This is a genomic window from Paenibacillus sp. GCM10027627, from assembly GCF_042675505.1.
Taxonomy (GTDB): Bacteria; Bacillota; Bacilli; order Paenibacillales; family Paenibacillaceae; genus Pristimantibacillus.
The window spans coordinates 1,379,657-1,432,355 of sequence record NZ_JBHTHB010000001.1 but is presented as its reverse complement, the minus strand read 5'-3'; the positions used below and the strand labels follow the sequence as shown (position 1 = coordinate 1,432,355).

93 protein-coding genes and 1 tRNA gene (2 of these 94 cut by a window edge) are annotated in these 52,699 nt (G+C 32.5%); 91 read left to right on the top strand and 3 right to left on the bottom strand.

Features of this window, described 5'->3' with window-relative positions:
• The 49 genes from ACFQZE_RS06950 to ACFQZE_RS06710 all read left to right on the top strand — a co-directional run.
• Positions 1–332: the final stretch of a helix-turn-helix domain-containing protein gene (locus ACFQZE_RS06950; RefSeq protein WP_379355026.1), read on the top strand. It extends 601 nt beyond the left edge of the window; the window shows 332 of its 933 coding nt (coding positions 602–933); its start codon lies off the left edge, out of view; its stop codon occupies positions 330–332.
• 31 nt (positions 333–363) lie between these two features.
• On the top strand, positions 364–525 hold the full coding sequence (locus ACFQZE_RS06945) for a hypothetical protein (protein ID WP_379355024.1): 162 nt from the start codon (positions 364–366) through the stop codon (positions 523–525).
• Between the two features lie 59 nt (positions 526–584).
• Positions 585–935, top strand: coding sequence for a hypothetical protein (locus tag ACFQZE_RS06940; protein ID WP_379355022.1), 351 nt, complete (start codon positions 585–587; stop codon positions 933–935).
• A gap of 41 nt (positions 936–976) precedes the next feature.
• Entirely contained in the window at positions 977–1,336 is a 360-nt protein-coding gene (locus tag ACFQZE_RS06935) for a hypothetical protein (RefSeq protein ID WP_379355020.1), read from the top strand.
• A 57-nt stretch (positions 1,337–1,393) separates the two neighbouring features.
• Entirely contained in the window at positions 1,394–1,588 is a 195-nt protein-coding gene (locus tag ACFQZE_RS06930; RefSeq protein ID WP_379355018.1) for a hypothetical protein, read from the top strand.
• Positions 1,589–1,630: 42 nt separating this feature from the next.
• The gene (locus ACFQZE_RS06925; RefSeq protein WP_379355016.1) at positions 1,631–1,987 is read left to right on the top strand and encodes a hypothetical protein; all 357 of its coding nucleotides are present in this window, start codon (positions 1,631–1,633) and stop codon (positions 1,985–1,987) included.
• Positions 1,988–2,099: 112 nt separating this feature from the next.
• On the top strand, positions 2,100–2,342 hold the full coding sequence (locus ACFQZE_RS06920; RefSeq protein WP_379355014.1) for a DUF7662 domain-containing protein: 243 nt from the start codon (positions 2,100–2,102) through the stop codon (positions 2,340–2,342).
• 61 nt (positions 2,343–2,403) lie between these two features.
• Positions 2,404–2,793 (top strand): hypothetical protein, encoded by a 390-nt coding sequence (locus tag ACFQZE_RS06915; protein WP_379355012.1) that lies wholly within the window; start codon positions 2,404–2,406, stop codon positions 2,791–2,793.
• Between the two features lie 50 nt (positions 2,794–2,843).
• Entirely contained in the window at positions 2,844–3,047 is a 204-nt protein-coding gene (locus ACFQZE_RS06910) for a hypothetical protein (RefSeq protein WP_379355010.1), read from the top strand.
• 270 nt (positions 3,048–3,317) lie between these two features.
• Complete coding sequence (locus ACFQZE_RS06905) at positions 3,318–3,671, top strand: hypothetical protein (RefSeq protein ID WP_379355008.1); 354 nt, start codon at positions 3,318–3,320, stop codon at positions 3,669–3,671.
• 6 nt (positions 3,672–3,677) lie between these two features.
• Positions 3,678–3,920 (top strand): hypothetical protein, encoded by a 243-nt coding sequence (locus tag ACFQZE_RS06900; protein WP_379355006.1) that lies wholly within the window; start codon positions 3,678–3,680, stop codon positions 3,918–3,920.
• Between the two features lie 253 nt (positions 3,921–4,173).
• Complete coding sequence (locus tag ACFQZE_RS06895) at positions 4,174–4,566, top strand: hypothetical protein (protein WP_379355004.1); 393 nt, start codon at positions 4,174–4,176, stop codon at positions 4,564–4,566.
• 37 nt (positions 4,567–4,603) lie between these two features.
• Positions 4,604–4,999 (top strand): hypothetical protein, encoded by a 396-nt coding sequence (locus ACFQZE_RS06890; RefSeq protein WP_379355002.1) that lies wholly within the window; start codon positions 4,604–4,606, stop codon positions 4,997–4,999.
• 157 nt (positions 5,000–5,156) lie between these two features.
• Positions 5,157–5,567: a hypothetical protein gene (locus ACFQZE_RS06885; RefSeq protein WP_379355000.1), complete on the top strand. Its 411-nt coding sequence runs from the start codon at positions 5,157–5,159 to the stop codon at positions 5,565–5,567.
• A gap of 76 nt (positions 5,568–5,643) precedes the next feature.
• Positions 5,644–5,868, top strand: coding sequence for a hypothetical protein (locus ACFQZE_RS06880; protein WP_379354998.1), 225 nt, complete (start codon positions 5,644–5,646; stop codon positions 5,866–5,868).
• An 84-nt stretch (positions 5,869–5,952) separates the two neighbouring features.
• On the top strand, positions 5,953–6,261 hold the full coding sequence (locus ACFQZE_RS06875) for a hypothetical protein (protein WP_379354996.1): 309 nt from the start codon (positions 5,953–5,955) through the stop codon (positions 6,259–6,261).
• Between the two features lie 48 nt (positions 6,262–6,309).
• Complete coding sequence (locus tag ACFQZE_RS06870) at positions 6,310–6,708, top strand: nucleotide excision repair endonuclease (RefSeq protein WP_379354994.1); 399 nt, start codon at positions 6,310–6,312, stop codon at positions 6,706–6,708.
• A 64-nt stretch (positions 6,709–6,772) separates the two neighbouring features.
• Positions 6,773–7,024 carry a hypothetical protein gene (locus tag ACFQZE_RS06865; RefSeq protein WP_379354992.1) on the top strand — a complete coding sequence of 84 codons (252 nt, stop codon included), beginning with the start codon at positions 6,773–6,775 and terminating at the stop codon, positions 7,022–7,024.
• Between the two features lie 41 nt (positions 7,025–7,065).
• Entirely contained in the window at positions 7,066–7,308 is a 243-nt protein-coding gene (locus tag ACFQZE_RS06860; RefSeq protein ID WP_379354990.1) for a hypothetical protein, read from the top strand.
• A gap of 29 nt (positions 7,309–7,337) precedes the next feature.
• Positions 7,338–7,478 (top strand): hypothetical protein, encoded by a 141-nt coding sequence (locus tag ACFQZE_RS06855; RefSeq protein ID WP_379354988.1) that lies wholly within the window; start codon positions 7,338–7,340, stop codon positions 7,476–7,478.
• Between the two features lie 13 nt (positions 7,479–7,491).
• Positions 7,492–7,749: a hypothetical protein gene (locus ACFQZE_RS06850; protein WP_379354986.1), complete on the top strand. Its 258-nt coding sequence runs from the start codon at positions 7,492–7,494 to the stop codon at positions 7,747–7,749.
• Between the two features lie 135 nt (positions 7,750–7,884).
• Complete coding sequence (locus ACFQZE_RS06845; protein ID WP_379354984.1) at positions 7,885–9,291, top strand: hypothetical protein; 1,407 nt, start codon at positions 7,885–7,887, stop codon at positions 9,289–9,291.
• 92 nt (positions 9,292–9,383) lie between these two features.
• Positions 9,384–9,878 carry a hypothetical protein gene (locus ACFQZE_RS06840; protein ID WP_379354982.1) on the top strand — a complete coding sequence of 165 codons (495 nt, stop codon included), beginning with the start codon at positions 9,384–9,386 and terminating at the stop codon, positions 9,876–9,878.
• 65 nt (positions 9,879–9,943) lie between these two features.
• Positions 9,944–10,810 (top strand): non-homologous end joining protein Ku, encoded by an 867-nt coding sequence (ku, locus tag ACFQZE_RS06835; protein ID WP_379354980.1) that lies wholly within the window; start codon positions 9,944–9,946, stop codon positions 10,808–10,810.
• A 2-nt stretch (positions 10,811–10,812) separates the two neighbouring features.
• Positions 10,813–11,694 carry an ATP-dependent DNA ligase gene (locus tag ACFQZE_RS06830; RefSeq protein WP_379354978.1) on the top strand — a complete coding sequence of 294 codons (882 nt, stop codon included), beginning with the start codon at positions 10,813–10,815 and terminating at the stop codon, positions 11,692–11,694.
• Between the two features lie 137 nt (positions 11,695–11,831).
• A complete protein-coding gene (locus ACFQZE_RS06825) occupies positions 11,832–13,172 on the top strand; it encodes a DNA sulfur modification protein DndB (protein WP_379354976.1) in 1,341 nt (446 codons plus the stop codon).
• A 35-nt stretch (positions 13,173–13,207) separates the two neighbouring features.
• On the top strand, positions 13,208–14,188 hold the full coding sequence (locus tag ACFQZE_RS06820) for a phage lytic cycle repressor MrpR family protein (RefSeq protein WP_379354974.1): 981 nt from the start codon (positions 13,208–13,210) through the stop codon (positions 14,186–14,188).
• An 88-nt stretch (positions 14,189–14,276) separates the two neighbouring features.
• On the top strand, positions 14,277–14,825 hold the full coding sequence (locus tag ACFQZE_RS06815) for a hypothetical protein (protein WP_379354972.1): 549 nt from the start codon (positions 14,277–14,279) through the stop codon (positions 14,823–14,825).
• The gene (locus tag ACFQZE_RS06810; protein WP_379354970.1) at positions 14,809–15,489 is read left to right on the top strand and encodes a hypothetical protein; all 681 of its coding nucleotides are present in this window, start codon (positions 14,809–14,811) and stop codon (positions 15,487–15,489) included. The genes ACFQZE_RS06815 and ACFQZE_RS06810 overlap by 17 nt, the downstream gene beginning before the upstream one ends.
• A gap of 195 nt (positions 15,490–15,684) precedes the next feature.
• Positions 15,685–16,227, top strand: a complete 543-nt coding sequence (locus tag ACFQZE_RS06805; RefSeq protein WP_379354968.1) for a hypothetical protein — start codon at positions 15,685–15,687, stop codon at positions 16,225–16,227.
• 217 nt (positions 16,228–16,444) lie between these two features.
• Entirely contained in the window at positions 16,445–16,678 is a 234-nt protein-coding gene (locus ACFQZE_RS06800; protein ID WP_379354966.1) for a hypothetical protein, read from the top strand.
• Positions 16,679–17,050: 372 nt separating this feature from the next.
• A tRNA-Ile gene (locus ACFQZE_RS06795) sits at positions 17,051–17,127 on the top strand.
• Between the two features lie 112 nt (positions 17,128–17,239).
• Positions 17,240–18,190 (top strand): hypothetical protein, encoded by a 951-nt coding sequence (locus tag ACFQZE_RS06790; protein ID WP_379354964.1) that lies wholly within the window; start codon positions 17,240–17,242, stop codon positions 18,188–18,190.
• A 130-nt stretch (positions 18,191–18,320) separates the two neighbouring features.
• Positions 18,321–19,250 carry a hypothetical protein gene (locus ACFQZE_RS06785; protein WP_379354962.1) on the top strand — a complete coding sequence of 310 codons (930 nt, stop codon included), beginning with the start codon at positions 18,321–18,323 and terminating at the stop codon, positions 19,248–19,250.
• Between the two features lie 92 nt (positions 19,251–19,342).
• Complete coding sequence (locus ACFQZE_RS06780; protein WP_379354960.1) at positions 19,343–20,338, top strand: ATP-binding protein; 996 nt, start codon at positions 19,343–19,345, stop codon at positions 20,336–20,338.
• A 44-nt stretch (positions 20,339–20,382) separates the two neighbouring features.
• The gene (locus ACFQZE_RS06775; protein WP_379354958.1) at positions 20,383–20,754 is read left to right on the top strand and encodes a hypothetical protein; all 372 of its coding nucleotides are present in this window, start codon (positions 20,383–20,385) and stop codon (positions 20,752–20,754) included.
• Positions 20,755–20,838: 84 nt separating this feature from the next.
• Positions 20,839–21,579, top strand: a complete 741-nt coding sequence (locus tag ACFQZE_RS06770) for a lytic transglycosylase domain-containing protein (RefSeq protein WP_379354955.1) — start codon at positions 20,839–20,841, stop codon at positions 21,577–21,579.
• Between the two features lie 74 nt (positions 21,580–21,653).
• Entirely contained in the window at positions 21,654–22,202 is a 549-nt protein-coding gene (locus tag ACFQZE_RS06765) for a dTMP kinase (protein ID WP_379354953.1), read from the top strand.
• A gap of 18 nt (positions 22,203–22,220) precedes the next feature.
• Positions 22,221–22,397: a hypothetical protein gene (locus tag ACFQZE_RS06760; protein WP_379354951.1), complete on the top strand. Its 177-nt coding sequence runs from the start codon at positions 22,221–22,223 to the stop codon at positions 22,395–22,397.
• Positions 22,398–22,446: 49 nt separating this feature from the next.
• The gene (locus ACFQZE_RS06755) at positions 22,447–22,761 is read left to right on the top strand and encodes a hypothetical protein (RefSeq protein ID WP_379354949.1); all 315 of its coding nucleotides are present in this window, start codon (positions 22,447–22,449) and stop codon (positions 22,759–22,761) included.
• Positions 22,762–22,809: 48 nt separating this feature from the next.
• On the top strand, positions 22,810–23,004 hold the full coding sequence (locus ACFQZE_RS06750) for a hypothetical protein (RefSeq protein WP_379354947.1): 195 nt from the start codon (positions 22,810–22,812) through the stop codon (positions 23,002–23,004).
• 40 nt (positions 23,005–23,044) lie between these two features.
• Positions 23,045–23,290, top strand: coding sequence for a hypothetical protein (locus ACFQZE_RS06745; RefSeq protein ID WP_379354945.1), 246 nt, complete (start codon positions 23,045–23,047; stop codon positions 23,288–23,290).
• A 34-nt stretch (positions 23,291–23,324) separates the two neighbouring features.
• Positions 23,325–23,675, top strand: coding sequence for a hypothetical protein (locus ACFQZE_RS06740; protein ID WP_379354943.1), 351 nt, complete (start codon positions 23,325–23,327; stop codon positions 23,673–23,675).
• A 45-nt stretch (positions 23,676–23,720) separates the two neighbouring features.
• Positions 23,721–23,951: a hypothetical protein gene (locus tag ACFQZE_RS06735; protein ID WP_379354941.1), complete on the top strand. Its 231-nt coding sequence runs from the start codon at positions 23,721–23,723 to the stop codon at positions 23,949–23,951.
• A gap of 45 nt (positions 23,952–23,996) precedes the next feature.
• Positions 23,997–24,206: an IDEAL domain-containing protein gene (locus tag ACFQZE_RS06730; protein WP_379354939.1), complete on the top strand. Its 210-nt coding sequence runs from the start codon at positions 23,997–23,999 to the stop codon at positions 24,204–24,206.
• Positions 24,207–24,434: 228 nt separating this feature from the next.
• On the top strand, positions 24,435–25,010 hold the full coding sequence (locus ACFQZE_RS06725) for a hypothetical protein (protein WP_379354937.1): 576 nt from the start codon (positions 24,435–24,437) through the stop codon (positions 25,008–25,010).
• Positions 25,011–25,371: 361 nt separating this feature from the next.
• Positions 25,372–25,965: a hypothetical protein gene (locus tag ACFQZE_RS06720; RefSeq protein ID WP_379354935.1), complete on the top strand. Its 594-nt coding sequence runs from the start codon at positions 25,372–25,374 to the stop codon at positions 25,963–25,965.
• A gap of 28 nt (positions 25,966–25,993) precedes the next feature.
• On the top strand, positions 25,994–26,278 hold the full coding sequence (locus ACFQZE_RS06715) for a DUF4326 domain-containing protein (RefSeq protein WP_379354933.1): 285 nt from the start codon (positions 25,994–25,996) through the stop codon (positions 26,276–26,278).
• A gap of 226 nt (positions 26,279–26,504) precedes the next feature.
• Positions 26,505–26,705, top strand: a complete 201-nt coding sequence (locus ACFQZE_RS06710; protein WP_379354931.1) for a hypothetical protein — start codon at positions 26,505–26,507, stop codon at positions 26,703–26,705.
• A 179-nt stretch (positions 26,706–26,884) separates the two neighbouring features.
• On the opposite strand, the gene ACFQZE_RS06705 is transcribed toward ACFQZE_RS06710, so the two are convergent.
• Positions 26,885–27,235: a hypothetical protein gene (locus tag ACFQZE_RS06705; RefSeq protein ID WP_379354929.1), complete on the bottom strand. Its 351-nt coding sequence runs from the start codon at positions 27,233–27,235 to the stop codon at positions 26,885–26,887.
• A 196-nt stretch (positions 27,236–27,431) separates the two neighbouring features.
• On the opposite strand from ACFQZE_RS06705, the gene ACFQZE_RS06700 reads away from it, so the two are divergent.
• The 3 genes from ACFQZE_RS06700 (at position 27,432) to ACFQZE_RS06690 (ending at position 28,906) form a co-directional block, all read left to right on the top strand.
• The gene (locus tag ACFQZE_RS06700) at positions 27,432–27,647 is read left to right on the top strand and encodes a hypothetical protein (RefSeq protein ID WP_379354927.1); all 216 of its coding nucleotides are present in this window, start codon (positions 27,432–27,434) and stop codon (positions 27,645–27,647) included.
• A gap of 260 nt (positions 27,648–27,907) precedes the next feature.
• Complete coding sequence (locus ACFQZE_RS06695; protein WP_379354925.1) at positions 27,908–28,618, top strand: metallophosphoesterase family protein; 711 nt, start codon at positions 27,908–27,910, stop codon at positions 28,616–28,618.
• Between the two features lie 9 nt (positions 28,619–28,627).
• Positions 28,628–28,906, top strand: a complete 279-nt coding sequence (locus ACFQZE_RS06690) for a hypothetical protein (protein WP_379354923.1) — start codon at positions 28,628–28,630, stop codon at positions 28,904–28,906.
• 59 nt (positions 28,907–28,965) lie between these two features.
• On the opposite strand, the gene ACFQZE_RS06685 is transcribed toward ACFQZE_RS06690, so the two are convergent.
• A complete protein-coding gene (locus tag ACFQZE_RS06685; protein ID WP_379354921.1) occupies positions 28,966–29,217 on the bottom strand; it encodes a hypothetical protein in 252 nt (83 codons plus the stop codon).
• A 416-nt stretch (positions 29,218–29,633) separates the two neighbouring features.
• Here ACFQZE_RS06685 and ACFQZE_RS06680 point away from each other — a divergent pair, with 416 nt between their 5' ends.
• The 21 genes from ACFQZE_RS06680 (at position 29,634) to ACFQZE_RS06580 (ending at position 39,251) form a co-directional block, all read left to right on the top strand.
• On the top strand, positions 29,634–29,984 hold the full coding sequence (locus tag ACFQZE_RS06680) for a hypothetical protein (RefSeq protein ID WP_379354919.1): 351 nt from the start codon (positions 29,634–29,636) through the stop codon (positions 29,982–29,984).
• Positions 29,985–30,268: 284 nt separating this feature from the next.
• The gene (locus ACFQZE_RS06675) at positions 30,269–30,781 is read left to right on the top strand and encodes a siphovirus Gp157 family protein (protein ID WP_379354917.1); all 513 of its coding nucleotides are present in this window, start codon (positions 30,269–30,271) and stop codon (positions 30,779–30,781) included.
• 108 nt (positions 30,782–30,889) lie between these two features.
• A complete protein-coding gene (locus ACFQZE_RS06670) occupies positions 30,890–31,192 on the top strand; it encodes a hypothetical protein (RefSeq protein WP_379354915.1) in 303 nt (100 codons plus the stop codon).
• 39 nt (positions 31,193–31,231) lie between these two features.
• Positions 31,232–31,849 (top strand): hypothetical protein, encoded by a 618-nt coding sequence (locus ACFQZE_RS06665; protein ID WP_379354913.1) that lies wholly within the window; start codon positions 31,232–31,234, stop codon positions 31,847–31,849.
• 28 nt (positions 31,850–31,877) lie between these two features.
• Positions 31,878–32,144: a hypothetical protein gene (locus ACFQZE_RS06660; RefSeq protein ID WP_379354911.1), complete on the top strand. Its 267-nt coding sequence runs from the start codon at positions 31,878–31,880 to the stop codon at positions 32,142–32,144.
• 36 nt (positions 32,145–32,180) lie between these two features.
• Positions 32,181–32,498: a hypothetical protein gene (locus ACFQZE_RS06655; protein ID WP_379354909.1), complete on the top strand. Its 318-nt coding sequence runs from the start codon at positions 32,181–32,183 to the stop codon at positions 32,496–32,498.
• Positions 32,499–32,537: 39 nt separating this feature from the next.
• Positions 32,538–32,777 carry a hypothetical protein gene (locus ACFQZE_RS06650; protein WP_379354907.1) on the top strand — a complete coding sequence of 80 codons (240 nt, stop codon included), beginning with the start codon at positions 32,538–32,540 and terminating at the stop codon, positions 32,775–32,777.
• Positions 32,778–32,850: 73 nt separating this feature from the next.
• Complete coding sequence (locus ACFQZE_RS06645; protein WP_379354905.1) at positions 32,851–33,084, top strand: hypothetical protein; 234 nt, start codon at positions 32,851–32,853, stop codon at positions 33,082–33,084.
• Positions 33,085–33,266: 182 nt separating this feature from the next.
• Positions 33,267–33,503 carry a hypothetical protein gene (locus ACFQZE_RS06640; RefSeq protein WP_379354903.1) on the top strand — a complete coding sequence of 79 codons (237 nt, stop codon included), beginning with the start codon at positions 33,267–33,269 and terminating at the stop codon, positions 33,501–33,503.
• A gap of 90 nt (positions 33,504–33,593) precedes the next feature.
• A complete protein-coding gene (locus ACFQZE_RS06635) occupies positions 33,594–34,208 on the top strand; it encodes a hypothetical protein (protein WP_379354901.1) in 615 nt (204 codons plus the stop codon).
• A gap of 27 nt (positions 34,209–34,235) precedes the next feature.
• Positions 34,236–34,589 carry a hypothetical protein gene (locus ACFQZE_RS06630; RefSeq protein WP_379354899.1) on the top strand — a complete coding sequence of 118 codons (354 nt, stop codon included), beginning with the start codon at positions 34,236–34,238 and terminating at the stop codon, positions 34,587–34,589.
• A 211-nt stretch (positions 34,590–34,800) separates the two neighbouring features.
• A complete protein-coding gene (locus tag ACFQZE_RS06625; protein WP_379354897.1) occupies positions 34,801–35,694 on the top strand; it encodes a hypothetical protein in 894 nt (297 codons plus the stop codon).
• A gap of 21 nt (positions 35,695–35,715) precedes the next feature.
• Positions 35,716–35,901, top strand: coding sequence for a hypothetical protein (locus ACFQZE_RS06620; RefSeq protein ID WP_379354895.1), 186 nt, complete (start codon positions 35,716–35,718; stop codon positions 35,899–35,901).
• 58 nt (positions 35,902–35,959) lie between these two features.
• Positions 35,960–36,382 (top strand): GTP pyrophosphokinase, encoded by a 423-nt coding sequence (locus tag ACFQZE_RS06615; protein WP_379354893.1) that lies wholly within the window; start codon positions 35,960–35,962, stop codon positions 36,380–36,382.
• A 13-nt stretch (positions 36,383–36,395) separates the two neighbouring features.
• The gene (locus ACFQZE_RS06610) at positions 36,396–36,557 is read left to right on the top strand and encodes a hypothetical protein (protein ID WP_379354891.1); all 162 of its coding nucleotides are present in this window, start codon (positions 36,396–36,398) and stop codon (positions 36,555–36,557) included.
• Between the two features lie 34 nt (positions 36,558–36,591).
• The gene (locus ACFQZE_RS06605) at positions 36,592–36,834 is read left to right on the top strand and encodes a hypothetical protein (RefSeq protein ID WP_379354889.1); all 243 of its coding nucleotides are present in this window, start codon (positions 36,592–36,594) and stop codon (positions 36,832–36,834) included.
• Between the two features lie 59 nt (positions 36,835–36,893).
• Positions 36,894–37,145 (top strand): hypothetical protein, encoded by a 252-nt coding sequence (locus ACFQZE_RS06600; protein WP_379354887.1) that lies wholly within the window; start codon positions 36,894–36,896, stop codon positions 37,143–37,145.
• A gap of 32 nt (positions 37,146–37,177) precedes the next feature.
• Positions 37,178–37,444, top strand: coding sequence for a hypothetical protein (locus tag ACFQZE_RS06595; protein WP_379354885.1), 267 nt, complete (start codon positions 37,178–37,180; stop codon positions 37,442–37,444).
• Positions 37,441–38,142, top strand: coding sequence for a metallophosphoesterase family protein (locus ACFQZE_RS06590; protein WP_379354883.1), 702 nt, complete (start codon positions 37,441–37,443; stop codon positions 38,140–38,142). Before ACFQZE_RS06595 ends, ACFQZE_RS06590 begins: the two co-directional genes overlap by 4 nt.
• A 39-nt stretch (positions 38,143–38,181) precedes the next feature.
• A complete protein-coding gene (locus ACFQZE_RS06585) occupies positions 38,182–39,039 on the top strand; it encodes an NUMOD3 domain-containing DNA-binding protein (RefSeq protein WP_379354881.1) in 858 nt (285 codons plus the stop codon).
• 29 nt (positions 39,040–39,068) lie between these two features.
• Positions 39,069–39,251 (top strand): hypothetical protein, encoded by a 183-nt coding sequence (locus ACFQZE_RS06580; RefSeq protein WP_379354879.1) that lies wholly within the window; start codon positions 39,069–39,071, stop codon positions 39,249–39,251.
• A gap of 2 nt (positions 39,252–39,253) precedes the next feature.
• Here the strand turns inward: ACFQZE_RS06580 and ACFQZE_RS06575 are convergent, their stop codons facing one another.
• The gene (locus ACFQZE_RS06575) at positions 39,254–39,640 is read right to left on the bottom strand and encodes a YhjD family protein (RefSeq protein WP_379354877.1); all 387 of its coding nucleotides are present in this window, start codon (positions 39,638–39,640) and stop codon (positions 39,254–39,256) included.
• A gap of 360 nt (positions 39,641–40,000) precedes the next feature.
• Between ACFQZE_RS06575 and ACFQZE_RS06570 the strand changes: the two genes are divergently transcribed.
• From ACFQZE_RS06570 to ACFQZE_RS06485, 18 genes are all read left to right on the top strand, one after another.
• Positions 40,001–40,186 (top strand): hypothetical protein, encoded by a 186-nt coding sequence (locus ACFQZE_RS06570; RefSeq protein WP_379354875.1) that lies wholly within the window; start codon positions 40,001–40,003, stop codon positions 40,184–40,186.
• A 46-nt stretch (positions 40,187–40,232) separates the two neighbouring features.
• Entirely contained in the window at positions 40,233–40,790 is a 558-nt protein-coding gene (locus ACFQZE_RS06565; RefSeq protein WP_379354873.1) for a hypothetical protein, read from the top strand.
• Positions 40,791–40,858: 68 nt separating this feature from the next.
• Positions 40,859–41,200 (top strand): hypothetical protein, encoded by a 342-nt coding sequence (locus ACFQZE_RS06560; protein WP_379354871.1) that lies wholly within the window; start codon positions 40,859–40,861, stop codon positions 41,198–41,200.
• A 40-nt stretch (positions 41,201–41,240) separates the two neighbouring features.
• Entirely contained in the window at positions 41,241–43,028 is a 1,788-nt protein-coding gene (locus ACFQZE_RS06555) for an ATP-dependent helicase (protein WP_379354869.1), read from the top strand.
• Positions 43,029–43,037: 9 nt separating this feature from the next.
• Positions 43,038–43,610 (top strand): hypothetical protein, encoded by a 573-nt coding sequence (locus ACFQZE_RS06550; protein WP_379354867.1) that lies wholly within the window; start codon positions 43,038–43,040, stop codon positions 43,608–43,610.
• Between the two features lie 72 nt (positions 43,611–43,682).
• The gene (locus ACFQZE_RS06545) at positions 43,683–45,155 is read left to right on the top strand and encodes a replication protein (protein ID WP_379355544.1); all 1,473 of its coding nucleotides are present in this window, start codon (positions 43,683–43,685) and stop codon (positions 45,153–45,155) included.
• Positions 45,156–45,170: 15 nt separating this feature from the next.
• Positions 45,171–46,256 (top strand): DNA primase, encoded by a 1,086-nt coding sequence (locus tag ACFQZE_RS06540; RefSeq protein ID WP_379354865.1) that lies wholly within the window; start codon positions 45,171–45,173, stop codon positions 46,254–46,256.
• A gap of 208 nt (positions 46,257–46,464) precedes the next feature.
• Entirely contained in the window at positions 46,465–46,869 is a 405-nt protein-coding gene (locus ACFQZE_RS06535) for a hypothetical protein (protein WP_379354863.1), read from the top strand.
• Positions 46,866–47,048 carry a hypothetical protein gene (locus ACFQZE_RS06530; RefSeq protein WP_379354861.1) on the top strand — a complete coding sequence of 61 codons (183 nt, stop codon included), beginning with the start codon at positions 46,866–46,868 and terminating at the stop codon, positions 47,046–47,048. Before ACFQZE_RS06535 ends, ACFQZE_RS06530 begins: the two co-directional genes overlap by 4 nt.
• 4 nt (positions 47,049–47,052) lie before the next feature.
• A complete protein-coding gene (locus tag ACFQZE_RS06525; protein ID WP_379354859.1) occupies positions 47,053–47,625 on the top strand; it encodes a SprT-like domain-containing protein in 573 nt (190 codons plus the stop codon).
• Entirely contained in the window at positions 47,622–47,813 is a 192-nt protein-coding gene (locus ACFQZE_RS06520) for a hypothetical protein (RefSeq protein ID WP_379354857.1), read from the top strand. Before ACFQZE_RS06525 ends, ACFQZE_RS06520 begins: the two co-directional genes overlap by 4 nt.
• Before the next feature lie 43 nt (positions 47,814–47,856).
• Positions 47,857–49,899 carry a hypothetical protein gene (locus ACFQZE_RS06515; protein ID WP_379354855.1) on the top strand — a complete coding sequence of 681 codons (2,043 nt, stop codon included), beginning with the start codon at positions 47,857–47,859 and terminating at the stop codon, positions 49,897–49,899.
• 40 nt (positions 49,900–49,939) lie between these two features.
• On the top strand, positions 49,940–50,329 hold the full coding sequence (locus ACFQZE_RS06510) for a hypothetical protein (protein ID WP_379354853.1): 390 nt from the start codon (positions 49,940–49,942) through the stop codon (positions 50,327–50,329).
• Between the two features lie 82 nt (positions 50,330–50,411).
• Positions 50,412–51,152 (top strand): HNH endonuclease, encoded by a 741-nt coding sequence (locus tag ACFQZE_RS06505; protein ID WP_379354851.1) that lies wholly within the window; start codon positions 50,412–50,414, stop codon positions 51,150–51,152.
• Positions 51,153–51,190: 38 nt separating this feature from the next.
• On the top strand, positions 51,191–51,412 hold the full coding sequence (locus ACFQZE_RS06500) for a hypothetical protein (protein WP_379354849.1): 222 nt from the start codon (positions 51,191–51,193) through the stop codon (positions 51,410–51,412).
• A gap of 49 nt (positions 51,413–51,461) precedes the next feature.
• Complete coding sequence (locus tag ACFQZE_RS06495) at positions 51,462–51,962, top strand: hypothetical protein (protein ID WP_379354847.1); 501 nt, start codon at positions 51,462–51,464, stop codon at positions 51,960–51,962.
• 36 nt (positions 51,963–51,998) lie between these two features.
• On the top strand, positions 51,999–52,406 hold the full coding sequence (locus tag ACFQZE_RS06490) for a hypothetical protein (protein WP_379354845.1): 408 nt from the start codon (positions 51,999–52,001) through the stop codon (positions 52,404–52,406).
• Positions 52,407–52,442: 36 nt separating this feature from the next.
• Positions 52,443–52,699: the 5' portion of a hypothetical protein gene (locus ACFQZE_RS06485; protein ID WP_379354843.1), read on the top strand. 34 nt of this gene lie beyond the right edge of the window; 257 of the gene's 291 nt are visible here — the first part of the coding sequence; it begins with the start codon at positions 52,443–52,445; its stop codon lies off the right edge, out of view.

The following is a 52,699-nucleotide window of genomic DNA, read 5'->3' as shown; positions in this document are numbered from 1 at the left end:
AAGTGTCGTTAAGTCTTTCTGAGTTATTGGATGATAAGGTGACTGATTGCGGGCACAAATCAGAAGAAAATATTCTAAATACTAAAATAAGAACCGCTAATAAACTTAAGAAGCTATTAATTTATGATATTGAGAAAATTGATTTACTATCAAATATCGAATTACTTAGTGAATTAAAAGAATCTGTTGGCTACACTACTACTGAAATAGCAGATATAACAAAAACATCTAATACGACTGTGCGGAACTGGGGGTATGGAACACAAACAATGAGACAAGAAACAAGAGATGAATTGATTGAATTATTCAAAAGTCACATTACAGATCATTAAATAATTCTATTTATTAAAGGATGAGGTAAAAATGGATGAAAACATGAAAGGAATTATTATCCAACTTCAAGCACAGATTAGCGCACTTGGTTCGATTTTGATGGCACATAATCTGATTACTGAAGAAAGTCTGAGTGAATTAACAAGCAAGGTATATATTGTGACAGAAAAAGAACTGCGGGATAAACTTTAAACGATACAATTAGAGTTATTAAAGTCTGATTTTATTCTAAATAAATTGGAGAGATAAATATGGATAAGCATTCAATTCAATCACTAAAGAAGAAGGTTCAAGAAATTGACGTTAGTATTGAAGAAAGCAGTAACCCTGACATGGTTTCTGTGCTTCTTGAGACAAAAAATATTTTTGTTACTGCAATTAAAGAATGGGAAGATTTCAATGTCAAACAAGTTGGCTATAGCCAGGAACAATTAATGGAGGTTATAAAGAAATTGATTGAAAATGAAGAGTTGGTTATAGAAATTGATGAAGACATTGAAAGTTGGGGAGATGTTAAGGCAAATGTTACTCTCAAATTATTCGACAAGGAAATTGCCAAGAAATCACAAACTGTTTATCAAATCAACGATCAAGAATACTAAAGAAGGTAAAACACGGATTTTATTAGCGAAGGAGAATGATTATGATTAAACAAACTTTTGATAATGTAGTTTCTTATGAGACAGAAGGAGGTGGTCAAACATATATTATTCACCTTGGAATTAAAGATTTCTCTGAACAATTCAACATACCTGTCAAATATTTTGATCCAGTTCCTCAAACTTCGGCATTTGAGCCAATGGATCTGGGTATCTATGTGAACCTGAAAGGGACAGTAACATTTGAAAGTGGCATACTTTCGGTCGAGGGAGAAGTTGTTGTATTTGATGGACTAGCAAAACTTGAAAGAAGACTGCATCCAGAAACTGATGTTATTGTTCGTATATTTGCTAATATTTCAAATGAACAAATCATTAAGTTACTCAATCCGATAAAAAACTGATTTTATAATTTGTCTAATAAAAATTTGATGCTGGGTTATTGTAAAAGGAGGCCTGTTATGGGACAGGATGATGTTATTGAGCCAAAGTCAGAGCTTATTTTTGAAGGTGGAAAAGGTAGTAAACCTCCAAAAATAGGAAAGAGTAAATGGATACAAGAAGTAAACATTCCTCCCATTGTATCAGATGAACTTTTTTATCAAGTGAAGGAAAAGGTTGAGAATAAAAATAAACTCAAGAAATCAAATGAATGAATGATAAAACGGCGATTTCATTCAGATACATGGAGGATTAATATGACTATACAACTGGGCGAAAGTGAATTAATAGGTGATATGATTAGGATGCCATTTTTAAACGATGGATACATTGTTTTTCCTGCAAAGTTTGCTCATGATGCGATTCATAACAATAAGTTTTCCATATTTGTTTCGAAAGGTATGTTAGATGAAAACACAAGCGTTTTAATGGTTACAACTGATACTGGAACAAGACCAATACTAATGGATAACTATGACGTATTAATAAAGCGATTTTTAAAAATACCATGGCGTACAGACAGTATAAAAACCTCAGAAGGAAAAATGTACAGAAAAATCGCCCCATCTTTAAAGAGCCTCGAACAAATGATTAGAGCATTTAAGAGTTCTTAAGGGAAAATACAAAATTAATTGTGGATTTAATTTTATTGATCCTTGAAGAGTCTTCTCCTAAACTGTTATTTTTAAAGGGATAAAAAACAATTCATAAGGAGGAGAAAGGGAAATGAGCAAATATGAACCACTAAGAAGGTATCTTGATACATATACCATAACTCTTACCTATCAAGAGATTGAAGAAATTCTTGGATTTAAATTACCTGATTCTGCATACATTCATTCTGCTTGGTGGGATAATGGAACAGGAAATCATGTTCAAACAGAAGGTTGGGTAGATGCAGGTTGGAAAGTCGTGAAAAAGGACTTGGGAAAATCAATAACTTTTCAAAAGTACAGCGAGGATATTTAAAAATCCTTAACAAGAGTTAGTAAGAGTATATGAAAGATTGGTTTTAAGGGGGATGAAGTGAATGATTTTGATTAGAGGTAAAGCACGCAAATCTGTTTATTGTGAAATGCTTTTTAAGAGTACTCACAAAGCATTAATGATTATTTATGGAAGCGAGAAACCTCCACATTTGATGAATCTTGATGGATGTATAATTTACCCACGAAGTCAGGATACTATTGGAGATGTGTTGAAATTAGAGACTGAGTTAAATGAGTTGATGGCACTAATTTTAAACTCTAGAGAATGTGATTATTATAAAAACATTTTTATTTATGCTAACTTTGATCCTCTTGAAATTGTGAGTCTTGAAAAGATATCACAAAAATTGAGTGATTTTTATACATTTGTATTCACGATTCAAGATATCGCTGTACCAAATGGGCAAATTATTATTGAAGAATTAAGATAATAGACTCGTTTCAATTCATTCCATCAGAAAAATGTTGAGGAGGAAATCCTGTGAAAACAATTGCTTCATCATATAAAACTGAATTTTACTTGGATGGACAGAAGTTGTTCGAAAAAGGATTTATAAATCTTGATTGGGGCAAAGGCTCACTAATAAGCTTTAATGACGAAGACTACGAAATTCAAAGATTATTTGAGATTGGCGAGGCTGTAGCTAAGGCAGATGTTGAACTATTAACAGATTGGTGGTTCTAATAAAATACTAGTTTCATGATCATAAGAAAAGGTGGGGACACAAATAGAACATCAATATCTATTAACCTATGAACAAGATGGAATTGGAAGATACTCATGGTTTGAAAGTGAAGAAGAATTGAACAACTTCATTGAAGCCAACGAAGGATCAATTGTTGTTACTGAGAAAATGCATATCCTTGGTGCACGAACTATTGAATAGTAGATGAAAGAGTTGTTTCATAAGGGTGAAACATTGAAATTATATTTTTGGGGCGGAGGCTGTTAGTTGTGGAGATAAACACAGTAAAAGAGTTTGAAAAAATAGTTAAAGCATTGGACTCATTAAAAGAAAAAACTGGTATGATTAACATTAGCACGGAAGTTGAATTTGTAATTGCTGTAAATAAGTACTTAGAAAGTGGAGTCGAAGAGTGGCTTGAAGAAGACAATCCAATGATTTATAAATTACTATTTGTGAATGAGGCAGGAGAAAAAGATTTTATACAAATTTGGGATAACAGAATTACAAATGTTTGCTATCCTGATGAAAATGAATATAGTGATTCCAAGACTAGGTTGGCATTTTCATTCATAATTGATGAAGATGAAGATCAGAAAATCAACTTTTTTGTCGAAGATTAATATAGAATGAAACAAATCCCACTAGGAGACGGTGATAAGAAAATGAAAAAGGTAACAAGAAATGATGGACTCTATTATCAAATTAACTTAAATAATGGGAAGTATTACATTGATTTATACAATAATAAGGGCATCGTTATTGATGGCATTGTTGATCCATTTGATACAGAAGAAACGGCTTATCGGGCTGCTGGAATTGCAGCAATAGCATTTGCACAAGGGCAACAAAATATTTTAAACAGACAATGAAACCTGAATTTTATAAGGAGGGGATTTCATATCAGCGGAAATAAATCATTAAATGATACGCAGTTAAAACTGTTAAAGCATATTCAGTTAGTTTGTGATCATATTGAGTACTCAGACAGAAGAACTCTCAATTCATTGGAGAGAAGAGGACTGATAAAACTGTCCTATTACAACTTTGAATATAGAGCATCTTTGACCAAAGAAGGTCTGCAATACATTAATGAAAACTGACTTATAAGGGGTGAGCATTTTTATGAAAAAGACTCTTGGAGAATACTTAGAAAAGACAAATGATAGGCTGTTACATGGTTTTGGATGGGGAAATGAAGGGGAAAGAGATTTTTATAACTTTATAGAATTAGTGCGCGAGAGTTTAAAAGGAATACAGATTCCACCTAAACCTTTAAATGTGAATGACTTTCAGGAAATCCTAAACCAGTACAAAAGTGATGATATTGAAGCTGCACAAGATAGAGATTACGATCTCTGGATTTTTGATCTCAAAAACAGGATTCAAGAGCTTTATGATGAAGTCTTTATTCATAACAAAGCAACCAAAAAGAGAAAAGCAGCAATAGATGTTTCATTAGTACAGGTACAAATCGCAATTGAAAAATCAATGAAATTACTTAATGATACACAATAAATGTTCACTTTCATAACCACTAATAAGGAGCATTGTCATGGAACTGAGAGCTGCATCAATTGAATATTTAATCAGAATCATTATGGAAGACTTGCATCAATTTATTGAAGGTGAAGAAAGCATTCTTGATTCTAAGGTATATGGAACACTTGAAAGTTGGATGAGTTATTTTGAGGGCGAAGTGCAACTAGAAGAATATGAATTGATTGACAATCAAATTCATGATTATCTTTATGAGATGAGTATTTGGGAGTATGGAATAGAATTTCAAACTTCTGTTGCTAAAAAAATTAGGTTGTATTTTAAATTAAAATATAGTGAAGAGCCATATGTTAAACTACTTGCGGATCGGATTGTCAACTACTATCTTGTGGAAATACAAAAGGAATTTTCTGATTCTTTAAGAAGTAGTATCATACAAGATTTTAATTAACATAAATAAAAAACTTCCCCCAAAGGAAAGTTTTTTAAAAAATATTACTGAGAATTTCAATCCACGTACTCTATAAATAAGAGTGACGAACCTACAAGTATATGGTAACATATGGACATACTTTAGTCAATTGCATATTTTAGGAGGAGAAATCAGTATGGGGAGATTAAGCATTACACAACGAATTAAAAAAAGTAATTCTATAATTCGACAAGTAGAAATAGCTACAGAATGGCACAATACATGGGGAAGGAAAATAGAAAATGAGTTAAATGCAGTGTTAGAAGAAACTAAAGAGAATGACTTATCCAAAGTGTTCAATCGAATTAATTTTTGTAAGATTGAAACTGACAAATACATGAATGCTTTACCAAATGTATTCAATGTAATTGAAGTTAAGTTCTCACGATATCAAGAAGTAAAAGTCATTTACTTTAATTTTTTTAATGAGATAGCAAAAAAATTAAATACTGTATCAAGTCACGATGTCTTAAGTGATCTAGAGAACTTCTTTAAAAAACATATTGAATTTTGTGTGGAGATAAAATCGATCCTTAAAAGTAGATAAGGGTATGGATAATTTAAAAGAACGAATTCAATGTAAATAAAATGCCAATTTCAATGGATAGGAAGGAGGAGTAGTCTTGAGTCAAGAAGAATCAACTAAATGTGGATTCTGTAAGCCAAATAACCCCAAGACATTGATCTCTGGAAAAGCGCCATACATATCAGCTTGGGTTAAAATTTATACTAATGATGATAATGTTAAACTTGGTCTTAGTGTAAGTGGTGAAAGTGATATCGGTACATCAGTTGAGATATTCTATTGTCCGATTTGTGGGAGAAAATTAAGTGGAAATAGTCTTTGAAATGTCAGTTTCATAAAGCTTGATGAGATATGGTAAAATTGAATGGATTTATCAACATGACTATGAAGAAGGTGTGTTCTTATTATGAAACTTATTGATATTATTCTAAGATGCCATTTTGATAGGTTTGATACAGTACTTGCGAAAATTATGCTAAAACAGCCGATACCATTTTTTAGGTTTAAACTGAAGCATGAGGATAAGATAATTTTTAAAGCAAAAAGCGATCCTAGATTCATTGAATATGTAGCGAATAAGAAAACAAATGGCAAGTCGAAATCTGAGATTTACAATGAAATTGAAGATAATCTTTTACATTGGGGATTGAATTTTAAAGGATTGATAAGAACGATTGATGAAATAGTTGACAATTTAGAAAAGAGATTACATTAAAAGATCCATTTCAATGGTACAAAAAAATTACTTCGGAGTGAAGACAGAATGCTTAATATTAACTTACCCAAAGTCGATTTTTCGGTATCTAAAATTGGCTCAAATGAATCAGAGTACACAAGTATAACGCAATTCAGAAGTCATTCAGAAATACCTAAAACTTCAGGAATATATGTTTTTAGAAATTCAAAAGATGAAGTACTTTATGTAGGACAATCCAAGAATCTTAAGTCAAGAATGAGTACTCATTTTTATCGTGGAGCACATTTAAAGGCAATTAATCATGAAGTGCAACATATTGATTTTTATGTTATTGAAGATCCAATGGAAAGAGCAATTTATGAGATTTACATGGTTAATATTTTTGACAGCCGCTATAATGCTGAATCCAAGTTTTATGGGAAGAAAACGCGAATATCAAGGAAGATGAAAGACAGAAATATGTAATGGATATTTTTGAAAGATATGATAAATTTACATATAGGTAATTATTTTTGGGAAGGTGAAGTAGATGACAATCAATAAAGAATTCTTAGCAAAATTATCTGATGAAGAATTGGTGGCTGAATTTTTAGATAGAGATAGATGGAATGATCTTAAAGATAAATCTGAAAGTCTAGTTTGGAAACTGTGTGATAGATATGACGAAGAGTATAGTACAAGTGAAGAGATATTTGTGGACGAAATGGATAATGCTCTTACTTATGAGATGGTTGAAAGATTTGTCGCTTTTGTACAAGAGAGACAAAATAAGAACAATTAAACAAATTTACTATATTATGAAGTGCGCACGGAGGATGTTTGATGAAACTTAAGGATATTAGTGAAAAATGGGATCGTCTAAAAACTTGGCAAGGCAGATATAAAAAATTTGAAGTGACAATTAGTCAGAATCAGACAGTAGACAGATACTATTACCAAGTAAACAGGAAAGATGGAGATATTCGATTTAATTCATTATGGGATAAAATCGAATTTACCAAACAAGAAGATGCGATTGAGGCAGCTAAGTTTTGGATTGAAGAAAAGTTAAAGGGGATAAAATAACGGATTTATTGGGAAAGGAAGTGCTTAATTTGCATAAAGAAAAATTTATCAAGGATCTTGCGGAAACAATTTCTGTTGTTCAAAATACATCTGTCGATGAGTCGATGATTATTATTGATGCAACAATTAATTTTGTTGATGAAAAAGATTTTAAAATCGATGAGTCATGAAAGGATGATTTAAATGGATGGATCAAAGTTGATCTATATAGTTTTGTCTTCTGATGAAGATGATGTTAGTATTGAGCTACCAACATTTGATTTACAGAAGGCACTAGATAAAAAGGACGAAATTGTTGAAAAGGGATGTACATACATAATAGAAGTATGGGAAAATGAAGAAAAATTAGGTAGTGTATATTGGGACAAAGATTTTGGTGTATTTGGTGGATCAACAAAGTTTTTAGAATTGATTAGATGCCATGAGGTGTCGATTCGATGAGGAGTTTTGAATAGTGATGCACTTGAACTTGACATCAATATATAGACAATAAGAATACACTTGTAGCAACATATGGTAATATGGTATAATCAATAGACCAAACATACATTCTTATATTGTATATGGAGGTCATGAATGAACAAAGTTGTTGTTACAAGAAAGCAACGAAATTTATTAGTTAATAGTACTGTCACTCTTGATTACCCTTGGTTTCTCCAAATGCTTTCTGAACAAAAGAAAATAAAGACAGAAGATATTCCTGAAGAGCATAAAAGTGACTTTCGTAATGTAGTACCCTTTATTATTAAATTATCTGGTGACGAATGGAAATATAATGAGGAACATCTGCGTCCATATGAAGATATGGGAACTGATGCGAGAAACCATAAACACTGTTCTTTATGCAATCAAAGAAACAGGTATATCTTCTATATTAAAAATAGATTGAATAATAAGACTTTAAATGTTGGTAGTGATTGTATTAAGGAGTTTGCAGATTTTGATAATTTGGGTTTTGGGATGACCTTATCTCAATTAAAAACGAATGCCAGTAAGGTAAGAAGACTTTCTGAGGCAAATGCTCATATTGATGGCATTGATAAGTTAATTGCAAATTGGGATTTTAAATTAGATTCTTTTTCAGTATTAATTCCCAATTACATTAGAAAACCCTATTTGGAACTGGGTATTGCAATTAAAAAAGAGTATGAGAACTTTCTAAAGTGTGATAGTCATTCTTTTGAAGAGTTAATAAAAATGCACGATCAATATATTGATTTAGAGAAATCAATGGTCGAATATGAAATTAAGTATAAGTCGAATCCATTTGTGGCATCTAATGCAATTATGGGATGGCTTAAAGGACAACAAAAACATGCACTTATTGAGTTGATGAAAGAAACAGGACTTATTGATGAGAAGACAGTCAGAGAAATTTATGAGCGTAATTTTATTCGTAAAATTGAGAATATGATTCGTTTACAGTTGGAAAGTCTTGAACTGGAAGTTGAAAAGTTTGACTATGAAGAAAATGAAATCTTAATCACCTTCAATATGTATAATGGAGCAGTTAAAATAGTTTGTTCTTTTAAGAAGTTCATGGATAACTATGGACTATTGATCCTCGGAGCTAAGAATGCCGCTACATTGAGTTTAAAGAACCTCTTAAGGATAAGTGATGTTCGAGAAAAGTATACTAAAGAGTTTATTGTTACAAACATAGATGATAAGTTCGCTTACTTTAATAAATTGGTTAGATTTGTGCTGCCAGTTGATTTTCAGGAAGAAGATGAGATAGATATCATTAATAAAATCACAGGAAAAGTTTTTGTGTATAACTTAAGCAAGTTCCTTAAAGAAACGTCAAGGTACATTCTTATAAGTGATGAAGATAAAATTTCCAAGGATGAAAAGCATTTCTTGAATTTAAAAGGTAAGTGGTATACACAAGAGGAACTTTCTGATGTGCGTGAAACCGCATCCGAAATGTCATCCAATCGCTTTTACAGATCAAGTGAAGAGGACTGGAAGTATAAGGTATAGGTGAGCAACCTATACCTTATAGGTTATATTTACTGCCAACAATTCACTGAAACAGTAGAGAGATGGTTTATTAAATATTTGAAGGTGAGTTTATGGAAGCTATTAGAATTGCTGAGGCATTGTATGTTGTAAACAAACAAGCAAAAGTGTATAGAGATTTAAGAGATTATTGCTATGAGTTTGGGAAGCAGAAAAATCAACAAGCAAAGATTGAAAAAGGAAATCGTTATGACGAAATGAAAGAAGAGCTATATATTCTTAAAAATGCAGTATTAGAAAAAGTCATAATCGAAAGTGTAGGACATATTGTTGGGTTTCATAAATATGAAGAAGAGTATTTATTGCTTATCAAACTAAGTACAATTACATTTCATAAGCCAATTCATGAGTCTCATTTAAGAAGGCTCTTTGCTGTGCAAGACATTGATGTAATGTCTGATTTAACTAATTTCAGAGGTGTTCTTGAAGATAAAATACCTCTAAAATTTTCGAAAACTCACCAAAGAAAATATTTTAGGAACACCATCAAGATCTCTATGCCAATAAATGATGCAATTGAGTTACTAAAAAAGTATATTGATTATTAATGATCATGAATATCAGATAAAAATTTGGCCATCCTAAATGCAAAAAGTATAGGGTGGTTTTTAGTTTGCATACAGTTTGGAAAGGGAACATCTCTTTTGGTTTGATCAATATTGGTGTGAAAATGCATGCAGCTATTGAAGATAAGGACATTAAATTCAACAATGTAGACAAGGTAAATCTGAAACCAGTGAGGCACATAAAAGTGGCTTCCGATGATCAAAGGATCTTGAATAAAGATGACATTGTAAGGGTTTATGAGCATTCAAATCAACAACAAATTATCATTAAGGATATTGAAATTGAAAAGCTGAAAGAAAAGTTTGAGAATAAGTCTGTAGAGGTTTTGGATTTCATCAAGCTTGAGCAGATTGATCCAATTTATTTCAACAATAGTTACTACTTGTCTCCAGACATTGGTCAAAATCGAGCTTATTCATTGTTAAGGAAAGTGTTGTCAGATACTAATAAAGTCGGATTGGCTAAAATTACGATCAGATCCAATGAACAGTTGGCTGTAATTCGGACTATAAAGAATGTTATCATGCTTGAGACCATTCATTATCCAGATGAAGTGAGGCCAATTGAAAGCGTACCAAACATTCAAGATAGTGAAGTGAATGAAAAGGAATACAACATTGCAAGACTTTTAATAGATCAGTTGACAACAGAATTTAATCCATTTAAGTATCAGAACACATTTAGAAAAGAATTAATGGCTCTAATTGAATCGAAAATCTCTAAAGAAGAAGCAATAAGAAAGTTTGATAACACCATGAGTACAACAACAAATTTAATGGACATGTTACAGGCTTCACTGAAGAATAATCAAACTGAAGATGTTCTGATTATTGATAAAGATCTTAATTTATCTGAACCACCAAAGAAAAAGAAATCTGCTAAGAAGTCTGATAAGAATAAGGCTTCAGTTTGAATATGAATTTTATTGACCCTATGCTCTTAGATAGTTGCAAGGAACCGTTTAATTCCGAAAATCACATATTTGAGCCAAAGTCGAATGGAATTAGACTTGAACTGCTAAGAAGTGAATCGCAAACTAAACTCATTACAAGACATGGAACAGATGTGACCAAAAGTCTTCCAGAGCTCTTGAAACTTGATCTAAGTGCAGGAACTATTCTAGATGGAGAATTAGTTTGTTATAGTCCCCACAATCCTTTAGAAGAGGATTTTGAAGCTGTAATGTCAAGGATAGTTAGTAAGTCTGAGAAGAGTGTAAAACAACAAATGAGCATTAATCCTTGCAATTACATTGTTTTTGATATTTTGATGTATAGGAATAAGCCACTAATGGATTTGCCACTTGTAGCAAGAAAACAAATCCTTGAAAGTAAGGTGTCAAATCAATCATATTTACAAAAAGTCATGTATCTAAGAAAGAATGGGAATCAGTTATTTGAAGTCATAAAAAAGCATAAACTTGAAGGAATAGTTGCTAAACGTATTGAATCCAGATACCATGCAGGTAAGAGACCAGTTGATGTATGGACTAAAATAATCAATTGGCGTTATTCCGACTGTTTGATTTCTGGATTTCGAAAAGAGCAAACTGGATGGTATCTCGAAGTTATTGGGGGAGAAGGAATAGGATCAAAAGGGTTTGTGGAATTTGGAATCTCAAAGGAAATGAAACAGTTATTTTATGAGATAACTAAAAAGATGGTTGTAAAAGAAGATAAAAAATCTGTTTGGATACAGAAAATTTTGAAATGTGAAGTTAAACATAGAGGAGTTTTGAAAAGTGGGAATTTAATGACTCCTGTTTTTGTGAAGTTTTTAATTGATGAAATCAAATAGACTTTATTCAGATTTGATCTTAAAAATTTCACTTTTTATTTTATCTTTAGAGTTTATTTTTTTGATAACTGATGTATAATATGAATAGACAATAGTGGTAATTGAAAATCAATCTCGTAAGGGAGTGTGTTATTTTAATGAGTGAAGTACAGGAAAAATCAACACTAGATGCAATTAGTGGAGTATTAACAGAGGTAGCAAAAAACAAAGAACATTTGCGTGAAATTAATGAACTTCTATCCTCAAGACACAGAATTCCCCATGGCACAATAAATGAAATTCTTGTCAACAATGAAAAATTTGAGACATTTTCAATTGAAGAGCAAGGAGCAGTTGTCTCTGTCATTTTTGAAGTTACTGGTCTTGAAGAATCTAATCCTGAAAATTTTTTTAATCAAAAACAAATCGGAAAGATTCGCAAGTTTAAGATGGATACTACAATGAAATTAACACTACCTCATACATTTGGAAATTTTGTTGTTCAGTCTACTGAAAATGACTATATAACATCACTTAAAATAAAGGAAATTGGAGCACTTTGGAATAGTAAAATCTTAGAGTACAGTATGGACATTCAAAGAAAGCCAAAAGAAAAAGTTAGTAGAAAAGGTGATATAATTAGATCACCTAAAGTAATTCAAAAAAGCATCAATGAAATTACAGACTTGGTGAAGAGAGATAAATACCGCTCGAACACCATTACACTTTGTATCTTAATGGATGGCACAGAAGAAGTGACTTATGATGATGGTGAATTGACTCTTGTGGCAGGTAAACTTTATGTAATTGATGGATATCACAGATTGTCAGCATTTTTGAATGTATTGGAAGATGATCCTGACAAGGATCTACCAGTTGATGTTGCTATAAAATATTTAACTTTTGATGAAGCACGTTTTTATCTTGGACAGATTAATAAAATGTCCAAATTTGATAAATCATTTGTAAACTATTTGATGAATGATAAGCTTCAGGATAAGATCATCACAGATGTTGAAAGAAAATCAGTTTTACAAGGTAGAATTACACCAGAGGCAACAGTTGCAAAGAAGAAGACCTATCTCACAAGTTTTAATGTTCTTTCTAATGGTGTTAAAGATATTTTTGATCCGAAAGATAATAAAGATAGACTGGATATTGCTGAAGTTTTAGTGAATTTCTTTGATTACCTAATTGACTACTATCCTCAAGATTTCAGTAAAGATATAAATACACTTATTCAGGCGCGAGAAAACAGCTTAAGAAATTACCACAATACTTTTGTAATTTATCTTGTTATTGCTAAGTGTCTATTTGATAAGTATGGTAAGAATATTCCAACAGATGAGATAATTCGACTGGTGGAACTGTTTGATTACTCAAGAGATGGAGAATACTCCAAAGTACTATTTAGTGAAGGTACTGGCAAGGTCAACTCGAATCAAGTCAAAAAGAATATTCGGGAATATGCCTTTCAGAAGGTTAGAGAAAACCTGTAATATTCTTTGATAAAGATCGAGAGGATGGATGAGTAATGTCTAATTCAATTTATGAAGACAAAATCTACAACCAAGACAGAAAAATGCAATTCATCTTAGATAATGGTTATAAAGAGGGTACTCAAAAAATAATCTTGAGATTGTTTAAAGTATCGCAGGTAGTTGAAAGTGAATTGGAAAAAGACTTGGCTGATTTTAATCGAGAAGAAATTCGTAGACTTGGATTTCTCTATGCACCTAAAACAGAACAGTCTTCTAATTCAAATATGACATGGTTGCAAAAGTATATTGACTGGAATGTTGAAGAAGGACTATTACAAGGTGTTAACCCAATTGCCAATGTATCAGCAGAATGGAAAAAACAATTCGTTAATAGCTCATTAAAACGTTTCTGGACAGATGAAGAAATTAGAAAGATAATTTCAACACGAGTAAATAAGCGTGATGGTGCTATAGTGGATTTACTTTTTCAAGGTGTATTTGGTAGTGGAGGTTCAGAAATGCTGAATCTTCAAATAGGCAGTATTGATAAAGTTAACAATAGACTTCACCTGAAGGATGACAATGGCCTTAGCAGAACTATTCCAGTACCAGAGGATACAATTGACATTTGTTTGAAGGCTTATGATGAGGATACCTATCACAAAAAGAACGGTAAACCAAGTCCAGATGTCAAAGCTGATACATTTGCTATAGTTGAGAACAGTTATATTATTCGTCCTGCTAAGTCGAGAACAAAGACAATAAATGAAGCAGGAGTTAATATTATTTATTCAGCTCTTGCAAGGATTGCTGTTGAAATCAATGAACCAAATCTCACACCATTGAACATACAAAATAGTGGGATGATTTATTATTTAAAAGAACTATACTTGGACAATAACAAAACAATTGTAGATGAGCACTTTACAATGGTACTTGACAGGTTCAACAATAAGACAGATGTCTCACTGTATCGAATGAAGGCAGACTTCTTAAATGAAGAAACTATATTGAAAGTGTACCCTAACTTATAAGTTAGGGTTTTTTATTATTTTAAATAAAAAATACCTTGACTATTAAAAAGAAGATATGGTAAATTGTATTTAGAAATGAGGTGCTGGATTGATATTAAAAAAGTCAGCATTATACATAGGGGAAGCTTTGTGGACTGTTTTTGATGATGAGCAGAAAAGAATTCTTGAAAGTAAAAATATCCATTTGTCTATTATTCAGAATAAGCTTAAGTTAGTAGTATTGTATATATCTGTTTCAATGACACTTATGTTGTTAGGATTAATAGCTGATGTATTGTTGGAAATATTATTATCGGTTTGTTCATTATGCTTTATCAGATGGTGGGACAGTGAGAATCATTTTTCAGTAGATGTTTGTTACATAGTGACTATCAGTGTAATACTTGTTACAATAACCTTATCAGAAGTAATACCAGAGTCTCATTTAGTAATTGTTTTGCTTCTAGTTCTTTTAGTACATTTAATTTTCAAACGACCTAGAAACTTTTTAGATCTTCGAAAGAAAATGATTACTTTCTTACTTATATTAATTTCATACTTTATAAATAGTATATTTTTAATAATGTGGCTAGTTCTGATTTTTGACATTTTTAAAATTGAAGGAACTGGGAGAGTAGAAGATGGAGCATCTGGTTAATTTTACAGGGTATATGATTTTTAGTTCATTAGAATACTTTTCAATTTTCTTTTTGATTTTCTCATTTTTCAGGCTGTATCCTGAGAATTATAAAAAGGAAATTGCTTATCTAACTTTTGGGTCAACTTTTTTTTCTTACATCCTTGTTCTATTGAAAATTCACAATTACATTCCTTTACCTTTATTAATTATGCCTGTTGTAATATACATATTGAAAAAAATTTTAGACAGAAAGTTGAGGTATGCAATAATCTCAACTGTATCTGGGTTCATCTTTTTTCTATCTGTTCAGTTTATTGTAATTAGTATTTCTATATTTTTTGATATTTCTACAACAAAAACAATTCATGAACCATTTATATTGTCTTCATACTTTCATCAGTTAATAGGTTCAATTATTACAATTTGCATTGCATTGTTTATTAAAATATTTAATGGTGGGTATGGTTTTACATTCAAAAAAAAATTATCATCAAGCAAATCAAGGTTATTTTTAATTGTTACATTAACATTGGGGCTTTTGAGTATTATTAACTTTACTACATTCCTATTAACAGAATCATCTTCAATTTCTGGCACAATCTTAATTGCAACTGCCTCATTGATTTCAGTCTTAATTATAACTTATTTTTCTAATAAGATGGATAACATTGAATATAGTTGAAATAATACACTCTAAGAAGGAGGTGTTTAAGTGAAAAGAAAAGCATTCCTAAGTTCTCTTGCATTTTTAGCAGTATTAGCGTTACCAGTTGTTTTAGATAAAGTTTGGCTATTTTGTGATAATAAAAAATAGATGATTATGTGGGGGATTAATCTCTCCCACACTTTAAACAACTAATTGCTGAGGAGGGTAATAATGCCTAAATATAAAATGGGTAAAGATACATTTAAAAAAATGCTTTTGGAACATGTAGATGTTTTTTCAACAGATGAAATAGTTGAGATAATAACTACAGCTGCTCCAGTAACAGATTTGATTAGTTCTTTAATTAAGGGGCTAGATCAAGAAAAATATGTTTTAGTGCCTTTATCGGGTTACCAAATAAGATTTATTGAAATAAGTCAAATATTATACTTTAGCCAACCCAAAAAGAATATTGGCAGAATACATCTTTTTACTGGTGAAGTTGTTTCATGTTTTACATTATCAGATTCAATTTGGGTGCATCTTGAGGACAATCCAACTTTTAAGCAAATTGATAGTGGTGTTTTAGTAAATATGAATATGATTAATTGGTATGATTCTGATCTAAATCGAGTATACTTTTCTCTTGAACATTATATAAATGCAACGAGTGCTGCTGTAAAAAACATACTAGTAAAAAGTTTTGGGAAAGAAAAAGACTTGAAATATAATAAAGGAATTATTGAAAGACCTATTTATCGTCCTTTATGGTAAAGTAGTTAATGAGGTTAATAACAAAAAAAGTTAAAAATACTAATTCCATCAAAAAAACTTTCTTTTTCGACAAAATTACTTATGAATTCGACATTTAAGCACATTGCAGATCAGATGTCAAAGTATTTATTTTGAGAAGATTTATACTTCCAATAATGTATTAAATTCGACTATAATGACTACATACACCACTTTGAAGACACAGGGGGAATGATTGATGAATGATTCTGATCAAATTTGGGATGAATGGGAGGACAGTGTTGAAGGTTTTCTGAAATGGATTAAATATGTATGTGAAATAGATGTTAACACACAAGTATATAAAATTCTTTTTGAGAATGTTAAGACTATGGAAGATTTAACTTTATGGATTAAAGACTTTTTCACTGGTGATCTTGATGATATTCCTGAAAGCACATACAAGTTTTTAAAAATGAAAAATCAAATTTAAAGTATAGGTGGTTTGAGGTGATAATGAGACTGAGGCGTTATAGGGTTTATATTTTAAATTCGGATGAATTATTACCTCATGGAGAAGTTTATACGATGGATAATAGGAGAAGTTCTGTCATATTTGTTAGTGACATAGCAAAAGAAGAAATCGAGATGCTTAGAGGAGTTTTTAAGGTTGTTAAGTTATAATGAATAAATATGGCGTTCTATTGCAAAAGATAGGCAAAAGAACGCCATTTAAACATCAGATAAACGGTCTTTATTATTTTAAAAATATAATAATAAAATAATCGTTGACTTTTGAAAGTTTAAAGTGCTATTATTAGACACACATCAAATAAAAAATAAAATATGTATTTCATGAAGTATTCGAGAGCAAGCGATCTGGTGAATGGCGGTGTTCTTATACAGCACGAAAGGTGAGTTCGATCCTCACACTCTCGACCATATGCTCTTGTGATGGAATGGCAGACATGACAAATTTAAAATTTGTTGTCCTTGTGACGTATCAGTTCAAATCTGGTCAGGAGTTCTAATTTAATCAAGTGAGTTGAGTAGTATGACAGAATTACAGCCTACATATGGAAGCTTCTCACTCAAAGGAATTGTGGTTGGCCTACAAAACGACAGGTATTATTCCGAAGGTGAGAAAGAAGGAGGAGATAAATGGCATAGATTAAACTTCAATGTAAAAGTGCAGAATGCTGCTCTAATACCAGTTGAGTTAATGGGATCAACAGCTACGAAAATCAAATTAAAAAGGAATTATAAAAAAAATGATTCAATAATCGTGAATTGGAAAGAACGATACACGACTTCTAATTATCGAATACATATGCCATTAAAAGTCTCACTTACTACATCAGAGTCGTTTGAATTGACTTCGTTTGATGCAATAGAAAACATAAAAGAGAACTTAAAGGATGGCGACTCTGTTTATATAAATGGATCGATTCAATTTCAAGAATACAATGGTAAGGTACAGGCGAAATTCTCAATAAGAGATATAGGAAGGCTTGATCAGCAACTCGAAGCAAATGAACTACATGAACAAGATGCTTACTTTTCACAAGAGATTGTTTTTTTAAATATAGAGAAAGATCGAAACAAGTCTCAATACCTTGTGGATAGCCTTATACTGGTCAAAGTTGACGATGTAATTCGAAAAATTCCTTATTGTTTTGTCATCAACTACAATAAATATATAGGTCAAGGTTCGAACGAATACATAACTGAAACAATCAAAATGTTCAAAGACATGACTTATGGTACAACAGTCAGGATTTTTGGAAACATCAATTACTTAGTTCCCACAATTGAGGTCGAGGGTAAGCTAGTGGTCACAGGATCAGCGATAAAAGAGCTTGAGATTACTGGTGGCAGTTTGAAATCGATTGTTAGAAATAGATACTCTGTTGAGAATATAAATGAAACAGTTGATTCAAATCCTTTCATATATGAAGAGAAGAATGATAGTGCTTCAAGTGTTGAGCACGAATGGGCATTTTAAGGAGGTGACAAAGCCATAGATAATACAATGCGCAGCCCACCTAAGCAAACTGAAAACTATGATTAACTAAGTTATACATATGATTATCCAATAAACTATAAAATTAAAATTGAGGAGAATGAATTTAATAATGAGTGAAAAAGTGCTTCGTGAGGGCGAGAATGTTGTAGTAATTGAAGGTATTGTTACTGAGGTTCGTATCGAAGAAGGAAGTTACAAAAAGGATGGTAAGGATGTTGAAAAAATTCAAGGTGAAATTGACATCAAGGTCAATGATGATGTACATACAGTTTCTGTTTATGCAAACAAAATTAATAAACAAGGCAAAGAGAGCGGCCTGTACAAAGGCATTCAAACCATCAAGAATGAGTTTAAATCGATCCAGACTCATGGCGAAGAAGCTGACAAAGTGAGAATTGAGACTGGTAAAGTAGGCTTGAACGAATATGTTGGTCAAGACTTGACCATCAAAGCGTTCCCACAGATCTCAGCCAACTTCATTAATCGCCTAAAAGCAGGCGATGTGTTCGAACCAAAAGCGAAATTTACTCTTGAGATGTGTGTAGCAAATGTTGCCTTTGAAAAGAAAAATGATGAAGAAACAGGTCGAGTTATTCTTAAAGGTTATGTCGTTGGGTATGAAGGCAAAGTGTTCCCATTTGAAACAGTAGTAGAAGGTGATCGAGCTGCTGATTACGTAAGTAATAATTATGATAAGGGCACTACAGTTACTGTTTATGGAGAAATCGTAAATAATACAACTGTCACTAAAAAAGCGGTAGAGGTTGGATTTGGCGCACCTCAAGAACAAATTAATCGCAAGACAATCCGCGAATACAAAGTAATTAGCGGAACTGAACCTAAAGAAGAAGATAATGAAAAGACGTATGATCCAAAACTGATTAAAAAGGGCTTGAATGAACGTGAAGAGCGTCACAAAGAAATGATTGAGAAGAAAAAGAATGCTGGTAACGGTAATAAAAGCAGTAAAGATTCTAAAAATCCGTTTGCTGATGACGGTAAACCAATTAATATCAATGAAGATGACCTCCCGTTCTGATGCGTTAACGTAATAAAGTAAATTACATATTGAGTCGGTGAAATATCCGACTCTCCAATTAAATAAAATATAAGGGAGTTATTATAATATATATGAACTTTGATATTTTTAATCCGCAAGTATCGAGAATTGCAAGTGGTCTTGAAGGTAAAATCATTACTGTTTATGGTTCCAATTCCACAGGGAAGACCAAGCAACTTACACAACTTCCAAAACCATTTTACCTTCCTTTTGAAGGTGGTCTTGGTGCAATCAATGGCATTTCGTTCCTGCCAATCAACACATGGGGCGACTTCAAAAAAATCAACCGACAATTGACCAATCCAAAGAATTTGGAGAAGGCAAAAGAAACAATCCAAACCATTATCTTTGATGAAATTTGGGCTTCGTCGAAATTCTGTCAACAATATATCTGTGAGAAATATGAAGCAGATTCCATTAAATCTGGTAATGGTGGCTATGGCTTGTGGTCTGAGTATGAAACTGAAATGTTCAATGAAATCAACAAACTTATCAGCGCTGGATATACGGTTTGCTTCATTGGTCACACAACAGCAGATGAGGATGGTAAGGTTTCTCCTAAAGGCGACAAACGAGCACTTGGCCCAATTATTGATAACAGTGATATTGTAATCTATCTGAAATCTAATGGTGTTGATGAAAATGGCAAAGTCATTAAGTCTAGTGCATATCTAGCTGAGACAGATCAGTACTTTGCTCGTAGTCGTTTTGATTTGATTGTCCCATATCTACAAGAGTTTACAGCGAAGAACCTTGAGAAAGCAATTGATGATGCCATCAAAGCACAAGAGAAGGCTGATGGAGTGAAAGCAGTGTCAGCAATCGAGCGTCAGTCAATGTTTAAATCCGAAGAAATTGGCTTTGAAGAGCTTGTTAATGAGATTAAAGCGGCAGGACAATTCATCTACGAAAACGGTAGAAACAATGAAACTGTTAGGGTGATTGAACAGCATCTTGGTAAGGGACTGAAGGTATCTGATGCTACGGAAGCACAAAAACAAGACCTTAGTGTTATTCTCCAAGAATTGAATCAAATTATCGCAAGTATCAAAGAAGAGAAGGAATAGTACATAGGCAATGAAAGAGATAATTCAAGAGGAAGTGAAAAGTAATGTTGATAGTAAATGACACAACAACTAGTGCAACAAATGGTTATAAAACATTAATAGGCAATGGTTATTTGGCTACGGCGTTCACAAATGAATTAATTGTTCCAAAAACACAGACTATATTTGAAAATCAAATAAACAAAGGAGATTGTATCATGGAAAACCTTTATTCAGTAATTGTAGTTAATAAGCAAAGAGATATCTTAGTTGATAAAAAAGTGGTTGCTAAAGATCAAAAAAATGCTGAATTTGAAATTGCACATAAGTATCTTGTAAGTGAAGGTATTTCGCTTGATGATGTCACAGTTATCGTTGATATGCTAGGTTCTGTAAAAGTGAAAGAAGAAAAAAGTACAAAAGAATGTAAACAATAGATTCATATTAATAATGTTATCCCAGAAGATAAGCCATCAAAAGCAAGTCCTCTGGGATTTCTTTTAAATAAAACCATGGAGGTCATGATGACAAAGAAAAACCTAACTCTGATGGTAGCTGGAGCAATTATCACTATTGCACTTATTATGCTGCTAATCAATCTTCGAAGCCTAAGAGAAGGTAAGGAAGAACAAATTGAATTCAAATCTAATATGAGTTTCACTGTCACTGCAATTGAGAAACAAATGAAAAAAGATGAAGAAATGATTAAGCAAAGTAATAAAAAAGTAAAAAATAAAAATATAATTACTGAAATAAATAAAAAAGAAGTATCAACAGAGACTTATATAGAAGAACAACCAAAAAGGCCACACATTAACAACATACCATTATCTGAAGAGATCCTTGATTATACATATAAGTTAGCAAATGAAAGTGGAATTTCATACGAGCTTGTTTTAGCTATTATGAAAACCGAAAGTGAGTTTAATGAAGATGTGGTATCCGCAACCAAGGACTATGGCTTACTTCAAATCAACCAGTCAAACATAAAGTCATTTGCTAAGGCTGCTGGTGTTAGAAATGTCGATCCACTGGATTCAAAAGATAATATTGCAATGGGTGTTTATTATCTTTCTTATCTGAGAGAAAAGTATTTAGAGTTGGGATTTTCAGAAGAGGATACTTATTTTCTTACAATTTTGGCCTATAATCGTGGTGAAGGTGCGGCTTTAAAGTACGTAAAAAATCATGGTTGGTCGAATTCGTATGTCATTAAGGTAAGCAATAACAAGCAGTGGATAGAGGAAAATATAGAGGCTTAGAAAGGGGAATGATACAGTGTTCTTAATCACATTGGAAGGACTTTGACAAGAGTGGCAAACATACTGCAAGCAATTTGCTTCTAAACAGGTTATTAAGCGAAGGATATAAAGTCATTAAAAGCGAGTTTCACCGATATGATACAAAAACTGGTGATCTTATTTATCAATGGTTAACAGGGAAATGGAAGGCTTCACAAGAGGTTATTGAACTCATTATGACCAGTGACAAGCAGAATCAAATGGAATGGTTTAATGAACTTGAGTGTCAAGGGTATGATTATCTGATCCTCGACCGTTATACACTCAGCCAGTTTTCTTATGGTAAAGCAAATGGAATGAATATTAATTGGCTGCTAAATCTTCAGAAATACATGCGGAAACCCGATTTAGACATCGTGATTGACATTCCTGCTGAAGTGAGCATGTCTAGAAAAGGAAAACACAACAATGGTGAAAATGACCGTTACGAGGCTGATCTAGAAATGCTACAACGAGTTCGCGATAATTACTTATTGCTGCCTGAAAAATACTCAGCTCCACTTAAATACATAGTTGATGGAACAAAAACTATTGAGGAAATTCATAATGATATTTATCAAATTGTTATTGATAATCTTACATAAGGAGACTGAATAAGTTTTATGCTTCACGATGAACGAAAGAAAAAACAATTCAAACAAAAAGATCAAAAATTCACAAGTAATAAGTTTAGCAAACCTAAAAACAGGAAGCAGTATAAGAATGAATTACCTGATTACCAATATGAGCACTATGTTGAAGGGGTAAATCTAGGCAGAGAAGATGGCTTCGAATATTAATTGGGGTTATGAAGGTCATCTTTCATGACCTATTGAAAGGAGGAACAGTATGGGAGAGATAGCAGATTATTATGTAAATAAAATGCTGGATGATCGACATTATCCAAAGTATCCAACTACAAAGAAGATTGTATGGACTACTGATGATGGAAAAGAATATGAACCTAAAGATATGGAAATCAGCTACATTATGAATGTGATCCATCTATGCGAACGAAGAGAAGGACTTAAGGGTATTAAATTCTTAAACAATGCTCCTACCTACAAAGCCTTGGTGAATGAGTTGATTGATAGAGGGAAATTAGATAATACATATTTCGATATGCATTTAGATGATCGTTTAAAAGTAAAAATTAAAGAGTAATAATCAATTTCTGAAAATTTCAAAATAATAATAAAGGAGAATTACAAAATGAAAAAATTTGAAGTTGAAATGACAATCACAAAGACATACACAACTAAAGTTTTTGTTGAAGGTGACTTTACAGATTTTAGAGATTCAAATATTGATGAAGCAGCCGTAAGAGCTGCTGACAATATGAATCATGATTTATGGAATTATGAAGACACAGAGTATTCTGTGATCAGTGTAACCCTAGTCAGTTGATGAATACTTGGTGCAATCATTTATGGAGGGATGTGGAAAAATGAGTCCTGATAGAGATAAATATGGAAGAGTTATTCCTATAAATTGCTATGGAAATGAACACTTAGTTAAAAAAGGAAGTATTGTAATTGGAAATATGAATGATTTTGCACTGACAGAAGGCAGACTTTATGTGGTGCAAAATGCTGATATGTTTATCGAAGTCATTAATGATGAAAATGTTATTGAACAATACTCTTTTGAATACTTTGATCTTTATCAAGGTCAAAAGGTAAAGGATTACTAAGTTTCAATAGAAATTAAAAATACGAGGTGAAAAAATGGGAGTTAGAATGCATGATGTAGTAATGATTGGATTCGATATCGGGGCAGACTTCTATGATGATAATGAATGGGATAAAGAAGATCCTTTATATGAAAAGTATGATCTTAATCGCAAAAGTAAATCTGGCGACCTTGTTATTTTTTATGATGGATATGGTGGAAATTATTTGTTCGTTGGAAAGTTAATTGATGTTGATTATTACCGTGAAAATGGATTGAGTCAATCAGTTCTAAGCGAATCATCCGAAGAGTTTGAGCAAGGTCAAAATGAAGTTAAACAATTAATAAAGAATTTATATGGGATTGATGTTGAACCAAAATTTATAGTTATGACACATTATACATAAAACCCATTAAAACGAACCTTTTATGAGGCAAAAAGGAGAATATGTATGAACGAATTTCTAAAGTTCTTTAACGAGAAGCGAAAGCAAAATGGTTATACATTGAATGTTTACTACTCCAGTATTATGGATTGGTGTATTACCATCGGATATAAGAAAACTCATCCACAACATGGAACAGACATTGTGAAAGTACAGAACTGCGATATGGAACTGGTATTTGCAAAAGCACATGTACAATTTAAGGAATGGCTGCTTAATAATAAAGGTGGCTACTGAGGCGTTGAAACATCAATTTTATTTTCAAAATGAGGAGTGACTTGAATGATGATAAAGGACAGATCAGAATACAATTACATGTTGAAACTAGAGACTGAGATGATTTTAGATCATATACTCAAAAACGAAAAATTAAAATCATTACGAATCGAAATTGATAAATCATTAGATGAAAAAGATGAGGATAAATTCAATAAGCTAGTTGGGGAAATGAATAAACTAGAGGATGAAAATCGAGAAGAATTAAATAAATAATAAAAACATATGAAATTCAAATTTCAAATAGAATTTGATAAGGGGGATTGAAAGAATTGATTTGTATTGTCCTTACAAGTGGAATTTTTAGTATCTTTTCTACATTTGTGATTAATACAAAGAATCTAAGTAGTGCAATGTTTTTCAAAGTAATTCCTTTTTTCTTAGGATTGGGTTGCCTTGCCTATGTAGCAAAAGAACTCAATTGGTTGTAAAATCGTTTTTTGTATGGGAGGTTATATAGCAATTGAAATTAATTTAAAAAATCGATTTGAGATACATAATGATGAACTTGTTTTATTTCTGGATAGGCGTAATGAAGAGTCTTTGAAAACTGTAGTTGATTTAGACAATTTAAAAAAGTTGTGTGAGGAAAATGTAAAGTGGTATCCAAAGTGGGATGAGGATATTCAATCATACTACGCTCAAGCGACAAAATATCTTGGTGTAGATCAAAATGGAAAATACAAATACAAAACTCTTTATTTACACAAATATGTTCTTGATTATGCTGGTAGAATGAAAGTTGATCATATTAATCATGACACCTTGAATAACAAAAGGAACAATTTAAGGACACTGAAAGATAGCCATAACTCAACAAATAGAAAATCTAAAAACAAAAACAACAAATCTGGCTATAGAAATGTATGCTGGATCAAGAGTGAGCAAAAATGGATAGTTCAGATATCTATAAATAAAAAGAATACACGGCTAGGTTCCTTCGATGACGTTCATGAAGCAGGTAGATTTGCTGCTGCAATGAGAACAAAATTTTACAAAGATAAAAAAGGCTTTGACTGACCCAATAAATTCAGGATTTTATTCCTTGTCCATCTTGATTTTGATTTTTGTTATCCATGAAAGAGTAATAAACATGAAATGAGTATATTTATTAGCATAGATAACTTTTTCGAAAAAATTCATTTTTTCATCAATAATTACAGTGTATGTCTCTCTAAACATACCATCATTTGATTCTTGATGCTTTAAGTGCAATTTCTCCATTTTTCTAAAATTAAATGCTATACGAATTCCAATTAACAAGTATAAGAAAATACATATATACAGAATAAACAAGTTATCACCCCTTAATTGTTTGTTTAAATGTTATGAGCAATTAAGACCAAGTATGCAAAAATATTTGAAGTTGGAGGTAAGTTTTATGACTTGTATTGTTGGATTGGTATATAGGGGAGTTACTTATATTGGAGGAGACTCCCTTGGCTCAAATGGGCATAGTAAGACTGTTAGAGCTGATAAGAAAGTATTTCATTTAAAGGATATCAATAATGCTGTTATTGGATACACATCTTCTTTTAGAATGGGTCAACTCTTAATGTATGGAACTGGACTTATTGACAGTAGAGATGAATTTCAAGGGAAGTTAAACCATGAATACCTAGTCACAAAATTCATTCCTAACGTAATCAAACTTTTTGAAGAAGGTGGATATATGAAGATAGAAAATGGAAAAAAACAAGGTGGACACTTTCTATTTGGCTATAAAGATAAATTATATCAGATTGAATCAGATTACCAAGTTGGGGAATCAATATTAGGTTATGACGCTTGTGGAAGTGGTGAGGAATTTGCTTTGGGTTCATTACATAGTACAGCTAAGATTGAAGATCCACTAATCAGAATTAGAATGGCACTTCAAGCAGCATCGCAATTTAGTGTGGGATGTGCTCCACCATATTACATAATTAACACAAAGAATAATGAAATAGTAAGTTATGATTGCCAGAGGTGTTGAAATTTGTCTTTCTTAGGGGGGAATTCGGTTGACTACAAAAGTTGTTAATAAGCATCATAAAGTTCCTTATGATATCTATATTGGTCGTGGGTCAAAATGGGGAAATCCGTTTTCACACATGGAAGGAACTAAAGCTAAATATAAGGTTGTGACAAGAGAAGAGGCAGTTGCAGAATACGAGCAGTGGATTGAGACACAGCCAGAACTTCTCAGCAGTCTAAGAGAAATAAAAGGAAAGACGCTGTGTTGCTTCTGCAAACCGAAAAGTTGTCATGGAGACATTCTTGCTAGGTTGGCAGATGAAAGAGGATAAAACTTGACATTTATGGGGTGATATGTTGATAAAGGATCTACCTGAAGCAAAAGCTTCAAAAGTATTATTTGAAGGTGAAGCAGATGAGTATGCTCAGATAATTAATGCATACCCTATTTGTCATGATGACTGTATGCAGATTTTAAGAGTAATTGCAGATTGAAAAGTTGTGGAGTGAGTAATGAATACATAATAGATCGATTGATTTATAGAGGAGTGAAATGAAATGTCTGATTACCATGAACGTGTAGATAAAATGAAAGAGAAGTTATACATGAAAGTCTTTAGTTTTATGGCAGACAATAGGATTAATTGCACAGAAACCATTCATCAGTGTGATTGGGTAATTGAAAATGCTCCTGAATTTATTGAAGAGCTTCTTAATGTTATTAAACCAAATCTGCCATTGATTGAATATGAGGACTGATTAACATGATTATGGGTAATGGAAAGTTCAGACCTTGGCATCCTGATGAATATTCAAGATGGTATCACTAGCTGTGGCTGTCTCCATTTGTGACACTGTTTTGTGTGTATATATGGATTCACAATAAGTTATGGCGATGAAACTGGAATTTGATTAAAAAAGACCTCTAATCAGAGGTCTCAGGATTTGCTTAAATTGTCACAAAAATCGTTTAATTCTCTAAGAGAAGGTGCTTCTTTATAAAAGAATGTACCATAGCCATCTGAAATTTTGTGTTCTTTCCAATTAGAGCTTTCATATAGTTCTGAAATAAATTCAGGAGTTCCAGCAGCTCTAATGCGAACCCTGTCTGGTTGAGTTGCACATAAATAAGCATTTCCGCTTTTATGTGCAATTGTATGAAACAAAGAGTACTTACCTTGAGTACCTTTTATAGCTAGTTCTATTGGATAGTTAACAACATTACCACAAGGAGTGGGCAACTCAATAAGATTACCTTTTTGCTTACTTTGAGGAAGATTAATTTTCAATATCATCATTCCCTTCTAAATGTAGTTAGAAAATCATACCAAAATATGTGAAGATTGTCCATGAGTTAAGTGCAATATTATCATTGAAGAAAAAAAGAATTTAATTAATACATGAAAAATCAAAAAGTCATTCTAATTTTATTGAGTGGCAGGGATTCCATACAATAAAATACAGGATTTATGCGAGGTGCAAGTAATGGATAGAAAAGTTGAAAGATTGGTTTTAGGTGATTGGAAAGAGTGTCAATTTAAATTTCTGAGTCAAGGCGATGTATTTAGATTGTTTGAACCTGACGGAGATTATGTATCTGATTCTTATGGTAATTGTGAATTTCAAGCTGAATCAATGCCGTATGTAAATGAAAATGGGCATTGGGAAATTGAAATTGAAGAAAGCCAAGTTCAATTATAAGGTGTTGAAAGAGAACTTTTATAAAGGGAGTGATATATGTTGTTTTACAACGGAATGGCTGTAATTGAAAACTCACATCTTACTGATAAGGTTCAAAGTAAGCGACATCACAAAAAAAGAATTAATAAAAAATGGTTGAAGCGGTATGGCTACAAATATGTACCTTCAAAGAAAATCTTTTTCTTCAATAATCAATTCATTATGCATCCAACATTAATAAAGCAATTAAAAAATAAAATCAAAAATCATTAAGAAGTGGAATGATAAAAATAAGAACTTTAGCCATATCAGATATTCATGGTTGTCTTAATCAGTTTGAGGAATTATTAAAAATATCAAAGTATAATTCAAACAGCGACCAACTTATTTTACTTGGTGATTATATTGATCGAGGCAATAAAAGTAAAGCCGTCTTAGATAAAGTCATTCATTTGAATAAAGAATATGGGGTTATTGTATTAAAAGGCAATCATGATCAAATGATGATTGATGCATTTGAAAATGATGAAGATGGTCTCTGGTTAAATAATGGTGGAATCACTACAGTTCAAAGTTATGTTGGTTTCGATTTTTTCAATGAAGGTTTTAATTGGGATGAATATTTAAAAGCAAAACAGCATATAGTTGAGTTTTATTTAGACCATATAAAGTTTTTAAAAGAGCTTCCACTTTACTTTGAAGATGACAAACATATTTTTGTACATGCTGGAATTAACCCTTACTATTCAAATTGGAGAGAACAGCCTGAAAGTGAATTCTATTGGGTAAGAGAAGACTTTTATAAAAATGCAACTAAATTATCTAAGAAAGTTGTATTTGGTCATACTCCAACTGAATATTTGCATGGTATTTCGGATATTTGGTTTGGTGGTGACAAAATAGGTATCGATGGAGCATGTGCTTATGGTAGGCAACTTAACTGTTTAGAGATCAAGGATGATGGATATAGACAGTATAATATCAAGAAATGAGGATGGAAAATGAGCTACACATCGACTGAGCGTGAGACAGTGATCCGACAAGATGATGAAACTAAGCTTTGGACTATATACACTCTTCAGCCTACTATAATAACTAAATTATTAAAAGTAGGAATTAAACCATTTCGCATCGATGATGACGGATCTCATTGGTATAAGGACTTGAAATTTAACCAAGTGTCATTTCGAACAGGCAATAAACGTGAAATGAGTGAGGAGCAAAAAGAAAAGGCTGCTGAGAGAATGCGTAATTTACATAAAAATAAGGCTATTAAATGAGAAATTTATTTGCATTATAAAAGAGCTGCTGAATAATCAACAGCTCAACGTATAAGTTCTTACTTGAATTCTAGCTGGTCAAAATGCCAATGTGCTTCAAACATTCGAATGTATTTTAGAATCCATTCATGCTCTCCAATACCATCTTCAGAAACCTCGTCAGAGTATAAGTAAACAGGTTTCTCAAATAGATATTGCAAATGTACTAAGATTTTTTGAGAGTTTTTATTATTAAGATAATATTCACGGTCAACCTTAACTACAACAATGTTTAATCCACAAGCACTCTTTTTACAATAATGTACAATCATTATCAGCACTCTCCTATAATTTATGATGTGGAGGGAACTAAGCCCTGTCTAGTCTATTTTTCCCATATTACATTGGATTTATGCCCTGCGGATAAAAGTTTTTGAGAGAGCCTGTCTATTAAAAAGTAGTATTATGCTATTACTTTAATAATTGGAAGGAATAAATATAGGAAGATCAAATTTCAAAATAATGTCTATAGTATATAAAATTATATATTACTAAAGTAATTATGTGAAGACTTGACTTTGCAATGAGATGAAATCTTAATAACAGAAATGAAACGGAGGGATTTTAAAAATGAGTTCTAATAATTTAACAGATACTTAATGGATGGGAAAAATTCAAAACAATAAAGACAGAAGTAATTGGCATCAAAGTTGATTTTGTATAGGTAAATAAGGGAGAGAATTTATTAATGAGTGAAACAGTTTACTATAGAGGTATTTTGAAAGAATGCAAAAAGATTGATCATGAAACTTTAGAGGGACAGTGCAGGAGGTTGTTGGAATATAAAGGCTTGCCATCATATTATGATTCTTACCAAGAACTACTTCTTGATGAATACTATCATAAATATATTATTAGAAATGGTTTAATTTACACTGTAGAAAGACAAGAACTTGATGTAGATCAAGACATTTTTAGTGCTTGTATTAATGAAGATGGAGAGAGCATTGATTTTGAAGTGAAATATTATAATGGTGGATGCAGCTTTAATGAAGCAATTGAACTTGCATTAGATAATCTAAAGGGTCATAAAACGTGAGTTTCATTAGGTGAAATATGAGTGTATACATAGCAAATGATGAGGATCTAGGTAAGGCCTATACATATTCCAGTTTAAATGATCGAATTTTAAGAGTGAGAATTCAAAAGAGTAATAAGGCAGATTTTTTATGTTTAATGTGCGATGAAGTTAAACAAAAAGATGAAGGTTCTGTGTATTATTCAGGATTGTGTGAAGGCAAGTTCTATACATATAAAACATGTTTAAGATGTCATGATTTAAATAAATTAAAAATTGAAAATGAAAGGTGATAGTGAATAGAATTGGCAAACTTGTATCAGTTGGCAGAAAAGTATAGAAAACTTAATGAGTATGTTGAAGCTTATTGGGATACTGAAGATTTAAATGAGGATGATTTACAATTGTATACTGAAACTCTTGAAAGTATTGATGATATGATAGAAACTAAAGTTGAGAATACCATATTTTTTCTTAAAAACATTGAAGGTGACATTAAAGCATTTAAAGTAGAGGAAGAACGTCTAGCCAAAAGACGTAAGTATCTTCAAAACAAATTTGATGGGTTGAAGGAATTTATGTGTAGAGCACTTGAGGTTAATGGTATTCAAAAAGTTAAGGCTGGTACATTTAGCGTATCTCTACAAAAAAATAATCCATCTGTGTTTATACTTAATGAGGCGTTGATCCCAGAAGAGTTTCGTGAACGACAACCAGATAAAATTAAGAATTCTGAGATTCTGAAGTTGCTTAAAGATGGTGTCCATGTGGAAGGTGCAACATTGGCACCAGAGAAAAAGCATTTGAAAATAAGATAAAATAAAAAAATGAAAATATAAAATAATTGACCAATAAAATCATGGTGTGCTATACTCAAACTACAGAAATGGAAGAGTGTGGCACACTTTTGTTACAGGGGGATTTTGATGATTAATGTTGAGATTCTTGAGGAAAAAGGATTTAAAAAGATCACATATGAAGAACAGGATGGAAAACCAATTTTCTATTCAATAGAAATTAGTGATCAGAACTTAGTATCAAAACTACATAAATTTTTTAGAGAAGATGAAGGGTCATTTGACTTTTACTTAGATGGCATTAAATGCACCATTGAAATTACAGAGAGTTTTAATTTTGCACAATATGTATTTAAAGATAGTTCACTTGACTATTGGGTATTTGACGAAATTGATTTGATTGAATTTGAAAATGCATTAAAATTGATATAATAGAATGGTTATTTTATAGACAATAAGGAGTGAACATTTATGAAATATACACTTTTAGAAAACGGTATAGATTCATTAAAGGCTACACACAACAATATTGAAAAAATGAAGGAGCTTCAAGAAGGAAGCAATCATTGTCTAAAAGATTCAATTTTGTCATTGAACCATGCCATTGAAATTTTGTTGAAACTCATTCTCAAGGATCACAATGAATACCTAGTCTTTTCTGACTTGGACAAATATATGACTGCTAAGGCGAAAATGATCCAGCAAGGAAAAACCAATATCTTTGAAGTTAATGAAAATCTTAAAACAATTACTTTACATGAGTGTATAAATAGGGTTCAGTTTTTATGTGACATTCCAATATCTGATCAATATAAAACTGTAATTTCTTTCATGAATAAGAAGCGAAATGAAATTACGCATTATGAAATAAACTTGAGTGCTGAAGAACTGAAAGAATTGATAGATCAACTTGAATTGTGTTACGAGCTTTCGATTGATTTTTTTAAGCAGCACATTGAAGACCTTGAAGTTCTGCTTGAAGATGCGAGGTTTGAAATGACCACTGATGATTATGAAGAAGCAATGTCGGACATGTATGCAGACATGGCTTATGAACAATATAGAGAGGATCAGTTAATGTACAGATAATTGAGTAATTATAAGGAGTGGCTAAAAAATGGAAGAACGTGAGACGCTGAACTTTTGTGGGATAGCTGTCTTTGATTTTGACTCAGTTGATGGAATTGAAGGACACTGGCAGTACAATAATGTGAGATTTCATCTAAAAGAATTGGCATCATTTGATGGTGAATGCGTTGAAGTGTGTGAAGACTGGAAAGCTGTAATTTGGGGAGATATGGGCATTATTCAAAAAGAGTTTTACATAATGGATATTGCTGAGTTTAGAGAAAAACTATATGCGAAATTCCCCATGAGAGACTAGTTTCATTAATTGGGATTATGAGAGAGGTAGGTATTTATGAAACAACTACCAATTAAATGGCAAGAACATATTCGGAAGATGACTGAATTTGCACAAAAGTCAAATCAGATGAGATATGAGTTGGAACAGTATTTGATCAAACAAGGATTAACTGATGAATCTTTTGAATCAGGTTGTATGTTTGAAGATTCAATAATTGATGTGACAACTCAAAGCTATGAATGGGAAGATTTGATTAAAGATATTAATTTGGCATTGAATGGGAAGTTTGAACAATATATTGAAGATGAAATGAATAAGCGAATCATTGCATACCGAGCAAGAAATGTTGACAAGAGTGGTGATAACAAATGAAAACTATGCCATATTCTCTGAAACAAAAGCTAAAACAATATGATAGAGCGAATGATAAAGCAAGAAATGTTGCATCAAGAAGTGATTGATGAATTAGAGAAATATGGTGTTCCATATGAAAATTTAACAGCAGTAGTAGTTGATTATTATGGTGATGATCCAATTACAGAAGCATTGACATATATTAATAATTGTGAAGGAAATATTGATGACAATATTGAAGAAATAGAAAAAGTGTTTTTGCACTTTGTAAATAAGAGGAGTCAGATTGATGAATAAAAATCAGCGCATTGTAATTGATTGGTTAACCAATTCTGAGTTGAACTAATAGCTTTGAACGCGAGGTGAAGTTATGGGATATCAACTGCCAATTTGTGAGTGTGGTGAAATTTTGGAGTATGAAAAATCTGTTGATGTTTCCTATCGTCACTATTTAACAAGCAAGGGAAGAATCTCAAAGAAAAAGCGTGTTGTTGAAGATACATTCAATGTTCGTGAGCGTTTGATTTGTGATACCTGTAATTTTTTTTATGAAGTGGATCATAACGATAAAGGCAAGATTATACGCGGTGAAATCATTCAATGAATATGGTGAGAACATGGGAAAACAAATTTATTTGAGTGATAAGGAAATTGTATATTTGAGAAGTTTGCTAGAGGCACAGGATGACCCTGAGTTTACTGAACACCAAGAAGCGAAGACGCCACTAGGTCGCAAAATATCTTGATGAATATCAAGTGTTCATAAATAGAAATGAGGCAAAAGACTTGAAGCAGAAGAAAATTCCTAAAGAGTTGTTAAGTTTAATGGAGCGACGAGAAAAAACTGCTTGGAAATTAATGATGCTGGATGCCCAAGTTCAGAATATGTTAGAGGATTTAGGTGTTGCTGATACACCCGAATATATTAATTTTCAAAACAACTATGGATGTATGTTAACTACAGAACCATCAAATTATCACGATGAGACGACTAAGATTATTGAAAAAATTATTAATAGTTAGTTTGAATTTCAAGGACATGATACAACTTATTGAATATTATGTTACATAAGAGAATGAAATGTTGAATTTATAGGGGGAAGGAGGCACAATATGCAAAAAGTTGATTTTGACAAGATGAATAACAAAGAACTTGTTGAGGCATTTGAAGTGGTTCTTGAGAGTATAGAACATTTACAATGGGGATTTGATTATGTAGATGATGAACGTTATGAATCTCTACTTGAAAGAATCTCGTCATACAAGAGAAGGATAATAGGAAAGTACTTTGATATAGATGGTTATATTACTGTCAAGAGACTTCATAACTTATTTCTTGAAGATGAAGGAATGAGAATTGAAATGTGGCGTGTCTTGTTTAAAAACTTGGATAGGTTTGAAAAAGGACTATTACTAGAAGATAATGAACAATATTACTTAAGCACACTTCCCTATCTTCAACGTGATAAGTATGACTGGGATAAATTCATGTGTTCATTAGTAGAAAATAATCAATTATCTCAACTAAGAATGATACAATCTAACTGGAATGAATATGGTACACAGGTTTATGGTTGCTCAACTAGCAATAATGGTAGAGTATGTCCTTGTTTACGACAAGCACATGATACTACAGCACATAGATGTTTTAAACATTACTTAGAAACAAATAAAAAGTCTCCAGATGATACAGTACCTGCAAAACTGCTAATAGCAAATAGATTGTAAAGGTATTAGAGAGGTGTTAATTTATTTATGTCTTATTGGAAAGATGAAGTGGCGAAAATCAATAAATGCCCCCAAAGACAGGATTCAGTAACTGATCAGATGCTAGACTTGATTTCTATAGCAAATTTGTTAGGGTTTTATGATGCAGCAGACTATATCAAGAGAACATTTTCAAAAGAGAAGTCAACAGCAAGAGTTGGTGATAGAATTTTGATAAATGGAAATAGCAACAACCACCCTTTCGAGCTAGGTCAAGAAGTTGTAGTTGTTGATTGGTACGAATTTGAGGTAAAAGACTCAGAAATGGGCGTAGAAGTTAAAGCATTTTCAGGTGAAGACAGCTGGTTTATTAGACACACTGATTATATTTTGAAATGTTAATCCAGAGAGAAAGGGTGTTCGATCATTTTTGATTTTTATGGTGATGAGATTTATTTGAAATTTTAATGGGAGATAGGAGTGCCCTGATTGTTTAGAAGATTCATTATTAGAGGAAGGATTGAGTAAGTGGTGATGTTTAAAGTGTGATAGAATATTTGAAGAAGATTGGTTTGATGATTGTGAAGAGTAAAGTATATACAGGAGCTGACACATGAAACTTTTAAGAGAGATTACTTGCAAAGTTAAAAAAATGAAGCATACATGTTTTAGTCATCCAATAAAATCATTACAGCTTAAGGTGTCCTATTTACCAGAACTTATTTCACTTACAAATGAATCTGTGGAAAAAATTGAAAATCAAATCAAAAGTGCTAAAACCTTAAGCGATTTAACAAAAATAGATTGTACTGAACCTGAATTTGAAGTTGATATTGATTCCCTCTATACTGAGTGTGATCTTGATCCTAGAACATGTAACCAGATATTAGATGAGTTGGATTTGGAACAATATGAACTTAAACGCAAGTTAAATCGGTTAATTTATACCATTAGAAATTATAGAGATGTATTTGAAGCTGTTGTTTCTAGATATAAATTTACATGTGATTCACTTGATCATCATTATTTTAACATTGGATATGATAAAGAAAATAAGTTGATATGCGTTACATATGAGTTGAGTGATTTTGATCCAGATTCTATAAGTAATCCGACATTATATCTTTCATTTGGAAAGCTTCATGGCAGAAATCCATCAAGAATGTACTTGAGTTATAATAGTAATGGATCATTAATTATAAACGACTTTTTCTCCATTGAAAAAAACTTGGGTCATGGATCATTTATGTTGAATTCCTTGTTACAATTAGTTCCGCTACTTAATGAAAAAATTGCACAACATAATCTCAACACTTTTAATGAACTTGGGCGAGAAAAATTTTGTAGTTGGGAAGAATATCAACAAAAGCCTGCTTTATATAAAATGCCGATAAGAGTTATACGTGGCACAATTCGACCACTTGAGGATCACAAACTAGAAGATCTTAAGCGATTTTATAATAGAAATGGATTCTTAAAGAATGATAGGTTGTACAAAGAAGTATAAAAAAAATGAGGAGATGATATTGTGAAACCATATGTTCAATTAACAGGAGAAGATGGAAATGCATTTTCTATTATTGGTAGAGTAAGTAATGTATTGAAATCAGCAGGGTTGGTAGAACAGGCTAATGATTTCAAAGAAAAGGCTTTTAGGTGTTCTAGTTTTAATGAACTTTTAAATTTAGTCCCTGATTATTGCGAAGTTGGTTGAGTAAGTAAAATAAAACAAGTGTTTCATTATGAGTCGAAAAAAGAGGGTGTAAGAGTAAGTGAGTATATTGAAAAAAGCAATTCATTTAGCAACAACCATGCATGATGGTCAATTTGATAAAGGTGGTCAGCCTTATATACTACACCCATTGAGATTGATGCTGAAATGTGAAACAGATGAAGAAAGAGTTGTTGCATTGCTTCATGATATTGTTGAAGATACTGAAATTACCTTAAGCGAATTAAGATATTTATCAGATTACAGTGCTGAAATTGTAGATGCAATTGACTGTCTCACAAGGCGAGAGAGTGAGACATATGATGATTTTATAGATAGAGTGAAGACAAATAAACTTGCCACAAAAATCAAGATCCTAGACCTTGATGATAATATGGATATTTCAAGGCTGAATGAAGTTACAGATAAAGATCAAGAAAGAATGAATAAATATGCGGCAGCAATACAAAGGTTAGTGAGGTGATGAGGTGAGAGGAATGGAGTATCGAGTTGTTATTAAAGAGTTCGGTACAGATGAAATTATAAAAGAGTTGAAATGGACAACAGCTAGAAGTGAAGCGGAGAGCATTGAAGGTGGTTTAACAGTAAATCTTAATCATGAAAAATTTTATACAATAATTGAAGAAAGAAGAACATAAAATATTCTTTTATGGTGTAAAAAAGGTGGGTATTATGAAGCATTATGTTATATATTTATCGACCGCAAGAGATTGTGATCCAATATATCAGAATAACACATATGGATACTATGCTGGTAAAACCTATACTTATGAGGGGCAGCATTTTCCTTGGTTTGATAACTCTATTGTAGAGAGAACAAAGAGATACGCAAGTAAAAATAGAGCTGAAAACGCAGCAAAGAGATTGTATGTAAAATGTTCTTATGTATCAAGATATGAAATAGAGGAAGTTTAATGCTGTAATGCAATTGTTAGTGAATAGAATCTCGGTTTCATGGAGAAGGGAGTGAGGATATGGAAGAAATCTACTACGCAATAAGGATGTTAGATGGTGGCTATGTGAGATTTCAGCAAGAAAACAATTGGAGTGTTGATGCGCACTCGAATACATCTATTAGATTTGCTGATATGTGGAAAAAAGATACAGTAGTCCAAATATTTAATGATCTACTTAAAGGCCATGATGAGAGGATTCATTTTGATTTTAGGATAGAAGCAACCCCGAAGGAGATAGTGAAAGTAACCATGCAAATTGACAGCGCGTAGGAAATAAAAACTCTATTTTATAAGGAGTGTATATGAAAAAGACAATTGCACATCACATGATAGATATTTTAAAGGAAAACGAACGATCTAGTGTTTGGTATGGAGACATAGAAGAGATTGATGAATGCGCCAAACGTGCTGGCTTATATGAAAAGGAAACTAAAATTCATCCAATATTGATAAACAATAGAGTACTCTCAGCACTAGATAGAAGTAGTTTCTTTAAAAAAGGCTATGTTAAACATATAGGTAGGCCAGCACGTTGTTTCTTTTTAGTTGAAAGTGGTGATGATAAATGATTTATGTAACTGGGGATGTTCATGGGTTGCCTTCTTCAATGCGGCGCTTCAATACACGTAATTTTCCACAACAAAAGAACATGACAAAGGATGATTATGTTATTGTTGTTGGTGATTTTGGTTGGGTGTGGTATGGAGAAGAGAATAATGCTGAAGAGAAATATTGGCTAAGATGGTTAAACGAAAAACCATGGACTACGATTTGGGTTGACGGCAATCATGAAAATCATTTCTTGCTTGACAATATGCCAGTAGAAGAATGGAATGGTGGAAAAGTTCACAAAGTCAAAGATAGCATTTATCATCTTATGAGAGGGCAAGTTTTTAACCTTCAGGGGAAAAAGTTCTTCACTTTTGGTGGAGCTGCTTCTCATGATAAAGAACATCGTAAAGAATGGATAAATTGGTGGGCTAGAGAAATGCCCTCATATGCAGAATATGAAGAAGGTTTGAATAATCTCGATAAAAATGAATGTATTGTTGACTTTGTTTTAACACATACTTGTTCAGAGTCTACATTGCAGACATTGGCAGATAATTATGGAATGAGGTATGATGTTGATGTTATGCATGAGTACTTTGAAGAAATTCAAACTAAACTTCAATATCAAAAATGGTTTTTTGGTCACTTTCATAAGAATTTGAATTTGCCAAATAAGCAAATATTGATCTATGAGCAAATGATTCGTATCTTGTAGATGGAGGTATATGTTAATAATGCTAGGAAGGGATACATTATGACTTGTGGAATATATCAAATAGTTAATATGATAAATCAAAAGATTTATGTTGGTAGTTCAAAGAATATCGGGTATAGGTTTTCTAGGCATAAAAAAGAACTGAAATTGGGAATTCATCACAATAGATATCTACAGAGAGCTTGGAATAATTATGGTAAAGAAAGTTTTAAACTTCAGATAATTGAGATTGTTGAGGCACAGGATAAATTGATTGAAAGGGAACAGCACTGGCTTGATAAACTTTCTTCTTACAATCAACTTGTAGGTTATAACTTAGCATCAAAAGCTGGAAGTAGACTAGGAGTGAGATGGACAAATGAACAGAAACTGAAACTGAGTGCTAAAAGGAAAGGCAGAAAACATTCTGAAGAAACAAAAATGAAGATTGGAAAGGCTCATATGGGAAAGAAAATGAAATATTCAGAAGAAGAGCTTAGAAGAAGGATGGAAAGCCTATCAAAAACAAAATGGTTTTTAGGAAAGACTCATACTGAAGAAACTAAGCAAAAACTCCGTAAGAAGCAACAAGGAAAGAGACATAGCGAGGAAACGAAAGTAATGATGAGCATAAGTAGAACTGGAAAGAAGGCTAGCGCAGAAACCAAAGAAAAATTATCAAAAGCAAAGAAAAATCCAAGTGAAGAAACACGAAAAAGACTCAGCAAAGCCAATAAAGGTTCAAAGAATCCTAGAGCTATTCTTAATGCAGACAAAGTGATTATTATTAAAAGAATGCTGCATGATGGAATAACTCAACAAGTAATTGCAGATCAGTTTGGTGTAAGTAGGGCTACTATTGGCAACATAAATACAGGAAATAGTTGGAACCAAGTTGAAACAGACAATAAAACATAGCTTTCATCAGCTAAAAAGGAGAAAATTTAATGAATAGTGAACTAAAAAATGAGTTGATTGAAGTTATTAATGAATATAAAAATCTATCTAACTTTATTGAGAATGAGGTTCCATATAAATATGCTGAAGACATTCGCCAAGAACTTTTTTTTGATAACTATCTAGATGGATTGATTTCTCAAATTAATGAAGTAGAGCTGGTAAAAGCATGATTTCATTTTCTCAATCGTATCAATTCTTCAGCTCGCTTTGCATAGTTCCCTAAAGCAACACCCAATTGTGACTTTACTAAAAACTTCATAATTTGAAAACGTTCTTGATACCCACGAAAATAAATTTCAAATTTTAAAGAATTTGCATCACCATCAACCTCAATAACTTTAATACCTGATTTTTTGAGCGATGTTTTGGTTGATAAGTAGTCTTTCTTTATAAGATCAAGCACTAAGTCTGTCGAAGCAATAAATAGTTGTTTCAAAGACATGTCAGAGTATTTTAGATCAGATCTATTTTTTTCAACAACAGATATCAACAAAAATAATAATATTGAATCTCTAACTAAAGTGAGTTCTTCAATTGTTAAGACACTAGGGTGACTCATTATTCAACACCTCTAAATAGGAACGTTTGTTCTATTTTATAAGATAATTGAACAGTAGTAAAGTGGTCATTTTGAATTGAAGGAATAAATTAAATTAATAGTGAAATGAAACTTTCATTTGGAGGTGATTTAAATAAAATATGTGGTTTTAGAGTGGGATAAAGACGATTTGGAAGGTGAATATGCACGAGTTTTAACTACTGATGTTGATCATAAGACAGCAAACTGGTATTTGGAAATCTGCCCAGAGAAGTTTACAAGGGAAGTTGTCACCATGGATACATATCGACTTCTGAGAGCAGAAACAGTCGAATAAAGAGAAGAAATGAAAAATCCTGCTATTACCCAAGAAATGATGAGGTGAAAACTGATGTAGTTGAAAAGATGAGGAAATACATAGACGAAGTAATTGAGCTAGAAGAAAAACTTGAAGCAGCCAAAGATCAAGAAAGATTTTGGAGATCAGAATGTACTACAATGATAAATAGACTTAATGAACTTAAAAGAGAAGCAAAGGGCTATTCAGATGGATTGTTTAGCGAGTAGGTCACAAAAGAAGTCTTTTATAAGAAAAGAGGGAGGATCTTTAAGAATGAAAATGACACTAGAAGAGATGAAGATGGAATACGATGCTACTAAAGTGGATCTTAAACAATGCCAAACTAAAACGGCACAATCAGGAATTAATAATGCTTTATATGAATTAAAAAAGAAAATTGATGCAGAACAACACAGAGAAGACGCCACACTTGAGAAATTAATTCAAAATGGAATTGAATATAAAATTCCTAGAGCATTTAATTGGTGGGAATCTCGTGAAAATTTCAAAATGATGGCTAATGGAGAGGTGCTTTATGTGATTGATGCATCTGGTAGGCTTGATGAAGATGGAAGTTATCATTGGCATCATTATGCATGGATTCCACAGGCTGCGAATAAATATGCAAAACTCTGTGTAAGAACATTAGGTGGAGATAGGTTTAATGACAGATACTTTCTTGAAGTTAAGTACTATAAGCATCCAGTAGATCCTTATCCATATCTTAGTAAGCATTTAAGTTATAATAACCAGACATACAAACTGTTTGTTGAATACATATTGAAAGAGTTAAAGCTGACTGATAGGTTAGCAAATTACAAAGGAAGATAGAAGTGTGAATAAAATATAATTAATAAGTAACAAAATGAAATTATACATCTATAAGGAGATGAATATATATGGGATTGGATTTTAGTCATTGTGAAGCAAGATGGTCATATAGCGGATTTAATAATTTTCGCAAAAAATTGGCTAATGAATTAGGTTTTAATTTGAATGAAATGCAGGGCTTTGGGGGTAGTAGAAAATTCAATGAAATAAAAGATGACATTGTTTATCTACTAGACCATTCTGATTGTGATGGACATATTACTGCAAAAAGATGTGCTAAAGTGGCTCCTAGACTACGAGAACTAGTGAAAACATGGGATAATGAAGATTATGATAAGATTAAGGCTCTAGAATTAGCGGAAGGCATGGAATGTGCAGCATCAATGGGAGAAAAATTAGAGTTTAGATAAAGCCAATAAAGCTTAAATTTTCTTGGGTATTTGAAGGGGAGTGAAATCAATATCAGTCAAATTTAATCCACAACAGCAAGCAGCAATTAACCATCACGAGGGGGCATGTGCCACAATAGCAGCCGCAGGATCTGGAAAGAGCACCGTCTTAGTAAACAGAATCGATAAACTTATCTCGCATCATGGAGTACCAGAAGAAGAAATACTTGCGATTAGTTTTACAAATAACGCATCCGAAGAACTGAAAAATAAACTGAAAGCACTAGGACACACCAATGTAAATACAGGAACATTTCACAACATCTGTGGCAAGTTACTTGCAAAAGAAGGCATTTACTTTGCACATGACAAACTCATTCAAGATTGGCAAATTGAGAAGGCTTTGAGTGCAGTATACTCAGCAGATATTGACGTTGGTGACATTAAGGGGTTCATTGCATATCAAAAATGCTATCTCAAATCATACAATGATGAGTTTGCTGAAAAGGAAAGCAATTATAGCGAATCAGAATTGCGATTATTCTACAAGACATATGAGGACTACAAAAAAAGAAATGAGCTTCATGATTTCGACGATTATCTACATAAAGCATTAAACATGCTTAAAGCGAATCCTAAGAAGTATACATATGATTACATTTTGGTTGATGAGCATCAGGACAGTGACAAGGTAAATAATTTACTCATTCGAGAACTGACGCGTTCAGGAAATGTGTTTGTAGTTTTTGACTATAGGCAGGCCATCTATGAGTGGAAGGGGAGTAATCCTGAATACTGCATGAACTTCTACAAAGATTGGGACGATGCGACTGTTATCAATTTAGACCTAAATTATCGTTCCTGTAGGAATATTGTTCAGAAAGCAAATCGATTTATTGAGCGATACTATGGCAACTATGCACATTATTCAGAAGCAATCCCTTTTAGGCAAGAGGATGGGAAGATTAACATTCTAACATATCTAGATAGGGAAACAGAGGCAAAAAAGATTGTTGATGACATTGCAGGATTGCTTGATGCAAAAGAGAAACCAAATGAAATTTGCGTTCTCTACAGGCTAAATGAGCAATCGACACACATTGAGCATGAGTTAATGAAGCGTGACATTGATTACGACATCGTAAGTGATGGCAGTTTCTTCAAACGAAAAGAGATTGCAGGAATACTTGGCTATCTAAAACTAATCATCAATCCTCATGATGACGGAGCATTTCTAGATGTTTTTAAGATGAGGAATTATCCTTTAGCATTTTTTAGTGGGAAGCTCCTTGAGGATATTAAGAGATACGCAGGAGTACGGAATCTGTCATACTACGAGGCGTTGTCAGATTATAATTATCAGGCAGATTGGCAGCGTAAAAATGCAATACTATTTGCAGATTACATAACTAAACTGCGACTGCAAAAAGATAAAGGTTTAAGTGCTGGTGAGTTGATTTCAAATATCATAAAGGCTTTTGAAATCCATAAATACATAGAAGATAAATATAAAAATCCAGACGAAAAAAAAGAAAGATTGGACTCACTAAATACTTTGATGTCATTTGTGAGATCCGAAAACCCTGAAAGCTTCCTGAAGTATGTATCAAATACGAGAAAGAAATCAAAGGGAAAGAGCGTTGTAAAGCTCATGTCAGTTCATGCAAGTAAAGGATTGGAGTTTAAGTATGTATTCCTCGTAGGGATTCAAGACTCTAAATTTCCACATGAACGAAGTACTTTGTTGAGCGAAGCCAGATTATTTTATGTGGCAGTAACACGAAGTAAAGACAATTTAACGATTAGTCAGATTGGAACAGGTAATGTATTTGTAGAGCAGTATAGGTGAGGTGATTGAGTGGCAGGAAGGAAATGCCCTATATGCAAACAGTTTGATGATCCAGAAGAAATGACACAACTACCGAATAAAAGGTTTGTGCATACTGAAAAATGTCTTGATATACATAATGAAAGAGAAGAGAAACAGAAACAAGAGAACATCGAATGGAGTAATTTGTTTGAATACATAAAAGAACTACATGGGATCATTGCCATACCAACAAGAAATATTAAACGACTACACCAACTTCGTGATGGAAATGACATTGTTAACGGCAAAACTGAAAAGAGGTATAAGCAAGGGCCAAGTTATGGACTAATGCTTGAAGCTTACAAATTGCAAGAAGATAAAATTAAATGGTTCATTTCTTCGGTGTTGAATGATGGTAAAGATGCATCTGACATCAACAAATGCATTTCGATGATGCTCAACGGACTCAACACTGCGTGGCAGGTTCGGCAGACGAAGATTAAACTAGAAAAACAAATTAAAAATGAATTATCAAAAACGTTCGAAAAAGATATGTCATTTCCTGATGCAACTAACATTAAAAAGAGAAGAGACGATGGGGATATTTCGCACTTACTATAGAGGAGTGATTTTATTAGCACAAAATACTTAACTGAATTTGTAGCACCTTCGGAGGTACATGAATCATTGTTTGTGGGGAATCTGTGGAAGAATCCTAATCTATATTCCAAATACAAATCGCACAAAATTGAGCAGACAACCTTTACAAAACTGATCTGGTACTTTTATTACTACATAGGTAAGGACATGTATGACAGTGGCATTCGTAATTTTGAAGATACATCAGTTTTCTCGTATCTTACATCAAAACCCCAAGAAACAGGGAAGAAATCATATTTTGAAGTTTATGATGAGTTTGGTGGCTTTTCTACAGTTCAAGATTTAATGAATGAATGTGTGGTTGACAAAAGTAATGATGATTATCATTTTAGTGAAGTTCAAAAATATGAAAGCTTGCGTATACTACAGGATGAAAATTTACTTAATGTGTATGATACCGAATTCGTTAAGAAGTTAGCAAAGATGAATCTAAAGCAACTTCAAACTTTTTGCCAACATAAGATAAAAACCTCGTTTTCACAAATCAATTCAGGTGATGTGATCATATACAATCTTACGGAGGATATTGAAGAGGTAGTCGAAGAACTTGATCAAGGTGAGGAAGTTGGGCTTCCACTGTTTGACTCTCCACGACTGACAAAAAAAATCAATGGTCAAAAATTAGGTAATCTTATGTACCTTGTACTTTCCAGTGGTGTTGGTAAATCGAGTATTGTAACAGAAAAATTTGTGCTCTCGATATTCGAGCATAACACAAAGGCACTTGATCCAGAAAGTGGTTTGAGTTTTGAGAAAGCACTTATCGTTGTAAACGAGGAAGGGAAGAAAAGGTGGCAAGGTAGGTTATTGGCTACAGTCGCCTCACGAATTCTGAAGAAGCCTATAGCAAGAGACACAGTTAACAAGGGACATTACACACCAGAACAGAAGGCAATTCTCATCGAGGCTGCTAAGTGGCTCAAACAAAACCAGCCTGACTTTATCAAGTTGGTTATTTTGAAGAAATATCGTATTGAAGATGTTATCAATAATATTGAATTACATAGACCACTGGGCTATAAGCATGTTTATTTCGATACATTCAAACCTGACCTGACGCAGCAGACAGATCGATGGCTTGCTTTTTCAAATTCAGCTCAGGATCTCCATGATTGTATCAAAGAAGAGAATTATAACTGTGCTACATTAGCAACAGTCCAGATGAAAATCGGAAAAGAATACCGTTATTTGGATTTGGAAAGTATTGGCAAGTCACTCGAAATCGTTGAGGTGGCTGCTGTTGTAATGGCTGGTAGACTTCTTTATGACGATGAGTTTGATGGGAAACATAAGGTATTTTGTTATAACTACGAGAAGGATTTTAATGGAAAATGGCAAAAAAAAGAATATGATCTTGATCCAGAGAAAAAATATCTAATTCTCTTCCTTCCTAAAAATCGTGAGGGGAGCGAGGATGAACAGATAGTATTCGAAGTTATTTCTGATTTAAATGTATGGAAAGAAGTTGCATATGCCAAAGTTAAGAATCTTGGAACGAATAAGTAAAAGGGGAGGAGGTAATTGAGCAACGATTTATGGGAAATTAAACAGAAGATTCTGAATGATAGACGAGTCGAAGAATTGCTCAGCGCAATGGAGTGTCAGCGCATTAGATGTGCTTCTAATCGATATGAGGCTCAATTACCTGATAAATACAATTCGTCTAACCCTCGTTCCGTGCAGGTTTATTTAACTGAATGGATGCAATGTCGAATAAGAAGTAAAGGGATTTCCGATATTGATATCTTTGGACTTGTCTCAATAATTGTCTTCGATGTTGAACATAATGAATCATCACTTAAAGCGAATATTTATAAATCGAAAAAATGGATATGCAATACACTTGGATATGCTGACTTTATATCTAATAACCGTGAATTCCAGACTGTAAAAGATGATCCTCTAAAATGGCTAAAGGATTTAAAGAAGAAACGAAATAAGCAGCAGCTTCGTGAGTTTTCAGAAAATCGGGTTTATCCAGACTCTATTCTTAATCAATACATAATGTATCCGTATTATCCATACATACAGGAAGGCCTTGATTATCAAACGCAACTTGATTTTCAGGTTGGCTTTGACATTTACTCAGATAGAGTGATCTATCCAATATATAACCAGTTTGGAGATATCATCTCAATTAAGGGCAGAACGATAGATCCTGACTACAAGGAAAAAGGTATCTACAAATTCCTATACCTCTACAATTTTAATAAGATGATTGAGGTTTATAATTGGCATAATGCACTTGAACATGTGCTAAGTAGTAAAGAGATAATTATTTATGAAGCTGAAAAAAGTTGTTGGTATAGTACACAGTTTGGAATTCCTAATTGTGTTGCGATTAGTGGTGACGATCTTAGTGAATATCAAGTGAAAATGATTAAGGATTTGGGTATTGATGTGCGTATTGTGTTAGCCATGGACAAAGACAAGTCTGTTGATGACATTAAGAAACAAGGTAAGAAGTTTGGTCTATCAAGACAGGTTTATGCACTTTATGATGCTCATAATCTGTTGTCTGAAGAGTTGAAGGAGTCTCCTACAGATAAGGGCCAAAAGACGTTCCTAAAGCTTTACAGCGACTATCCAAAGTATCGAATCACGTAAGGTAATAAAACTATCCTTTTATGGGCTTTTTGAGTCTTTGAAACTCTTGTAAACATTGACTTTTAAGGCCCGTTCATTTTTTACAAATATAAAGATGCGACTTTCAAATTGGCACAAGTATAAAATATTAAAATTTTGTACTTGTGCTTTTCTAAAACGCATGGTAATATGATCCCACAACGTAAAATATGGTAACAGGAAAAAGGAGATGATGATTATTGGAGTACTAACAATTACTTGCTTGGTATATTCTACTTTAGCACTAATTTGTTTTTTGTACATGAAGCTGTCTTACTTCAAATCAAATAAAGAAAAAATGAAAGTATCTAGTAAAGTAACACTTCAGTATCTGGAGCTTTGTAGAACTAGTAGTGCAAAATGCAACTCATTCTCAGAAATTGAATATAAGATTGAACGTCATGTATGGCTTGGAACAGTGATTGAAATAAAAGATGGTGGAGACACTTTAATTGTAAGATCGTATGACTTGGACTTCACATTAAGTAATAACATCGTGATCAGTATGAAACGAGATAGACTCAAGGGAACATATTTCATTTCTGAAAAACAAAAAAATACATATGATAAATTGTTTGGTGGAGTTACTGTATGATGATACAAAGAAATGAAAAAGGAAAAATAGAGGTTGATCATAGTGAAACGATGAAGTGTTTTGACAACCTATTTGCTCCCTGTAAAAACAAAAATGAAGCTGAATGGTTGCATGGACACTTGATTGAAATACTTGAAAAAACAAAAGATGTGTTGATTGAAACAATGAATGAGGAGTGATTCTTTGATAACTGAAAAATTACTCAATGATAAGGCAACGTTCTTTACTCAGTTCTTATGGAATAAAAAATTAACAATACCTATAAGAATAAATAATCGCCTTAAAGCAACACTAGGCCAGTATTGTAAAGACAAAATTGATCTTTCAAAAAGAATAATTCATGATGAACTATTGACAGATGATACCTTGCTTCACGAACTGTGCCATTGGTACTGCGATGAGATTGGTGAAGATAATAGGGATCATACTAAATTCTTTGAGGAAGAATTGAAACGAATCGGTGCTTCATCTACATATACATCAGACTACAAAAATGGAAAATGGTATCATCTTTATAATTATGGGTGTTATAGATGCAATGAGTGTGGAAGAAAACTAGAAACAAAGGACTATCTGGATGAAAAACAAAAGGGTGAGATTGGGGCTCCAATTAAAAAATATTATTGCTGTGATTCAAAAATGTATTATTCAGGACGAAAAATTGTTCCTGAAGATTTTGTGGAAAATGAGAAACTAAAACAAATCAGAAATGCATTTAAGGAAAATTCTCAAAAACATGTTGAGGTGGTTCAATGAGAAAAGTATCAGGATTCTCTGAAGTTGTAACATATATTAAATATGAATATGATACATTTGTGGAATGGAAGGATCATGAAAAACAACTATTAGGAGATTATTTTCATGTTCATGAAACTTCTCTTAATGAAGAACATCCATATATATGTTGCACTTATGTAAGAAGAATTGGTGCAAATAAAAACTAAATTTTAAAGAAAAAAATAAAAAAATAAAGGGAGAAATAACAAAATGGAATTCAAACAAATGAGGACGCTGCTACAAAATAATTTTAAGCAAATGACTTCAGATGCAACAAAATTATTTGAAGTTGAGTTGGATAAAGACGAATTGTGGAATTTGTACTTAGACAGTTTCCCAGAAGGAACTAATAATATTTTTAGAACACGAAGAGAGTATGATGGAAGTTATGACAGAAGTTTTGTCAGAAATTTTGGTAACGTTGTTGTAATCAAAGACAATCAAGTGACAACGATTTGGGATTTTGAAACTAATGATGATAAATTTCAACCTGTCTTAAATGCTCTTAATAATTTTGTTCTTTCGAAATCGGTATCCGATGTTTATGTAAGCAAAATCAAAAAAATCGGAGTGGATAGAAACTACGAGCACACAAACGAAGGAAAAACTATTGAGTGGAATCACTTTTACGTTGAACTACCTGACCAATTCGTTGACAGTAGCAATAAATCTGAAGCAGAGATTAAAGGTGGCCTGCGAGATACAAGAAACGTCTTTAAGCGATCACTAGATGAGATCACTGAGGAAAGCCTGCTCACTGTATTGGAGCTAATTTCTCAAAACTCACTTTACAAAGGAGAAGAGTGGAAAGGTGCTTTAAATGAATTTCTGAAACTCAAAAAAACATATGACAAATTGTCTACTCAATTCGAAAAAGATAATTATTCATGGGAACAGTCAGTAAAAGTTGGTGGATCAATTGGAAGAATCCGAAGCCACAGCATTGGTACTTTGCTAATCAATATTAGTGAAGGTATGGATCTTGATATGGCAGTTAAGAAGTATGAAGTAATTGTGGCTCCTGCAAATTATAAACGACCAAAGGCAATCTTTACACAGAAGATGCTTGATGAGGCTAAAAAGACTATTCAGGATCTTGGGTATTTAGATTCTCTTAGCCGTAGACATGCGACACTTGATGATATTTCAGTCAATAATATTTTGTTCTCTAATAAAGATGCAGTTAAGAGGGTTCAGGGAGCAGATGTTTTCACAGAAATGTCTAATGGAATTGCTGTTAATCCCAAAAAGTTTGCTAAAGTTGAAGAGATTTCTATTGATAAGTTTATTGAAGACATTCTACCATCAACAAGCGAACTGGAAATATTCGTTGAAAATAAACATTCAAACAATATGGTATCATTAATTGCTCCAGAGAACAAAAGTTCTCAAACGATGTTTAAGTGGAATAATGGATTCAGTTGGGCATACTCAGGCAATATTACAGATAGCTCTATGAAGGAGAATGTTAAGTCTGCTGGAGGAAATGTAGAGGGAGATCTAAGATTCTCAATTCAATGGAACGATATTAATAGTGATAGCAATGACTTGGACGCACACTGTATAGAACCCAATGGGTATGAAATTCACTTCAGAAACAAAAGAACTTTGTCGCCAACTAAAGGAATGTTAGATGTTGATATCGTTTCTCCACTACGAGGTGTTCCAGCAGTAGAAAATATTACATGGAGCAACAGGAACACTATGTCAGATGGTACTTATAAATTCTTTGTTCATCCGTATTCGGGAAGTAATAAAAATGGATTTAGGGCTGAAATCGAGTTTGATGGTCAGATTTATTTCTTTGACTATAATCAACCAATTAGAAGTGGGCAGAAAATTGAAGTTGCAGATGTTGTATTGAAAAATGGTGTTTTTACAATCATTGAAAAGCTTCAATCTAGTCTGTCCTCAAAAGAGATTTGGGGATTAAGTACCAATCAATTCACACCAGCTTCTATTGTAATGTATTCTCCAAACTATTGGGACAATCAAAATGGAATCGGGCATAGGCATTATATGTTCATGTTGAATAATTGTGTAAATTCAGAAAGTCCTAATGGCTTCTATAATGAATTCTTGAAGGAAGAACTAATGCAACACAAACGAGTCTTTGAAGCACTTGGTGGAAAAATGGCTGTGAAAGTTGTAAATGATCAATTAAGCGGTCTTGGCTTCAGCTCCACTAAACGTAATGAGTTGCTTGTTAAAGTCAAAGGCCAAACAGAGCGTGTTTTAAAAATTAAGTTTTAAATCAATTATTCGAAAAAAATTAAAAAGGAGAAATGTTAAAATGACAAACAACAATATTTTTGAGTTAGCAATTCGCAATAAAATGAGATTCCCATTTAGGGGCTTGGTGTCTGTAGAAGACTTGTGGGATCTGTCTGTAGAAAATTTGGATTCAATTTTTAAAACACTAAATACTCAATTGAAAACTGTTCAAGAAGAAAGCCTTCTAAATAGAAAAACCAAAACAGATAAAGAGTTAGATTTAAAGATTGAGATTGTTAAATACATTTTTAATGTAAAACTTGAAGAACGTGAACTTAGTCTCAAGGAGAAAGAACGTAAAGAACAAAAACAAAAAATTCTTGAGGTTTTGACAGATAAACAGGATGAAGCCCTAAAAGATAAATCCATTGATGAACTTAAAAAACTGTTAGAACAGTTTGAAAAATAAATTTGATATGAGTGTGGGCATGTATTTTTATATTATATGCCCACATGAAATATTAGTTTCATTTGGGAGTGGTTTATGAAAATTGAAAGTTATTAAGGTTGAAGGTAATGAAGTTTTAGTGGATGACGAAGATTATTTATATCTAATTAATTTTTATGATCTTAAGATAAATGGCAAATACGTTCAATGCATACCAAAAGGCAAGTATGTAAGGATGGGATTATTTAAAGGATTACAATTACAGAAATTACTCATGAATCCTTATAAGACAGGAAGAAGTACACCTGTTGATCACAGAGATGGTAATGAGTTAAACAACCAAAAGAACAACTTAAGAGTTTGTTCACATGCTGAAAATATGAGAAACAGGAAGCAGACAAAATTATTCAAGAATAAGCCCCCCACATCAAAATATAAGGGAGTTTGTTGGCATAAGCGAAACGAGGATTGGGAAGTAAGGATAAAATATAATAATAAATACATATGTCTTGGGAGATTCAACAATGAAATAGCAGCCGCAAACTGCTACAACTATTGGGCACCAATCTATCATGGTGAATATGCACGACTCAACGATTTGACAGGTATTGAAATGCATGTTGAAGAGTGGCAACAGCATAAACGAGGGAAAATTAAAACTTCAAGGTATCATGGTGTATCATTAATTGAAGGTAAGTGGGTTGCACAAATTTGGGACAACAAAAATAAGAAAGGAATTAGAGTTGGTTCATTTAAAGAGGAAATGGATGCAGCAAATGCATACGACAATACTGCCAGAAAAATCATGGGTGACAGAGCTAAACTTAATTTTCCAAATAAATGAGAGTTTTTATGAGGAACTAAAAAAGGAGATAAATGAAATTGAGTGGGAAACTCGGTGACAAAATAGGTGCAAAACATTTGTGCTTTATGTTAGACAATAAACAATTGCATTGTGCATGGTATAGCTTAATTGAGTTTGAAGGGAGAATGATGCACATAAAAGATGAATCCGCATTAATGGGCATTGTGGAAGCAGAAACAAGATATTTGGCTAAGAAGAAAGCGAAAGAATTTTTAGAAAAAATGAAAGAAAAGAATTAGCTTGGGCTATGAGAATCTAAGTAAAATAAAAAATGAATGGAGAATGCAAATGTACCAGTGCTTCAAGACTGTCAGAGGAACAGATTTTGATAAAGCAGTTAAGAAACATTTTGAACAAAAACCCAAATGGAAAGATGTGATAAGTAAAGTTGGCGAATTGCTCAATGAAAAAATAAATGAAATGGGTCTAGCACCAGATAATCTTTGGGTGAACACAAGAGAAATACATAGAGAAGAAAATAAAAAACTTTTCACTAAAGAAGGAAAATTGAAAACCAACTCCAAAAGAGCAAAAGAAATCTATAATCAATATCGAAATATTGTTAAAGAAACGGGACTTAATGACTTTCAAGAACTTAGACTTATTAAGTTTTGCTATGGAGTGATGCGGTTGCAAGGTCAATATCTAGATAGTTTTGTAGATAGTGAATATGACATTTACTACAAAGCAGATTTTGACTTGGCAAAACGCTCAAAAGGACTGGTAACACCTATTTCTGAAATTGAATATGAAGAGAAATATCTTGAAGAGCTAAAGAAAGGGCAATAAAACAATGATTTTATTTACAAATGGAGATGATAAAAAATGAACTTGTATAAAATTATGTTTGAGCATTTTTCACCAAAAGACAGTCAGAGAGGAGTTGTCGCATATCTTGTTGCCGATAGTGATGAGCAAGTGTATGAATGGTTAAAGTCTGATCCTAAGTTGGATGATGATACTTGGATTTATACCCCCTATCAAGATTCCGAAAATGATGATATCACTTTTGAATTGTATGATGATCAATACAATGTTGTTGGTATGGAAGAGTATAAAGATAAAATGATTAGACTAAAAGGTGAAATGTTTGACGATGAATTAGAGTTGAACGATTTATATTATGGGAAAACAATTTATGGTTGGCGACTCATAAAAGAAGATGTTAAACCAGATATCCTACAGTATATAAAGGATTATGGAATTAAAGTTGTAAATGCAATGAGCCAATAAATCATGATTTTCATTACCCCAGAAGGAGGGATTTGAATGTCGTATAGACGATCAGTAAAAGACTACTACCAACTTAAAAAAGGAGATCATGTAGTCATGCATACTTGTATAGAACACGACTATCCTGAGTGTTTCGGAAAAGTTTGGGTTTGTTCGTCAGATGAATTTGTTCGTAAGGGACATAATTATGGTGAAGTATTTTTAGAGGGTTTCAGCGGATCTTTTTCAACGGAGTATCTTCAGTACATCAGACCAGTACATATCGTGCATGACTTTGGAATCATTGAGCATAA

Coding starts and splice junctions, on each gene's coding strand:
- ACFQZE_RS06870 (WP_379354994.1), top strand. CDS start 6,310: ATGCTTAATATTAACTTACCCAAAGTCGATTTTTCGGTATCTAAAATT.
- ACFQZE_RS06875 (WP_379354996.1), top strand. CDS start 5,953: ATGAAACTTATTGATATTATTCTAAGATGCCATTTTGATAGGTTTGAT.
- ACFQZE_RS06930 (WP_379355018.1), top strand. CDS start 1,394: ATGGGACAGGATGATGTTATTGAGCCAAAGTCAGAGCTTATTTTTGAA.
- ACFQZE_RS06780 (WP_379354960.1), top strand. CDS start 19,343: ATGAACTTTGATATTTTTAATCCGCAAGTATCGAGAATTGCAAGTGGT.
- ACFQZE_RS06860 (WP_379354990.1), top strand. CDS start 7,066: ATGAAACTTAAGGATATTAGTGAAAAATGGGATCGTCTAAAAACTTGG.
- ACFQZE_RS06685 (WP_379354921.1), bottom strand. CDS start 29,217: ATGATTGTACATTATTGTAAAAAGAGTGCTTGTGGATTAAACATTGTT.
- ACFQZE_RS06800 (WP_379354966.1), top strand. CDS start 16,445: ATGAATGATTCTGATCAAATTTGGGATGAATGGGAGGACAGTGTTGAA.
- ACFQZE_RS06605 (WP_379354889.1), top strand. CDS start 36,592: ATGAAGCATTATGTTATATATTTATCGACCGCAAGAGATTGTGATCCA.
- ACFQZE_RS06830 (WP_379354978.1), top strand. CDS start 10,813: ATGAATTTTATTGACCCTATGCTCTTAGATAGTTGCAAGGAACCGTTT.
- ACFQZE_RS06690 (WP_379354923.1), top strand. CDS start 28,628: ATGAGCTACACATCGACTGAGCGTGAGACAGTGATCCGACAAGATGAT.
- ACFQZE_RS06590 (WP_379354883.1), top strand. CDS start 37,441: ATGATTTATGTAACTGGGGATGTTCATGGGTTGCCTTCTTCAATGCGG.
- ACFQZE_RS06660 (WP_379354911.1), top strand. CDS start 31,878: ATGGAAGAACGTGAGACGCTGAACTTTTGTGGGATAGCTGTCTTTGAT.
- ACFQZE_RS06935 (WP_379355020.1), top strand. CDS start 977: ATGATTAAACAAACTTTTGATAATGTAGTTTCTTATGAGACAGAAGGA.
- ACFQZE_RS06915 (WP_379355012.1), top strand. CDS start 2,404: ATGATTTTGATTAGAGGTAAAGCACGCAAATCTGTTTATTGTGAAATG.
- ACFQZE_RS06720 (WP_379354935.1), top strand. CDS start 25,372: ATGACTTGTATTGTTGGATTGGTATATAGGGGAGTTACTTATATTGGA.
- ACFQZE_RS06750 (WP_379354947.1), top strand. CDS start 22,810: ATGAAAAAATTTGAAGTTGAAATGACAATCACAAAGACATACACAACT.
- ACFQZE_RS06730 (WP_379354939.1), top strand. CDS start 23,997: ATGATGATAAAGGACAGATCAGAATACAATTACATGTTGAAACTAGAG.
- ACFQZE_RS06530 (WP_379354861.1), top strand. CDS start 46,866: ATGATGATACAAAGAAATGAAAAAGGAAAAATAGAGGTTGATCATAGT.
- ACFQZE_RS06680 (WP_379354919.1), top strand. CDS start 29,634: ATGAGTGAAACAGTTTACTATAGAGGTATTTTGAAAGAATGCAAAAAG.
- ACFQZE_RS06760 (WP_379354951.1), top strand. CDS start 22,221: ATGCTTCACGATGAACGAAAGAAAAAACAATTCAAACAAAAAGATCAA.
- ACFQZE_RS06625 (WP_379354897.1), top strand. CDS start 34,801: ATGAAACTTTTAAGAGAGATTACTTGCAAAGTTAAAAAAATGAAGCAT.
- ACFQZE_RS06610 (WP_379354891.1), top strand. CDS start 36,396: ATGGAGTATCGAGTTGTTATTAAAGAGTTCGGTACAGATGAAATTATA.
- ACFQZE_RS06580 (WP_379354879.1), top strand. CDS start 39,069: ATGAATAGTGAACTAAAAAATGAGTTGATTGAAGTTATTAATGAATAT.
- ACFQZE_RS06515 (WP_379354855.1), top strand. CDS start 47,857: ATGGAATTCAAACAAATGAGGACGCTGCTACAAAATAATTTTAAGCAA.
- ACFQZE_RS06630 (WP_379354899.1), top strand. CDS start 34,236: ATGTCTTATTGGAAAGATGAAGTGGCGAAAATCAATAAATGCCCCCAA.
- ACFQZE_RS06805 (WP_379354968.1), top strand. CDS start 15,685: ATGCCTAAATATAAAATGGGTAAAGATACATTTAAAAAAATGCTTTTG.
- ACFQZE_RS06755 (WP_379354949.1), top strand. CDS start 22,447: ATGGGAGAGATAGCAGATTATTATGTAAATAAAATGCTGGATGATCGA.
- ACFQZE_RS06495 (WP_379354847.1), top strand. CDS start 51,462: ATGTACCAGTGCTTCAAGACTGTCAGAGGAACAGATTTTGATAAAGCA.
- ACFQZE_RS06510 (WP_379354853.1), top strand. CDS start 49,940: ATGACAAACAACAATATTTTTGAGTTAGCAATTCGCAATAAAATGAGA.
- ACFQZE_RS06600 (WP_379354887.1), top strand. CDS start 36,894: ATGGAAGAAATCTACTACGCAATAAGGATGTTAGATGGTGGCTATGTG.
- ACFQZE_RS06840 (WP_379354982.1), top strand. CDS start 9,384: ATGGAAGCTATTAGAATTGCTGAGGCATTGTATGTTGTAAACAAACAA.
- ACFQZE_RS06520 (WP_379354857.1), top strand. CDS start 47,622: ATGAGAAAAGTATCAGGATTCTCTGAAGTTGTAACATATATTAAATAT.
- ACFQZE_RS06825 (WP_379354976.1), top strand. CDS start 11,832: ATGAGTGAAGTACAGGAAAAATCAACACTAGATGCAATTAGTGGAGTA.
- ACFQZE_RS06645 (WP_379354905.1), top strand. CDS start 32,851: ATGGGATATCAACTGCCAATTTGTGAGTGTGGTGAAATTTTGGAGTAT.
- ACFQZE_RS06735 (WP_379354941.1), top strand. CDS start 23,721: ATGAACGAATTTCTAAAGTTCTTTAACGAGAAGCGAAAGCAAAATGGT.
- ACFQZE_RS06940 (WP_379355022.1), top strand. CDS start 585: ATGGATAAGCATTCAATTCAATCACTAAAGAAGAAGGTTCAAGAAATT.
- ACFQZE_RS06885 (WP_379355000.1), top strand. CDS start 5,157: ATGGGGAGATTAAGCATTACACAACGAATTAAAAAAAGTAATTCTATA.
- ACFQZE_RS06810 (WP_379354970.1), top strand. CDS start 14,809: ATGGAGCATCTGGTTAATTTTACAGGGTATATGATTTTTAGTTCATTA.
- ACFQZE_RS06725 (WP_379354937.1), top strand. CDS start 24,435: ATGGGAGGTTATATAGCAATTGAAATTAATTTAAAAAATCGATTTGAG.
- ACFQZE_RS06770 (WP_379354955.1), top strand. CDS start 20,839: ATGATGACAAAGAAAAACCTAACTCTGATGGTAGCTGGAGCAATTATC.
- ACFQZE_RS06635 (WP_379354901.1), top strand. CDS start 33,594: ATGCAAAAAGTTGATTTTGACAAGATGAATAACAAAGAACTTGTTGAG.
- ACFQZE_RS06785 (WP_379354962.1), top strand. CDS start 18,321: ATGAGTGAAAAAGTGCTTCGTGAGGGCGAGAATGTTGTAGTAATTGAA.
- ACFQZE_RS06920 (WP_379355014.1), top strand. CDS start 2,100: ATGAGCAAATATGAACCACTAAGAAGGTATCTTGATACATATACCATA.
- ACFQZE_RS06850 (WP_379354986.1), top strand. CDS start 7,492: ATGGATGGATCAAAGTTGATCTATATAGTTTTGTCTTCTGATGAAGAT.
- ACFQZE_RS06790 (WP_379354964.1), top strand. CDS start 17,240: ATGACAGAATTACAGCCTACATATGGAAGCTTCTCACTCAAAGGAATT.
- ACFQZE_RS06560 (WP_379354871.1), top strand. CDS start 40,859: ATGGGATTGGATTTTAGTCATTGTGAAGCAAGATGGTCATATAGCGGA.
- ACFQZE_RS06775 (WP_379354958.1), top strand. CDS start 20,383: ATGTTGATAGTAAATGACACAACAACTAGTGCAACAAATGGTTATAAA.
- ACFQZE_RS06710 (WP_379354931.1), top strand. CDS start 26,505: ATGTCTGATTACCATGAACGTGTAGATAAAATGAAAGAGAAGTTATAC.
- ACFQZE_RS06700 (WP_379354927.1), top strand. CDS start 27,432: ATGGATAGAAAAGTTGAAAGATTGGTTTTAGGTGATTGGAAAGAGTGT.
- ACFQZE_RS06575 (WP_379354877.1), bottom strand. CDS start 39,640: ATGAGTCACCCTAGTGTCTTAACAATTGAAGAACTCACTTTAGTTAGA.
- ACFQZE_RS06565 (WP_379354873.1), top strand. CDS start 40,233: ATGAAAATGACACTAGAAGAGATGAAGATGGAATACGATGCTACTAAA.
- ACFQZE_RS06900 (WP_379355006.1), top strand. CDS start 3,678: ATGAAACAAATCCCACTAGGAGACGGTGATAAGAAAATGAAAAAGGTA.
- ACFQZE_RS06585 (WP_379354881.1), top strand. CDS start 38,182: ATGACTTGTGGAATATATCAAATAGTTAATATGATAAATCAAAAGATT.
- ACFQZE_RS06595 (WP_379354885.1), top strand. CDS start 37,178: ATGAAAAAGACAATTGCACATCACATGATAGATATTTTAAAGGAAAAC.
- ACFQZE_RS06820 (WP_379354974.1), top strand. CDS start 13,208: ATGTCTAATTCAATTTATGAAGACAAAATCTACAACCAAGACAGAAAA.
- ACFQZE_RS06845 (WP_379354984.1), top strand. CDS start 7,885: ATGAACAAAGTTGTTGTTACAAGAAAGCAACGAAATTTATTAGTTAAT.
- ACFQZE_RS06925 (WP_379355016.1), top strand. CDS start 1,631: ATGACTATACAACTGGGCGAAAGTGAATTAATAGGTGATATGATTAGG.
- ACFQZE_RS06740 (WP_379354943.1), top strand. CDS start 23,325: ATGGGAGTTAGAATGCATGATGTAGTAATGATTGGATTCGATATCGGG.
- ACFQZE_RS06670 (WP_379354915.1), top strand. CDS start 30,890: ATGATTAATGTTGAGATTCTTGAGGAAAAAGGATTTAAAAAGATCACA.
- ACFQZE_RS06945 (WP_379355024.1), top strand. CDS start 364: ATGGATGAAAACATGAAAGGAATTATTATCCAACTTCAAGCACAGATT.
- ACFQZE_RS06535 (WP_379354863.1), top strand. CDS start 46,465: ATGATGATTATTGGAGTACTAACAATTACTTGCTTGGTATATTCTACT.
- ACFQZE_RS06665 (WP_379354913.1), top strand. CDS start 31,232: ATGAAATATACACTTTTAGAAAACGGTATAGATTCATTAAAGGCTACA.
- ACFQZE_RS06865 (WP_379354992.1), top strand. CDS start 6,773: ATGACAATCAATAAAGAATTCTTAGCAAAATTATCTGATGAAGAATTG.
- ACFQZE_RS06650 (WP_379354907.1), top strand. CDS start 32,538: ATGATAGAGCGAATGATAAAGCAAGAAATGTTGCATCAAGAAGTGATT.
- ACFQZE_RS06655 (WP_379354909.1), top strand. CDS start 32,181: ATGAAACAACTACCAATTAAATGGCAAGAACATATTCGGAAGATGACT.
- ACFQZE_RS06745 (WP_379354945.1), top strand. CDS start 23,045: ATGAGTCCTGATAGAGATAAATATGGAAGAGTTATTCCTATAAATTGC.
- ACFQZE_RS06490 (WP_379354845.1), top strand. CDS start 51,999: ATGAACTTGTATAAAATTATGTTTGAGCATTTTTCACCAAAAGACAGT.
- ACFQZE_RS06895 (WP_379355004.1), top strand. CDS start 4,174: ATGAAAAAGACTCTTGGAGAATACTTAGAAAAGACAAATGATAGGCTG.
- ACFQZE_RS06695 (WP_379354925.1), top strand. CDS start 27,908: ATGATAAAAATAAGAACTTTAGCCATATCAGATATTCATGGTTGTCTT.
- ACFQZE_RS06890 (WP_379355002.1), top strand. CDS start 4,604: ATGGAACTGAGAGCTGCATCAATTGAATATTTAATCAGAATCATTATG.